This is a genomic window from Demequina sp. NBRC 110057 (assembly GCF_002090175.1).
In the GTDB taxonomy this organism is placed as follows: Bacteria; Actinomycetota; Actinomycetes; order Actinomycetales; family Demequinaceae; genus Demequina.
Window position 1 is genome coordinate 111362 of the sequence record NZ_BBRN01000006.1, and the last position, 56639, is coordinate 168000.

51 protein-coding genes (1 of these 51 cut by a window edge) are annotated in these 56639 nt (G+C 71.7%); 22 read left to right on the forward strand and 29 right to left on the reverse strand.

Features of this window, described 5'->3' with window-relative positions:
* The 7 genes from B7K26_RS11335 to B7K26_RS12975 all read right to left on the reverse strand — a co-directional run.
* Positions 1 to 359: the 5' end (the start) of an ABC transporter substrate-binding protein gene (locus tag B7K26_RS11335; protein WP_084079319.1), read on the reverse strand. The gene continues 1015 nt to the left of window position 1, outside the view; the window shows 359 of its 1374 coding nt (coding positions 1-359); its start codon is at positions 357 to 359; the stop codon falls past the left edge of the window.
* A gap of 227 nt (positions 360 to 586) precedes the next feature.
* Positions 587 to 1018 carry a sterol carrier family protein gene (locus B7K26_RS11340; protein WP_084079320.1) on the reverse strand — a complete coding sequence of 144 codons (432 nt, stop codon included), beginning with the start codon at positions 1016 to 1018 and terminating at the stop codon, positions 587 to 589.
* Between the two features lie 27 nt (positions 1019 to 1045).
* Complete coding sequence (locus B7K26_RS11345) at positions 1046 to 1963, reverse strand: thrombospondin type 3 repeat-containing protein (RefSeq protein ID WP_084079321.1); 918 nt, start codon at positions 1961 to 1963, stop codon at positions 1046 to 1048.
* A 63-nt stretch (positions 1964 to 2026) separates the two neighbouring features.
* Positions 2027 to 5218 (reverse strand): glycoside hydrolase family 2 TIM barrel-domain containing protein, encoded by a 3192-nt coding sequence (locus tag B7K26_RS11350; RefSeq protein ID WP_084079322.1) that lies wholly within the window; start codon positions 5216 to 5218, stop codon positions 2027 to 2029.
* Positions 5219 to 5227: 9 nt separating this feature from the next.
* A complete protein-coding gene (purL, locus tag B7K26_RS11355; RefSeq protein WP_084079323.1) occupies positions 5228 to 7528 on the reverse strand; it encodes a phosphoribosylformylglycinamidine synthase subunit PurL in 2301 nt (766 codons plus the stop codon).
* A 78-nt stretch (positions 7529 to 7606) separates the two neighbouring features.
* Positions 7607 to 7900: a hypothetical protein gene (locus B7K26_RS11360; RefSeq protein ID WP_143340688.1), complete on the reverse strand. Its 294-nt coding sequence runs from the start codon at positions 7898 to 7900 to the stop codon at positions 7607 to 7609.
* 146 nt (positions 7901 to 8046) lie between these two features.
* Positions 8047 to 8742, reverse strand: a complete 696-nt coding sequence (locus tag B7K26_RS12975) for a hypothetical protein (protein WP_084079325.1) — start codon at positions 8740 to 8742, stop codon at positions 8047 to 8049.
* An 80-nt stretch (positions 8743 to 8822) separates the two neighbouring features.
* Between B7K26_RS12975 and B7K26_RS11370 the strand changes: the two genes are divergently transcribed.
* The 9 genes from B7K26_RS11370 (at position 8823) to B7K26_RS11410 (ending at position 20516) form a co-directional block, all read left to right on the forward strand.
* Positions 8823 to 9611, forward strand: coding sequence for a sensor histidine kinase (locus B7K26_RS11370; protein ID WP_084079326.1), 789 nt, complete (start codon positions 8823 to 8825; stop codon positions 9609 to 9611).
* Entirely contained in the window at positions 9608 to 10120 is a 513-nt protein-coding gene (locus B7K26_RS11375) for a phosphoribosyltransferase (protein WP_084079327.1), read from the forward strand. The genes B7K26_RS11370 and B7K26_RS11375 overlap by 4 nt, the downstream gene beginning before the upstream one ends.
* Positions 10117 to 10782 (forward strand): response regulator transcription factor, encoded by a 666-nt coding sequence (locus B7K26_RS11380; protein ID WP_084079328.1) that lies wholly within the window; start codon positions 10117 to 10119, stop codon positions 10780 to 10782. Before B7K26_RS11375 ends, B7K26_RS11380 begins: the two co-directional genes overlap by 4 nt.
* A gap of 77 nt (positions 10783 to 10859) precedes the next feature.
* The gene (locus B7K26_RS11385; protein ID WP_084079329.1) at positions 10860 to 11609 is read left to right on the forward strand and encodes an ABC transporter ATP-binding protein; all 750 of its coding nucleotides are present in this window, start codon (positions 10860 to 10862) and stop codon (positions 11607 to 11609) included.
* Entirely contained in the window at positions 11606 to 13609 is a 2004-nt protein-coding gene (locus B7K26_RS11390) for an ABC transporter permease (protein ID WP_084079330.1), read from the forward strand. The genes B7K26_RS11385 and B7K26_RS11390 overlap by 4 nt, the downstream gene beginning before the upstream one ends.
* Positions 13606 to 15711 (forward strand): FtsX-like permease family protein, encoded by a 2106-nt coding sequence (locus B7K26_RS11395; RefSeq protein ID WP_143340689.1) that lies wholly within the window; start codon positions 13606 to 13608, stop codon positions 15709 to 15711. Before B7K26_RS11390 ends, B7K26_RS11395 begins: the two co-directional genes overlap by 4 nt.
* Positions 15708 to 17813 (forward strand): ABC transporter permease, encoded by a 2106-nt coding sequence (locus tag B7K26_RS11400; RefSeq protein ID WP_084079332.1) that lies wholly within the window; start codon positions 15708 to 15710, stop codon positions 17811 to 17813. The genes B7K26_RS11395 and B7K26_RS11400 overlap by 4 nt, the downstream gene beginning before the upstream one ends.
* Positions 17814 to 17884: 71 nt before the next feature.
* A complete protein-coding gene (locus tag B7K26_RS11405; protein WP_159449686.1) occupies positions 17885 to 19810 on the forward strand; it encodes an FtsX-like permease family protein in 1926 nt (641 codons plus the stop codon).
* A 28-nt stretch (positions 19811 to 19838) separates the two neighbouring features.
* A complete protein-coding gene (locus B7K26_RS11410; RefSeq protein ID WP_084079334.1) occupies positions 19839 to 20516 on the forward strand; it encodes an ABC transporter permease in 678 nt (225 codons plus the stop codon).
* A 5-nt stretch (positions 20517 to 20521) separates the two neighbouring features.
* On the opposite strand, the gene B7K26_RS11415 is transcribed toward B7K26_RS11410, so the two are convergent.
* Complete coding sequence (locus B7K26_RS11415) at positions 20522 to 20914, reverse strand: VOC family protein (RefSeq protein ID WP_375537582.1); 393 nt, start codon at positions 20912 to 20914, stop codon at positions 20522 to 20524.
* The gene (locus tag B7K26_RS11420) at positions 20911 to 21192 is read right to left on the reverse strand and encodes a helix-turn-helix transcriptional regulator (RefSeq protein ID WP_084079335.1); all 282 of its coding nucleotides are present in this window, start codon (positions 21190 to 21192) and stop codon (positions 20911 to 20913) included. Before B7K26_RS11420 ends, B7K26_RS11415 begins: the two co-directional genes overlap by 4 nt.
* A gap of 66 nt (positions 21193 to 21258) precedes the next feature.
* Between B7K26_RS11420 and B7K26_RS11425 the strand changes: the two genes are divergently transcribed.
* The 6 genes from B7K26_RS11425 to B7K26_RS11450 all read left to right on the forward strand — a co-directional run bounded on the left by B7K26_RS11425 (position 21259) and on the right by B7K26_RS11450 (position 30072).
* The gene (locus tag B7K26_RS11425) at positions 21259 to 21681 is read left to right on the forward strand and encodes a rhodanese-like domain-containing protein (protein ID WP_084079336.1); all 423 of its coding nucleotides are present in this window, start codon (positions 21259 to 21261) and stop codon (positions 21679 to 21681) included.
* 117 nt (positions 21682 to 21798) lie between these two features.
* Positions 21799 to 25023 (forward strand): lamin tail domain-containing protein, encoded by a 3225-nt coding sequence (locus tag B7K26_RS11430; RefSeq protein WP_084079337.1) that lies wholly within the window; start codon positions 21799 to 21801, stop codon positions 25021 to 25023.
* 138 nt (positions 25024 to 25161) lie between these two features.
* Positions 25162 to 26373, forward strand: coding sequence for an O-succinylhomoserine sulfhydrylase (metZ, locus tag B7K26_RS11435; protein ID WP_084079338.1), 1212 nt, complete (start codon positions 25162 to 25164; stop codon positions 26371 to 26373).
* A gap of 130 nt (positions 26374 to 26503) precedes the next feature.
* Complete coding sequence (locus tag B7K26_RS11440; protein WP_084079339.1) at positions 26504 to 27844, forward strand: HNH endonuclease signature motif containing protein; 1341 nt, start codon at positions 26504 to 26506, stop codon at positions 27842 to 27844.
* 111 nt (positions 27845 to 27955) lie between these two features.
* Positions 27956 to 28573, forward strand: a complete 618-nt coding sequence (locus B7K26_RS11445) for a hypothetical protein (protein WP_143340690.1) — start codon at positions 27956 to 27958, stop codon at positions 28571 to 28573.
* On the forward strand, positions 28570 to 30072 hold the full coding sequence (locus B7K26_RS11450; protein ID WP_143340691.1) for a PrsW family intramembrane metalloprotease: 1503 nt from the start codon (positions 28570 to 28572) through the stop codon (positions 30070 to 30072). Before B7K26_RS11445 ends, B7K26_RS11450 begins: the two co-directional genes overlap by 4 nt.
* On the opposite strand, the gene B7K26_RS11455 is transcribed toward B7K26_RS11450, so the two are convergent.
* The 5 genes from B7K26_RS11455 to B7K26_RS11475 all read right to left on the reverse strand — a co-directional run bounded on the left by B7K26_RS11455 (position 30054) and on the right by B7K26_RS11475 (position 36185).
* Positions 30054 to 32366, reverse strand: a complete 2313-nt coding sequence (locus B7K26_RS11455) for a cation-translocating P-type ATPase (protein WP_084079342.1) — start codon at positions 32364 to 32366, stop codon at positions 30054 to 30056. The two genes, B7K26_RS11450 and B7K26_RS11455, sit on opposite strands and share 19 nt — an antisense overlap.
* A gap of 10 nt (positions 32367 to 32376) precedes the next feature.
* On the reverse strand, positions 32377 to 32595 hold the full coding sequence (locus B7K26_RS11460) for a heavy-metal-associated domain-containing protein (protein WP_084079343.1): 219 nt from the start codon (positions 32593 to 32595) through the stop codon (positions 32377 to 32379).
* 41 nt (positions 32596 to 32636) lie between these two features.
* Complete coding sequence (gene pntB, locus B7K26_RS11465; protein WP_084079344.1) at positions 32637 to 34049, reverse strand: Re/Si-specific NAD(P)(+) transhydrogenase subunit beta; 1413 nt, start codon at positions 34047 to 34049, stop codon at positions 32637 to 32639.
* Position 34050: 1 nt separating this feature from the next.
* Entirely contained in the window at positions 34051 to 35616 is a 1566-nt protein-coding gene (locus B7K26_RS11470; protein WP_084079345.1) for a Re/Si-specific NAD(P)(+) transhydrogenase subunit alpha, read from the reverse strand.
* A 170-nt stretch (positions 35617 to 35786) separates the two neighbouring features.
* Positions 35787 to 36185 (reverse strand): heavy metal-responsive transcriptional regulator, encoded by a 399-nt coding sequence (locus B7K26_RS11475; protein ID WP_084079346.1) that lies wholly within the window; start codon positions 36183 to 36185, stop codon positions 35787 to 35789.
* 127 nt (positions 36186 to 36312) lie between these two features.
* Between B7K26_RS11475 and B7K26_RS11480 the strand changes: the two genes are divergently transcribed.
* Both B7K26_RS11480 and B7K26_RS11485 read left to right on the forward strand, forming a co-directional pair.
* Positions 36313 to 37020 (forward strand): aspartate/glutamate racemase family protein, encoded by a 708-nt coding sequence (locus B7K26_RS11480; protein ID WP_084079347.1) that lies wholly within the window; start codon positions 36313 to 36315, stop codon positions 37018 to 37020.
* Positions 37021 to 37186: 166 nt separating this feature from the next.
* Positions 37187 to 39424: a phosphotransferase gene (locus B7K26_RS11485; RefSeq protein WP_084079348.1), complete on the forward strand. Its 2238-nt coding sequence runs from the start codon at positions 37187 to 37189 to the stop codon at positions 39422 to 39424.
* Between the two features lie 34 nt (positions 39425 to 39458).
* Here the strand turns inward: B7K26_RS11485 and B7K26_RS11490 are convergent, their stop codons facing one another.
* The 3 genes from B7K26_RS11490 to B7K26_RS11500 form a co-directional block, all read right to left on the reverse strand.
* A complete protein-coding gene (locus B7K26_RS11490) occupies positions 39459 to 40517 on the reverse strand; it encodes a GNAT family N-acetyltransferase (protein ID WP_159449687.1) in 1059 nt (352 codons plus the stop codon).
* The gene (locus tag B7K26_RS11495) at positions 40514 to 42007 is read right to left on the reverse strand and encodes a deoxyguanosinetriphosphate triphosphohydrolase family protein (protein ID WP_084079577.1); all 1494 of its coding nucleotides are present in this window, start codon (positions 42005 to 42007) and stop codon (positions 40514 to 40516) included. Before B7K26_RS11495 ends, B7K26_RS11490 begins: the two co-directional genes overlap by 4 nt.
* Positions 42008 to 42091: 84 nt before the next feature.
* Entirely contained in the window at positions 42092 to 43489 is a 1398-nt protein-coding gene (locus B7K26_RS11500) for an MFS transporter (protein ID WP_084079350.1), read from the reverse strand.
* A 98-nt stretch (positions 43490 to 43587) separates the two neighbouring features.
* Between B7K26_RS11500 and B7K26_RS11505 the strand changes: the two genes are divergently transcribed.
* Together B7K26_RS11505 and B7K26_RS11510 are read left to right on the forward strand one after the other, a co-directional pair.
* Positions 43588 to 44265 carry a TetR family transcriptional regulator gene (locus B7K26_RS11505; RefSeq protein ID WP_084079351.1) on the forward strand — a complete coding sequence of 226 codons (678 nt, stop codon included), beginning with the start codon at positions 43588 to 43590 and terminating at the stop codon, positions 44263 to 44265.
* A complete protein-coding gene (locus B7K26_RS11510) occupies positions 44262 to 45329 on the forward strand; it encodes an LLM class flavin-dependent oxidoreductase (RefSeq protein ID WP_084079352.1) in 1068 nt (355 codons plus the stop codon). The genes B7K26_RS11505 and B7K26_RS11510 overlap by 4 nt, the downstream gene beginning before the upstream one ends.
* An 18-nt stretch (positions 45330 to 45347) precedes the next feature.
* Here B7K26_RS11510 and B7K26_RS11515 read toward each other — a convergent pair whose 3' ends face one another.
* Complete coding sequence (locus tag B7K26_RS11515; RefSeq protein ID WP_084079353.1) at positions 45348 to 45911, reverse strand: dihydrofolate reductase family protein; 564 nt, start codon at positions 45909 to 45911, stop codon at positions 45348 to 45350.
* 78 nt (positions 45912 to 45989) lie between these two features.
* Here B7K26_RS11515 and B7K26_RS11520 point away from each other — a divergent pair, with 78 nt between their 5' ends.
* Together B7K26_RS11520 and B7K26_RS11525 are read left to right on the forward strand one after the other, a co-directional pair.
* Complete coding sequence (locus B7K26_RS11520; RefSeq protein ID WP_084079354.1) at positions 45990 to 46646, forward strand: dihydrofolate reductase family protein; 657 nt, start codon at positions 45990 to 45992, stop codon at positions 46644 to 46646.
* A gap of 7 nt (positions 46647 to 46653) precedes the next feature.
* Positions 46654 to 47310, forward strand: coding sequence for an N-acetyltransferase (locus B7K26_RS11525; protein ID WP_084079355.1), 657 nt, complete (start codon positions 46654 to 46656; stop codon positions 47308 to 47310).
* 10 nt (positions 47311 to 47320) lie between these two features.
* Here B7K26_RS11525 and B7K26_RS11530 read toward each other — a convergent pair whose 3' ends face one another.
* Genes B7K26_RS11530 through B7K26_RS12980 form a run of 6 tightly spaced genes read right to left on the reverse strand, consistent with a single transcriptional unit; the run spans position 47321 to position 50290 of the window.
* Complete coding sequence (locus tag B7K26_RS11530; protein WP_084079356.1) at positions 47321 to 47797, reverse strand: ASCH domain-containing protein; 477 nt, start codon at positions 47795 to 47797, stop codon at positions 47321 to 47323.
* On the reverse strand, positions 47794 to 48240 hold the full coding sequence (locus tag B7K26_RS11535) for a RidA family protein (RefSeq protein WP_084079357.1): 447 nt from the start codon (positions 48238 to 48240) through the stop codon (positions 47794 to 47796). Before B7K26_RS11535 ends, B7K26_RS11530 begins: the two co-directional genes overlap by 4 nt.
* Before the next feature lie 23 nt (positions 48241 to 48263).
* The gene (locus tag B7K26_RS11540; RefSeq protein ID WP_084079358.1) at positions 48264 to 48584 is read right to left on the reverse strand and encodes an antibiotic biosynthesis monooxygenase; all 321 of its coding nucleotides are present in this window, start codon (positions 48582 to 48584) and stop codon (positions 48264 to 48266) included.
* A gap of 54 nt (positions 48585 to 48638) precedes the next feature.
* A complete protein-coding gene (purQ, locus tag B7K26_RS11545; RefSeq protein WP_084079359.1) occupies positions 48639 to 49340 on the reverse strand; it encodes a phosphoribosylformylglycinamidine synthase subunit PurQ in 702 nt (233 codons plus the stop codon).
* The gene (gene purS / locus B7K26_RS11550; protein ID WP_084079360.1) at positions 49340 to 49588 is read right to left on the reverse strand and encodes a phosphoribosylformylglycinamidine synthase subunit PurS; all 249 of its coding nucleotides are present in this window, start codon (positions 49586 to 49588) and stop codon (positions 49340 to 49342) included. Before purS ends, purQ begins: the two co-directional genes overlap by 1 nt.
* Before the next feature lie 57 nt (positions 49589 to 49645).
* A complete protein-coding gene (locus tag B7K26_RS12980) occupies positions 49646 to 50290 on the reverse strand; it encodes a hypothetical protein (protein ID WP_159449688.1) in 645 nt (214 codons plus the stop codon).
* Between the two features lie 62 nt (positions 50291 to 50352).
* On the opposite strand from B7K26_RS12980, the gene B7K26_RS11560 reads away from it, so the two are divergent.
* Positions 50353 to 51075 carry a trimeric intracellular cation channel family protein gene (locus B7K26_RS11560; protein ID WP_084079362.1) on the forward strand — a complete coding sequence of 241 codons (723 nt, stop codon included), beginning with the start codon at positions 50353 to 50355 and terminating at the stop codon, positions 51073 to 51075.
* A gap of 50 nt (positions 51076 to 51125) precedes the next feature.
* Here the strand turns inward: B7K26_RS11560 and B7K26_RS11565 are convergent, their stop codons facing one another.
* The 5 genes from B7K26_RS11565 to fbaA all read right to left on the reverse strand — a co-directional run bounded on the left by B7K26_RS11565 (position 51126) and on the right by fbaA (position 56574).
* Complete coding sequence (locus B7K26_RS11565) at positions 51126 to 52022, reverse strand: phosphoribosylaminoimidazolesuccinocarboxamide synthase (protein ID WP_084079363.1); 897 nt, start codon at positions 52020 to 52022, stop codon at positions 51126 to 51128.
* A complete protein-coding gene (gene purD / locus B7K26_RS11570) occupies positions 52022 to 53317 on the reverse strand; it encodes a phosphoribosylamine--glycine ligase (RefSeq protein ID WP_084079364.1) in 1296 nt (431 codons plus the stop codon). The genes B7K26_RS11565 and purD overlap by 1 nt, the downstream gene beginning before the upstream one ends.
* Positions 53318 to 53380: 63 nt before the next feature.
* Positions 53381 to 53869: a hypothetical protein gene (locus B7K26_RS11575; protein WP_143340692.1), complete on the reverse strand. Its 489-nt coding sequence runs from the start codon at positions 53867 to 53869 to the stop codon at positions 53381 to 53383.
* A gap of 249 nt (positions 53870 to 54118) precedes the next feature.
* Positions 54119 to 55417, reverse strand: a complete 1299-nt coding sequence (locus tag B7K26_RS11580; protein WP_084079366.1) for an adenylosuccinate synthase — start codon at positions 55415 to 55417, stop codon at positions 54119 to 54121.
* 137 nt (positions 55418 to 55554) lie between these two features.
* A complete protein-coding gene (fbaA, locus tag B7K26_RS11585) occupies positions 55555 to 56574 on the reverse strand; it encodes a class II fructose-bisphosphate aldolase (RefSeq protein ID WP_084079367.1) in 1020 nt (339 codons plus the stop codon).
* Positions 56575 to 56639 lie beyond the last annotated feature (65 nt).

Below are 56639 nucleotides of genomic sequence, written 5' to 3' on the forward strand. Positions count from 1 at the left end.
GGCTGCGGGATGATCGCGAGGTCCGGCGGGTTACCACCCTCGACGCGGACGTTGATCTCGGTCTCGAACTCGTCCGAGCCGTTGTAGGTCACCTCGATGCCGGTGCACTCGCGGAACTGGTCGAGCGACTGGTTGAGCTGGTCGGCCTCGACACCGGAGATGGTGCCGTAGAGCTCGACCGCCGCGCCGTCGAACGTGCCGTAGTCGGCGTAGTCCTCACAGCCGGCGGCCATGTCGCCGCCGTCGGTGGAGCCTCCCGTGGAGCCGCTCTCCTCGGGGTCGCTGTCGGACGAACAGCCCGCCAGCAGGATTCCCGAGGCCGCGAGCGCGGCGATCGGGGCGATGAAACGTCGCTTCATGGGAAGCACCCTCCTCCTCGTTGAGTGGGCTTCGACATCGACGTGCGGACGCTGCCGAAGCGGCGTTCACGAAACGAGCAACTTTGCTCCTTCGCAAGCGCTTGCATGCCACATTAGGGGCGCAGGACGTGTCCTGCCAAGAGGCTTTCCGTAAGTCACCGAATCGTGACTTTGCTCACGGCAGATGCCGCGGCCGGGCGGCGTCGGCCCTGGTCCGTCCGCCGTGGCTACTCGGCGATGAGCGGCAGCAGCGCGGACAGGTCGGAGCGCTCGCCCGACGCGTCGACGTCGCCGGCCGCCACCGCATCGGCCCATGCGAGGCGACCCGTCGCCAGCGCGAGCCACACCTCCGCGCGCATCTCGACGACCGCCGGCGGGGTGCCGCGGCGGTGCACGGGGCCCTCGATGCACTGCGTGGCGCCGAACGGCGGCACCCGCACCTCGAGCGAGTTTCCCGGGGCGCGCGCGGCGAGCTCCTCGAGGGTGAAGCGCACGGCGGTGGCGAGGGTGGGGCGGTCGATGCCGGGGGCGGCGTCGCGAGCCACTGCCGCCTCGGGGGCGTGAAGGTCGGGTTCCCTGGTGGAGCCGCGCCAGGCGTGGACGGCGGCGCGTCCCGCGTCGAAATCGATCCGGCGGCGGGGAGTCCTGGGGGTGGGCATGCGTCCTAGCGTGTCACAGCGGCGCGGCTACCCCAGCAGGGCGAGGTGTTCCTCACGGTCCAGCAGCACCACGGTGGGGAACTCGCTCACGTCAACCTCGACCGTGAGCCGAGCCTCGCCCGGAACCTCGCCAGCGACGGGCTCCAGGAATTCGAAGGTCTCGAGCGTCTCGTAGGCCACCAGCAGCTCGGCCGGCGTGCGCCCGCCCGTCACGGCTGGCGGATACACGAATGTCACCTCGGTGGCGTCCTCGATGACGTCGACGGTCGCCGGCGACGCCAACATCGAGGAGACGTCTACCCACCCCACGTGGCCTGTGTCGGGACCGGCGCGCATCCGGCGCGCGGTCTCGACGTCCACATCGGCATAGATGCTGACCTCGTCGTCGCCGCCGTCGTAGAGGAGCACCTTTCCGTCGCGGGTCGGCAGGCCGGGGTCGTCCGCGTCGAGGGGGTCGGTGCCGGCGGTCACCTCGGCGCCGTCGTCGATCCCGTCGCCGTCGGTGTCGGCCTCCAGGGGGTCGGTGCCGAGCTCGACCTCCTCGAGGTAGCCGAGGCCGTCGTTCTCCAGGTCGCTCTCGGCGTCCGGCACGCCGTTGTAGGTGGCGGGAAGGGTGGGGTCGGTGATCGACATCACCAGTTCCTCGAGGTCGTTTAGACCGTCGCCGTCGGTGTCGGCGTTGGCGGGGTCGGTGCCAGCCTCGGACTCGCGGTCGTCTGGCAGTCCGTCGCCGTCCGAGTCACCCTCCGACAGGCCACCGCCCGCACTGAATTCGAGCACGGACGGAAGCGGCGAGGGAATCGAGTCGTCGGCCGGCGTCGGCGCGCTCGCGGCGGTCGACGCCTCCGCGCTCGCCGAGGGCGCGCTCGCCACGGCATCACCCGGCGCAGCGCATCCGCCCATGACCAGCGCGCCAGCGACGGCGCACGTCAGCGTCCTCAGCATCGTTCCCCCTCGTCGGCGCCGCACGGCGCCTGCGACGAAACCTAGGGAGCGCGCCTCACCCGGTCAAGGGGCCTGTGACGGGCCCCACGCGCCGGGGTCCTCACCCGCCAGCAGCGCGCTCAGCACGTAGTGCGCCTCGCGCGGCTCGGTGGCATTCACCGAGTACCCCGGGGCGGGGTTCTCTCCCCAGGTGAAGCCCACCCCGGCCTGCGCGGCGTCGACCGCCAGGTGCGTCGCGCCGTCGCGCTCCACCTCGTGCGGATGGCGGGCCGCGGAGATGGCGTCGTCGGTCGCGGGGAGCGCCGATGCCTCGACGGCCTCCCCCAGGGCAGTCACCAGCAGTCCCTCGCCGTCCGCATCGGTGACGGCGAACCAGCGCACGTCGGTGTGGTTGCCGTCCGCCTGCGGCGCCACGTGAGGGAACAGCGACTCGTCGACTGTCGAGGTCCAGCGCCCGAGCGAGGTCCCCTCGGTCCTGTCGCGGTAGGACGCGTCGGGACCGTCGCCGAACCATGAGAGCTCGGTGAGGCTGCCGGGAAGGGTCAGCGCGGTGCCCACGGCGGGGATCTCGCGCGCCTGCTCGGAGCCGTCGTAGGTCATGGCGACCTCGATGGTGGCGTCGGAACGGATGGTCGTCACCAGCCGGGCCGCGGGCTGACCCGCCACGTTGACCGTGTAGGCGGCGTCGATGACGACGGTGGCGCCGTCCGGCGTGGAGACCTCCACCTCGTCGGGCTCGCCCACCGCCTCGTGCCACGTCCGCGCGCCGTCGGCGAGGCCGTTCATGAGGTCGTTCTGGGTGGGGGCTCGCCAGAAGTCGAGGCCGATGCCCCCGTCCACCACGGTGACCCCGTCCAGCACGGCGGTGGTCACCGCTCCGGCGGCCTCGTCGAGCTCGACGCTGACGCGATCGCCCGTCACCGTGAGCACACCGCCGTCGCGCGCCACATCGAGCGAGCCGTCGTTGGCCGGCTCCACGGCATCGGCCACGCCCCCGTCGCGTAGCACCGCCTGCGCCGAGGCGACCACGTGACCGGCCTCGGCCCACAAGGCGTCCTCCGCGAGCGCGACGGCGAGCGTCGTCGCTACCGTGGCGCCGGCATCGGCCGCCGCGACCGTGGTCGCCCCGGCGGGAAGCGCGAGAGTGCCGCACTCCCCCGCCGCGAGGCTCCAGTCGAGCGCGCCGCTGGCGACGGCGGCGCCGTCCACCTCGCGCGTCCACGTGACCGCGTGCTCGTCAAGGTCGGTCACCAGGCTCTCGTTGCAAGCCTCGACGGTGCCGGCCGCGGCGTCCGCCACATCGAACTCGAACGGGGCGTACACGGCGGCGACGGCCGCGAGCTCGGGCTGCGCCACGCGGTCGGGATTGACCAGGCCGTTGAGCGAGAAGCCGCCGTCGGTGGCCCCGTCGCCCCAGTCGCCGCCGTACGAGAGGTAGGTGTCGGCATCGGCCGTGTCCCCCACCGGCAGCGCCGCAAAGCCGCCGTCTAGCGGCACCCTGATCGCCTGGTCCGCCCAGTCCCAGATGAAGCCGCCCTGCATCTCCGGGTGGGAGTCGGTGGCGTCCCAGTACTCGGTCATGGCTGCCACGGCGTTGCCCATGACCATCTGATATTCCGTCATGATCCAGGGGCGGCCGGTGGTCTGCGCGGCCCGCTCGCGCACGTCAGTCACGGACGGGTAGAACACCCCGTCGATGTCCGCGACGGTGGAATCGTCCTGGTAATGCACCAGTCGCGTGGGATCGGCGTCGCGCAGCCAGTCGGCGGCGTCCTGGAACACCTGGCCGCCGCCCGCCTCGTTGCCGAGCGACCACCACAGCACCGACGCGTGGTTCTTGTCCCGCTCGTACATGCTGGCGACCCGGTCGAGCACGGCCGCCGACCACTCGGGTGAGTCGCCGGGGAAGGGGCGTTGGTCGTGGCTCTCGACGTTCGCCTCGTCCATGACGTAGAGGCCGATCTCGTCGGCAAGGGAGTAGAGCATCGGGTGCGCGGGGTAGTGAGACGTGCGCACCGCGGTGATGTTCGCGCGCTTCATGGCGGTGAGGTCCGCGCGCATGATCTCCTCGGTCATCGCCTGTCCCTCATCGGGGTGCATCTCTCCGCGGTTGACTCCCTTGATATCGAGCGTGCGGCCGTTGAGCGTCATCACCCCGTCGACGATGGCGAACTCGCGGATCCCCACGCGCGCGCCGAGGGTCTCGGTCACGGTGCCGCCCGCGTCGGCGAGCTCGTAGACCAGGGAGTACAACGATGGGGTCTCGGCGGTCCACAGGTCCGGTGACCGGACGTGGAGCACGCCAGTGGGGGCGGCGCCGCTCGTGGTGGTCGAGGCCAGCTCGGTCCCGTCCGGGTCGTACAGCGTCGCCGTCAGGGTCGCGCCGGCGGCCGATGCCCCCGTCACCTCCGCGGCGAAGGTCACCGTGGCGGTGGCTCCGTCGTCGGCCACGTCGGTGGTCACCGTGTGGTCGTCGAGGTAGGTGGTGGGCGTCGAGTACAGCTCGACGTCGCGGAAGATGCCGGACAGGTCGATCTGGTCCTGATTCTCGAGCCAGGACCCGTCCGACCAGCGGTGCACGCGCACCGCGATCAGGTTCTCGCCTGGCGTGACGGCATCCGTGACGTCGAACTCCGCCGGGGTGTAGCTGTCCTCGCTGTAGCCCACCTCGACGCCGTTCACCCAGACGGTGAACGCGGACTTGACCCCCTGGAAGGCGAGGACGGTGCGGCGGCCGCCCCAGGCATCGGGCACGTCGAAGGAGCGGCGGTAGGAGCCGATGGACGCCCCCTCGGTGGGGGTCTCGGGCGGCTCGATGCGCTCCTCGCCCTGCCACGGATGAGCCTCGTTGAGGTAAACGATGTCGCCGTCGGAAGCGCTGCCGTAGCCGTCGAACTGCCACTGGTGCGGCACCTCGACGGTGTCCCAGCCGCTCGTGTCGACGGCGGGGTCCCAGAAGTCCGCGGGCGCCGCGTCGAGGCTGGGCGACCAGGCGAAGTCCCAGGTGCCGCTGAGCGACTGGAGCCACGGCGAGTCGGACTCGTCGGCGGCGATGGCCGCCTCGGCATCGGCCTGCGGGACGGTGCGGGCGGTCGCGTCGAGCCGGTTGACCTCGAATGTCTCCGGGTCGGCGTCCCATGGCCCGGCCGAGCGGCCCGACCAGGCGAGGGCAAGGGCCATGATCCCTGCGGCCGCCGCGGCGACGCCCCAGAACGCGATGCGGCGCGCCCACAGGGGGCGCGCCGCATCGGTCATGACGGGGATTTAGGCGAAGTGCGCGGGGATGGTCTCCGACCAGGCAGCGCGCAGCTCCTCGAGCGGGAGGTCGAACTGGCCCTGAACCTCGAGCGAGGACTCCGGCACCGAGTAGCCGACGCGCACGGCGGGGACGCCGCGGGCCTCGAGCATGGCGGTGAAGCGGGGCTCGTCCTCGCGGATCACGCCCACGAGCACGCGGCCCTGGGTCTCGGAGAACAGCGCCTGCGCGGGGGTGACGCCGTCGCGCTCGCACAGCTCGTCGAGGACGATGCGGGCACCCACGCCGTAACGCAGCGATGCCTGGGCCAGGGCGGCGGCGAGGCCACCCTCGCCGATCTCGCGTGCGGCATCGGCCAGACCGTCGCGCGACGACGCGACCATGACCTCGGCGAGCGTCTTCTCGGCGGCGATGTCCACCGCGGGGGCGGCGCCGCCCAGGTGGCCGCTCAGCTCCGCGTAGCGCGAGCCGTCGAGGTCGGCGCCGGTGGTGCCGAGCACGTAGAGGATGAGGCCGTCCTGGCGCCAGCCGGAGGGGGTGACGCGGTCCACGTCGTCGAGGATGCCGAGCATGCCGACGATCGCCGTGGGGTTGATCGACGAGTCGATGCGGCCGGGCTCGCCGGTGCCGTTGTACAGCGACACGTTGCCGCCCGTGACCGGCACACCCAGTTCCTGGCACACGTCGGCGAGACCGCGGATGGCCTCGACGAACTGCCACATGGCGTCGGGGTCCTCGGGCGAACCGAAGTTCAGGCCGTCGGTGATAGCGGTGGGCGTCGCGCCGGCGATCGCGACAGCGCGGTAGGCGGCGACCACGGACTGGCGCGCGCCATCGTAGGGGTTGAGCTTCGTGTAGCGGTCGTTGGAGCGGGTGGCGATCGCGACGCCGCGGCCCGTCTCCTCGTCCACGCGCACCACGCCGACGGTGTCGGGGCGGGCGGCCGCGGTGTTGCCCTGCACGTAGCGGTCGTACTGGTTGGTGATCCAGGAGCGGTCCGCAAGGTTGGGCGAGGCCATCAGGTCCACGACGGCCTGACGGAGGTCGTCGCCGGTCGCGGGAAGCTCGGCGGCGAACGCGTCGGCCTGCAACTGGTCCATCCACACCGGGCGGGCGTACGGACGGTCGTAGGTGGGGCCCTCGTGGGCGACGGTGCGCGGGTCGACGTCGACGATGCGCTGGCCGTGGTGGTCGATGGTCAGGCGGCCCGAGTCGTTGACCTCGCCCACCACGGAGGACTCGACGTCCCACTTGGCGGTGATGGCCATGAACTGGTCGAGCTTGTCCGGGGTGACGACCGCCATCATGCGCTCCTGCGACTCCGACATGAGGATCTCGCCGGCGTTCAGGGTGGGGTCGCGCAGCAGGACGTCGTCGAGCCACACGTGCATGCCGCCCGAGCCGTTCGAGGCGAGCTCGCTCGTGGCGCAGGAGATGCCCGCGGCGCCGAGGTCCTGGATGCCCTGGACCACGTCCGCGTGGAACAGCTCAAGGCAGCACTCGATGAGGACCTTCTCCATGAAGGGGTCACCCACCTGGACGCTGGGGCGCTTGGCGGGGACGCCGTCCTCGAAGGTCTCGGAGGCGAGGATCGACGCTCCGCCGATGCCGTCGCCACCCGTGCGTGCGCCGAACAGCACCACCTTGTTTCCCACGCCCTCGGCGGAGGCAAGGTGGATGTCCTCGTGCTTCATGACGCCCACGCACAGGGCGTTCACCAGGGGGTTTCCCTGGAAGCTCGCGTCGAACAGCGAGCCGCCGCCGATGTTGGGAAGGCCGAGCGAGTTGCCGTAGCCGCCCACGCCGCCCACGACGCCGTGCACCACGCGGGAAGTGTCGGGGTGGTCGATGTCGCCGAACCGCAGCTCATCCATGCCAGCGACGGGGCGCGCGCCCATCGCGAGGATGTCGCGCACGATGCCGCCGACGCCGGTCGCGGCACCCTGGTACGGCTCCACGTAGGACGGGTGGTTGTGGGACTCGACCTTGAAGGTGACCGCCCAGCCGTCGCCGATATCGACGACGCCAGCGTTCTCGCCCATGCCGACCATGAGGCGTTCCTTCATCTCAGGCGTGGTCTTCTCGCCGAACTGCTTGAGGTGAATCTTGGACGACTTGTACGAGCAGTGCTCGGACCACATCACGGAGTACATCGCGAGCTCTGCGGCGGTGGGGCGGCGGCCCAGCAGGTCGACGATCTGTGCGTACTCCTCGGGCTTCAGCCCGAGCTCCGCGAAGGGCATCTCCTGATCGGGGGTCGAGGCGGCTGCCTCCACCGTGTCGAGCTGCTGGTCACGAGCGTCGGTCATGTCATCCCTTGGGGCGGCGCGGTCGGATACGGGTCAAGAGTACCGGCGGGTGCGCGGACACAGGGCCGATGCGTGGGCTCAGTCCTCGCCCGGCACGAGGGCGGCGTCGAGCACCGCGTCCAGCAGCTGCTCGGGGGTGAGGCCCTCGGAGCGCACGTGGATGAAATCGCGGTCTTCGACCTCGGTGACGACGATCCCCGGCACCTCGGTGAAGCGATCCACGAAGCCGTCGTAGGCATCGGCGCCCGCGACCTTCGCGAGGTCCTCGTCGAGCCAGACGGTGGCGGTCCACCCCTCCCCCTGGGGCTCCATCACGGTGAAGGTGAGGGCGTTGTCGCCCACTGTCACGGTGCGCTCGACTCGGGTACTCATGCTTGCCACGCTACAAACTGACGGCCGATCGCGGCGACACGCCGCGCATCGGCCCCCGACACGCGGCGCCGCGTCAGAAATACCGTCGCTTCGTCACGGTGCGGGTGGCGGGCTGTCGGGCAGGGAACGCGCGGCCCGGACGGGCGCTAGCGGCGCGAGACGGAACGCGCCTCCGCGAGCAGGTCCGCATGGGTCGCCCCGTGCGCCTCGACGTGGAGCAGCTCGGTGCCCTCCCAGGCCACGCTCGCTACCCCGGGAAGGGTCGCCACGCGCTCGGCGAGGTCGCCGGGGACGCCGCCGCGGTCGACCCACAGCACATGGGTGAAGCCCTCGCGGCGCGAGGTGCCGCAGTCCAGCAGGCCGGCATCGTCGATCGGCACCGGGGGCCAGACCCCCGCGACGCCGCGCTCGGGAAGATTCGCGGGAGCATCGGCCACCGCCGGCTCGAAGGACTCGGCCTCCCCGAGGTCGTTCGCCAGGCGCGCCAGCGCCTCGAGTCCCGCGTCGCCATCGGAGGGTGCCATATGGGCACTATCGGCAGATTTGGCCGGATCCGCAAGGGCTCGGGCGAGCAGGAGGAGTTCGTCGCGCGTCGCGAAGGGGGCGAGGACGTAGAGGCGATCGGCACCCACCGCGACGGCCTTCTCGACGCCGGGCGCCGCCTCGAGCAGGCGGGGGAAGCCGGCAGGGAGGCCCGCGAGGTCGGCCGTCAGGAGGTGGGTGAAGCCCGGCTCATTGGCGGGACCACACGCGGCGACGGCGCTGCGGGGTTCGGACTCGGGCTCGGCGGGCAGGGGCGCAGCATCGGGCATCCACGCGGGGCTCTGCGGGTGGAACATCATGCCTACTTCCTTTTTGTCCGCTCCCCTCGCCTGACTCAACGTGCGGGCGGCCGCGGATGTGCCCGCCGTAGGGTGTGGCCATGGTCTGGCTGCTCACCGCCGCGCTCATCGTCGCGCTGATAGGGCTCGCGCTCGTCGCCGTGCGCCTCCAGGCCACGCGCCGCCACGTCTACCGGCTCGAGCACCAGCTCGCCAGGGACACGGAGGCGGAGCGGGCGCTGGCCGCCGCCGACGAGCGCGCCCGCATCGCCCGCGAGATGCATGACGTCGTTGCCCACACCCTGTCGGTCGTCGTCGCCCAGGCGGACGGCGGTCGCTTTGCGGCGAAGTCCGACCCCGCCAAGGCCGCCCACACCCTCGAGACCATCGCCGACGTCTCCCGCGCGGCGCTCACCGAGATGCGCGCGCTGCTGGGGCTGCTGCGCATCGGCGACGAGGACGCGGCGCTCGGGCCGCAGCCCAGCATCGACGACATCCCCGCGCTCGTGGCCGCCACCCGCGACGGCGGGCTTGACTGCTCCTTCGTCACCACGGGCGCGCCGCGCACGCTGCCGATCGGCGCGGGCCTCGCGCTCTATCGCATCGCCCAGGAGGGACTCACCAACGTCCTCAAGCACGGCGGCCCCGCCGCCAAGGCATTCGTGCAGCTCACCTGGGAGGCCGATGCCGTGGTCCTCACCGTCTCCGACGACGGCCGTGGGGCCGGGGCGCGCGACGACGGGGACGGCCAGGGGCTTGCCGGCATGAAGGAGCGGGCCACCGTGTTCGGCGGCACCCTCAGCGCCGGGCCGCGCGCCGGGGGCGGGTTCGTCGTCAAGGCGAGGCTGCCGCTGACCTCCCGTGACGCATCGGCCATACTGACGCCATGACTGACTCCCCCGAGCGCGAGGTGCTCACCTGGCAGGGCTTCGGCGACGCGTCGCGCGAGCTGGCGCAGATCGTCGTGGACGACGGCTACGAGCCCGATGTGGTGGTCGCCATCGCGCGCGGCGGGCTGCCGATCGGTGGGGCGGTGTCCTACGCGCTGGGCACCAAGGGAGTCGGCACGCTGAACGTCGAGTTCTACACGGGAGTGGACGAGCGCCTTCCCGAACCGGTAGTGCTGCCTCCCCTGCTCGACACCGACGCGATGAAGGGCCTGAAGGTCCTCGTGGCGGATGACGTGGCGGACACCGGCGAGACGCTCGCCCTGGTGAAGCGCCTCATGGAGGCGCACGCTGCCGAGGTGCGCACCGTGGTGCTGTACGCGAAGTCGCGCTCCGTCATCGATCCCGACTACGTGTGGAAGCGCACCGACCTGTGGATCACGTTCCCGTGGTCGGCGCTGCCTCCCGTCACCCCCGGCAAGGCGCACCCGGAGCTCGGCACCCAGGCATGATCCGCGTCGCCCTGGTCGATGACCAGCAGCTCATCCGTGCCGGTTTCCGCATGGTGGTCGAGTCCCAGGACGACATGGAGGTGGTCGCGGAGGCCGGCGACGGCGCCGCCGCCGTGGCCGCGCTCGCCTCCCTCGAGCCGCCCGCCGACGTGGTCCTCATGGACGTGCGGATGCCAGGCATGGACGGCATCGAGGCCTGCTCGCGGGTGGCCGATGCTTCCAGCACTCGGGTGGTCATGCTCACCACCTTCGACCTCGACGAATACGTGGTCGCCGCCATCAAGGCAGGCGCGAGCGGGTTCCTCCTCAAGGACGCGCCGCCCGAGGACCTCCTCGCCGCGATCCGCACCGTCCACGCGGGCGACGCCGTCATCGCCCCCTCGTCCACGAAACGTCTGCTCGCCACCGTCGCCGCCACGGTGCCGGACCCGGGAGAGCCGGCCGCGGCATCGGCCGTCGATACCCTCACCGACCGCGAGCGCGAGGTGCTGGTGCTCATGGCGCGCGGCAGGTCCAACGCGGAGATCTGCGCGGCGCTGTTCCTGGCGGAGCCGACCGTCAAGACCCACGTGGGACGCGTGCTGGCCAAGCTGGGAGCGCGCGACCGCGTCCAGGCTGTCGTGATGGCCTATGAGGCCGGGGTGGTCCGCGCCGGTTCCTAGCGTCATACCTGGGTATGACGCGATTCGATGCCACGGGCTGACGCGACGCCACGGGCGCCCCGCGTAGCGTGGCCGCCATGGGGGAATCAACGACGCCCGTCGCATTGACGGCACGGGGGCTCACGAAGACGTACGGCGCCGGCGAGGGCGCGGTGACGGCCGTCGACCACGTCGACCTCGACATTCCCGGGGGCGTGCTCACCGCGGTGATGGGGCCGTCGGGTTCGGGCAAGACGACGCTGGTGCACCTGCTCGCCGGGCTCGACCGTCCCGACGGTGGCGAGGTGTGGGTCGGGGACGACGAGCTCACCGGGCTCTCGGACAAGCGGCTGGCGCAGGTGCGCGGCCGCGTGGTCGGCTTTGTGTTCCAGGGCTTCAACCTCATCCAGACGATGAGCGGGCGCGACAACATCGTGCTGCCGCTCAGGCTGAACCGGCTCCCGCAAGACGAGGCGTGGCTCGCCACGCTCGTCGAGATGCTGGGGATCGAGCGCGAGCTGACGCGCCGGCCCTATGAGATGTCGGGTGGTCAGCAGCAGCGGGTCGCCATCGCCCGCGCGCTGATCACCCGGCCACGCGTGGTGCTCGCCGACGAGCCCACCGGCAACCTCGACACCCACGCGAGCGCGCAGATCCTGTCGCACCTCAGGACCTCGTGCCGCGAGCTGGGGCAATCGGTGGTGATGGTCACCCACGACCCCGCCGCCGCGTCCTACGCGGGAAGGGTGCTGCTCTTCGCGAACGGTCGGGTCGAGGGGCACATCACGGATCCGACGCCAGAGTCCGTGTTGGCCGGGCTGGATGCGCTCGCGGGGGTGGAGCGATGAGGTGGGTTCCGACCGGGATCGCCGGCCTCCTGAGCGCCCTGTCCGCCTACGCGACCGTGCCCCTCTACTCGGTCATCGCAACCTCGGGTGACCCGTTCCTGCTGGGCGGGATCTGGGTGTGGCTCAACATGCTGTTTTACGCGCCGCTCATCCTCGCCGTCGCCGTCGGCACCGTGGCCGTCTTCCGCGCGCTGTGGGTGGCGACCCGGCGCGCGGAACTGTCCGCGCAGCTTGCCCTGGGCGGCACTCGCCGCGCCCTCATCCGGGGCCATGCCGCCGCCGGACTGCGCGACGGATGCCTCGGCTGGGGCATCGGCACCGCGGTAGGCGGGGCGGCCCGGCAGCTCCACGAGGGCGTCGGCGAGGGATTCTGGATGGCCGATGCCGTCTACGCCTGGCTCTTCACCCTCGCCCTGGTGGTGATGGCACTCGCGGGTGCGTACGCCGTGGTCGCCGCATGGGCGACGCGGGGCTCGGTGGCCGATGTCGCCTCGGGCGCGTCCGTGATGACCGGACCGGGCATCCCGGACCGTACTCCAATGGATCCCGTCGTTGCTCGCCGCACACGACGCCGCACCTGGATGTGGACGGCGGTGGGGGTCCTGCTGCTGTGCGCGAGCGCGGTGTCGTTCATCCTGCCGGGCCCCAACACCGCCAACGACGATCCCGCCTGGCGGTGGATCGTCAGCTTCGCCGCCGGCACGATCGTGGGCGCGGTAGTGATCGGAGTCGTGCCCGCCGCGCTCGGATACCTGGGGGCACGGCTCGCCCGCGCGGTATCGGTCACTGCCCTGCGCACCGTCGGCGGCACCCCCGCTCCCTGGACGGCCCGGGCTCTCGCGGCGGAGTCGATCGGACGCCCGATGCCGCTAAGGCTCGCCACGCTGGTCACGATCATCATGGTGATGGGGCTCTCCAGCGCGCTCACGGTGGGCTACGCGGGAAACGAGGCGCGCAACGAACTGAGCGGGGAACTGGAGGTCGATGCCTCCGTCGCGAGCGTCGACCTTTTCGAGGGCGACATCACCGCCGCGGCGACGGGAGGCTGGGCGCCCGGGCTCCCGGCAGATGTGCTCGCCGGTCTTCATGCGGACCCCGCGCTCACCGTCATCGAGGCGGGGGTGCTCGTCACGGACACCCGCACTGTCGACGACCCGTACGAGGACCGCGAATACGCGGCGCGCGACGTCCTTCTCGCCGCACACAGCACCGCGATCGATTCCCTGGTACCGCATGCCACGACGGCGCTTGAGCTCGGCGCCGGCACCGAGTGGACCTGGGGCGACCCCGGCGTGACCGGTGGGTTCGGCGACGGCCCCACCTTCGTCGAGGCGGGCGGCGTGCGGCGCGACACCGCCGCCGCCAACAGTGCACCGCCGTGGACGGGCATCGAGCGCGGCTGGGCGGAATCCGTCTGGGGCGACTCCCCTACCGCCGCGGTGCTGCTGTTCCCCGCGGGGAGCGTGAGCGTGGCCGATGCCCTGGAGTCGCACGACCTCACCGGCCTTCACACGATGCAGTTCGAGGGTGACGCGCGCCATGAGGGTGCCGTCGACGGCGGCTTGGTGGCGACGATCACGGCGCCCTTCCTCCTCGTCGCGGTCGCCATCGTCGTCGGCATGGCGTGGGCCTCGCAACGCATGCGTGCCGGGGACTCGGCCACGCTGCTCGCACTCGGGGCCCGGCCAGGCTCCCTCAGGGCCGCGGCCGTGCTGGAGGCGGCATTCCCCACCTTCTTCGCGTCACTTTTCGGCGTCCTCGGAGGCGCGGCGGTCGGGCTGGTGATCGAAGTGGTCAACCGTTCAGCTGTCACGGGGTTCGGAGGAGGACTCGCGGGCGCGGCCTTCACTGCATCGGTCATGCCGTGGTCAGTCTTCGTGGCGCTCGTTCTGGGGGCAACTGCCCTGGCGGGTGCAGGCGCCGCGCTTGTCAGGGTCCGGCTCGACCGCCTCACGCCTGCCGCTCAGTTGCGTGAGGCCCAGAAGGCAGGGCTGTCGTGAGCGCGCGGCCGATGCGGTGGGCCGCCGGCGCGCTTCTTGCCGTGGGGGCGGGCGTGGGGGCGTGGATCGGTGGCCCCGTCTGGGGGCCGTCCGGCTACTTTCCGCTCGACACGGGTTGCTCGTGGCTGATCTGGCTCATGGCGCTGCTGCTGTACGGCGTTCCTGGTCTGGTCATGGTGGGGCTCCTCGTCTCACTGTTCGTGCGGCTCGGGCTGGTCGGCGAGCGCGACGGCCTGGCGACCCGGATGGCGCTCGGCGAGCCTCGCGGAGAGGTGGTGGGCGCCGCGGCCCGCGCAGGCGCGCGCTCTGGCGCCGTCGGCGCGGCGATCGGCATACCCGTGGGCATGGCGATCGCCCAGATGACGCGCGAAGTCTCGCCGATGTCCTCCGACACCGTCGTCGGCGAGTCATCGCTGCAGTGGGGCGCGATCGCCTGGGCCGTCGCGGTCTTCGTCGGATTCACCCTTCTCGGTGCCGCATGCGCGGCGATCGCGTACGCCGGCGTGACCCGCGGAACACCGGCGTCGCTGGCCCGCGAGAACCTCGGGGCCGCGCCCCCGACGGCCACCCCCTCCGCGCCGCCACGAGGATGGCGTCGAGCGGTGCGACTGCTCCCCGCTCTCGCCACCCTTTACGGCGCGGTCATCGTCCTGATCAACCGCGCCGAACCCCTCGACTGGTGGGCGATCCGCTACGCCTCCGACCCCGGCGTGGTCATCGTCGCGAAAAACATCGGCGTCATGTGCGCGTGGGCCGGCGGCCTGTGGTTCGGGTTCCGTGGAGCCATGTGGCTCGTCCGGCGCATCCTGACGTCTCTCACCGCCATCCTCCCCCGCGGTGACCGCAGCGGTGGCCGCACCTTCGCTGCCGAGGGGCTCGAACGCCCGACGGCCACACGGCCCGCGGTGCTCGCGATCAACACGCTCGTGGCCGCCTTCTGGGCAGGCACCTGGGTCCTCGTGGGAGACGCCGACGGTCGCGAACACGCCGCCCTGGCGCTCGACGCCGCGGCCGTCGTCACCTCGGTCGACCCCTGGGCCGAGCCGGGACTCCCGACCGGCCTCAGCCGCATCGGCCTCGACCCCGACCTCCTCACGGCACTGCGGAACGACCCCGCGCTCGAGGTGGTCGACGCGCGCGTCCTCGTCGAGGAGAGCTACACCACGGTTCACGAGTACGAGATGGACGGCCAGCTCCACACCGAGCGCGTGACCTCGACGCCGTTCTCGTTCGCGATCGACCGTGACGCGGTCGACGGCGTCGCCCCCGACGCGCTGCGCACCCTTGGCCTCATGGACGGCACTCTGCTGCATGGGCGCACTGACTACCTGCTGCCCGCCACCGACCACTCGTCGCTGACCTCCTACGAGGACGGCGTCGTGTTGTTGACCACGTGGGCCGGGCACACCGAGGCATTCGCGGTCCCCGGCGTCGGCGCCCCGGTGCACACCGTCGACGGCGACTGGGCGCGCGACATCTGGGGCGACTCTCCCGTCTCCGCCGCCCTCATCTTCGACCCCGCCGGGCCCGACGACGTCCTTGGCGACCCGTCGACAAGCGTGCTCGACGCCGTCGCCGCACACGTCCCCGAGGGCGAAGGCTTTGTGCTGGCCGCCATGCCCGGCTCGGGTGAGATCAATCTGCCCAGCAACGGCGCCGAGACGCTCGTCGGCCTCCTGGGCGCGGGGGTCGTGGTCGTGCTCGCCATGTCGCTCGCTGCGGCATCGGCCCGCTCCCGCCGGCGCGACCTCGCGACCTTTGCCGCCCTGGGCGCGACGCCGCGGTCGCTCCAGGCGGCGCCGATGTGGGAGACGCTCGTCGTGGTCGGCTCGGCCGTCGCGGCGGGCGGGGCGATCGGCATCACCCTCGCGCTCGCCACCGGTAACCCGATCCTGCTGGGCAAGGGCGCGCCGTTCGATGCGACCGAGATCCTGTGGCACATGGGGCGCGACCTCGCCGCGACGCCGTGGGCGACGCTGATCGGCGGATTCCTGTTGGCGCTCGCCGCGGCCGCCGCCGTGGCGCGGGCGATGGGGCGACGCATGGTGCGCCGCACGCCAGTCGAGGAATTGCGCGAGGCGCAGAAGGAGGGGGCACGATGATCGGCACGCTGCTGCGGGAACAGTTGCGCGGGCAGCGCGCGGCCCTCGTGTGGATGACGATGCTGATCGCCGCCGCGGCGGGATTCGCCACCTACTCGTGGACCGCGAACCTCACGGACGATGCCCTGGCCCAGCAAGCTCGGGTGCTGTCAGGTACCGGCGAGTATTGGAGCCAGGCCGCCGTCGTGGACGACCACAGCAACGACGCGCTCGCCTCCGACTGGGGCACTCCGATGACGCGCGACGAGGTCGACGCGTTCATCGCTGACGCCAACGCGGAGGGCGCGGGGCTTGTCGCCTCGGAGTACGCCGGAAACGCATGGGTCTCACCCGTGGCGGGTGCGGAGCACACGTACGGGCTAACCAACGTGCAGGTCTACGGCGGTGAAGTCCCGTGGGACGACGGCCTTGCCGAGGGGTCCGCACCCGGTGCCCGCGAGATCGCCATCCCGGCCTCCGTCGCGGCGGCGTGGGGAGTCGGCATCGGCGATCTGGTAGCGGTCGGGTACACCTCCGGCGCCGATGGCGACTCCGCTGAGGAGGTGAGCGCCGGCACGCGTGAGGTCTCTGGGCTGGTCACGGACGCCGTTCACTGGAGCGAGGAGTCCGTCGGGGAGACTCCCGCCGCACTCTCGCCTGGAGATCCCGTCGTTGAGGCGGCCTTTGAGGCAGCGCCCATCTACGACTGGGAGGGCGCGAAGTTCGCTCAGGTGGAGTTCACGTGGAAGGAGCAGACGCCGGCGACCGCGGCTGCGTTCCCCACACCGTCCTCGCGAGGGCAGGGAGGCAGCACGCAGGCGAGCAGCGCGACAGTCCTCGCCGCCGTCCTCGCACTCGGGACCGTCATCGCCGCCGTGGCGGTGGGCCGCAGTCAGGCTCAGCGTCGCGCACGCTGGACCGCGACGGCGCGGGCACTCGGCGCCCCTCGTTCGGCGATCGCCGCGGCGACCCTCGCCGAGGGAGTGCTGGTGGGCCTCGTCGGCGGCGCGGTCGGCCTCGCAACGGGGCTGACGTTCGCGCACCGTCAACTGCGCCACTCGCTCAGCGCGGTGACGGCGCCACCCGACGTGTCCCCCGCCATCCCCGCCGCGACCGTCCTCACCGCTATCGGCGGCGGCATCGCGCTCGGCCTGCTGGTCACCGCGATCCCGGCGGCGCTGGCCGCCAGGGTGACCCCGGCATCGGCCCTGAAGGATGTCGCCGCCGTCGACGAGGCGGAGCTCTCGCGACGTGTGCGTGTGTGGCCCGTCACGGTGACAGCGCTCCTCGGGTACCTCGGCATGCTCGCCGCGGCGCAGCGCTACTGGGACCCGGTGGGCTACTGGTGGTTCCTCGGAGCCTGCGCCGTCACCGCAGTGTGCGGCTTCGCGCTCGTCGTCGAGGCGAGCCGTCGGGCCGCGGCATGGCTCGGACGCTCGCTGTCGCGCCGCCGGGCCCCTGCGGCCGTGCGCGCCGGGCTGGACCTCCTCGCACATCCGCGCCAGGCCGCGGCGCTCATGCTGGTGCAGTTCCTCGCGGTGGCCTCGCTCGTCACGGTGTCGAGTGTCGACCAGATGACGGACCCCTTCGCCGGGTCCGCCGAGTTCGGGTGGAGCGCCTACACGACGTCGGCGCCCAGCGCCTGGACGGCCTTCACCGGACTGTGGCCCGGGTGGGCGATCACGGTGAGCGTCGGCTTCCCGGTGACGGTCGGCGTCCTGCTGGCGGCCCAGGCACTGTGCGCCACCGTCGTGGCGGGCAGCCGCGGCCTCGCCGCATCCGAGGAGCACGCCACCAGGGCCCTCGGTCTCGACGGCAGTGCCGCACGCTGGGGCGAGATGCTGCGCCACGCTGTGCCGCAGGCCCTCGGCGCGGTCGCCGGCGGCCTGATCGCCTACCTCGTGGCGGTCCCGTTCGCCGCCGCATCCGCTACCAACATGTACTCGCTGCCCGGAGACATCACGTGGGCCGCCATCGCCAACGCCGCCGTTGTCGCGGCCTTGTTCGTCGTGTTCGCGCTGACGGTCATCGGGATCGGCGCCGCCGTGACGTGGACGGTGGCAGTGGCCAGTGAACGCACACATCGACCACCCGCTCCCGCCCGCACGGAGGGCACCCGATGATCGGCACGCTTCTCCGGGAGCAGCTGCGGGCACAGCGGCGCTTCCTGGCGTGGACAGGGACGTTGCTCGCAGTGGCAACCACACTGGCCGCGGCCGCGCTGGTCGCCGCGGGGACCCAGGCGAGCCTTGACGTGGCCGCATCTGCGCGCGAGCACCGCGCCTGGGTGCAATGGTGGACCAACGGCGAGCCCCTCTCCGATGACATCGAGGTCGGCGACACTGTCGATCCTGGTGACGTGGAAACGCTCGTGGACGCCGCGATCGCCGAAGGCACCAACGCCGTCGCCACCGTCGAATCTTCGGTGACACCGACCATTACCACGAGCACCGGGAGCCCCATCGTGGGCATCTACCCCACGCAGGATTGGGACACGGTGCTCGTGGCAGGAGATGCGCCGCAAGCGGGTGAAGTCGTCGTCTCCGCGAGTGTTGCCGAGACCGTCGGCGTCGCTCTAGGTGACGTCGTCGATCTCGTCGACGCCTGGGACGCCGATCGTGCAGCCACCGGGGTCAAGGTGAGCGGGCTCTCGGCCGCCGCCGCATCGGGCGCCTTTGTGACGTATCCGCCCACGGGCTACGGCAACTGGAACGACGTCCTCGAGTGGGACGCGGCGACCGGCGAGGTGACCGTCGAGGGCGCCAACGGCGCCACCACGCTGGCGAGCGCAGTCGTGTCGTGGTCGGGAGAGTCCGCCACCCTCGCGCCTCTCCTGACTGAGGAGGCGAGTGTCGCACCAGTATTGGCCAGCGAGGTCTTCCGTGTACCGCTCGGCGGATGGTCGGGGGCTCTCTGGCTCGCCTCGCTCGTCGTCGGCGTCGCCGCGCTTGCGGCGGGCTTCGCCATCGGCCGATCGCAGGCACAGGCACGCGTCGAGTGGGTCGCCACCGCGCGTGTCCTCGGCGCTCGCCGGGGGGCTCTCCTTGCGGCAAGCGCGCTGGAAGCGGTGGCGCTCGGCGTGACCGCGAGTGCGCTGGGCCTCTTCCTTGGATGGCTGGCCGTCGCCGGGGTGCTCGCCGCGCAGAGTGCGGCGCAGCCCCTCGCCACCCTTCCCGCGACGCCCACCCTGTTGCCCGTGGCCGCCGCTCTCGTGTGTGCCCTAGGACTCACCCTCGCAGCGCTCACCGCACTCGTTCCCGCGTTCTGGGCCTCGCGAGTTCCACCCTCGGCTGCCCTCAAGCCAGTGACGCCCCTGGCCGAGCAGAGCGTCTCGCGATCCGTGTCGCCTCGCTGGCTCGCGGTGCTCACGGGAGCCGCTGCGGGCCTCGCGATCACCGGAAGGCTCCTCGAGGGCACGACGATGAACGACGCCGCGCTGGTCATCGAATGGGTGGGGGTCGTGGCCCTCGCCGTCCTCGTGGTCCCCGTGCTGCTCGAGGCGTCACGCCGTACCCTGCCCCGTCTCGCACGCTACGACGAGCGCTCGGGCGAGCCGTGGGCGATTGCGGCGGCGGACGCGATCCGCTCGCGCACCAGGCAACTCGCCCTGGCGGCGATGGTCACTGGACTCACCATGGGCGTGGCAGCCGGGGGGCTCGCCGCTACGAGGCTCGGCGCGCGTCAGGAGGACGACCCATCATGGCTGTCCGCCGTGGCGATCGTGCTCGCAGCAGGCGCGCTCTCGACCCTTGTCGCCGCCGCCGTCGTCATGACGGCTCGAGCGGCGGGGCGCCACGATGAAGGAGTGCGGGAGGCACTGGGACTTTCGCCCGCCGACGCGCGCAGGGCCGCGGCCGCCGAGCTGCGCCTTCCCGTCCTCGCGGGTGCCACCCTCGGCATCGGCCTCGCCTGGGTCGCCGTCGCGACGACCTGGACACTCGTGGCGGCGACCGAGGAAACGATCGGCGCCTCGAGTTGGGCTTCGGGACTGCTCACGGCGAGCGCTGTCTGCGCGGGGTGCTGGCTCGTCGCCGCGTGCTTTGCAGGCGGCGGCGGGGCGCTGGTCGGCCTCGCCACACCCGCGCACGCTGACGGCGAGCGCGTCCTCGCACGCCAGTAGGATCACCGCGACCACACAAGGGGGACCCATGCACATCACTACGAGGCACGTCGCTCTGGGAGCCGCCGTCGTGACGGGGCTTGCCGTCGTGGGCGCCGTGGCCGCGGGGATCGTTGCGCGCGACCACTCCCTCGAGAGGGAGAACTTCGCGTGGATTCCGGTCGCAGTGGTGGGCGAACCCGTGACCGGAGCCGCCACGACCGGCTCCGGCCCTCAGGTCACCCGCGCCGAGTACGACGGTCGCCTCGACGAGGTGCGCGCCGTCGACCCTGAGGCGACGGAGATGGCCTTCGTGATCGTGCCGTTCGGCACCCGTTCCGTGGGCGTGCAGGGCACCAGCGACTTCCCCGAGGAGATGCTCGTTGAGGGCACACCACCTGCCAGTGGCGAGATCGTCCTCAGCACGTCCTTCGCCGATGAGCTCGCCGTCGGCACGGGCGACACCGTGACGGTGGGCGAGGACAGCCCCTGGGAGGTGCCACCCACCGATGTCCCAGGCGTCTCGCTGAACGTCACAGGCATCTCGAGGGATGACGACCTGGGCGAGATCCTCGCGGCCTCGGCGTGGGCGAGCATGGACGAAGCCTGGGCCCTCGGCACCGCCTACGGCTTCCACGAGCCCGACGGCCCCACGGTGATCGACACGTACGTCACGTGGGACGGCGAGGTCCCCGCCGACATCGAACCCTGGGTGCTCGAGGACTGACCCGGTCAGCCCACCATCTGCGCGAGCTGGATGAGGTTGCCGCAGGTGTCGTCGAGCACGGCGGTGATGACCGGGCCCATGGCCGTGGGCGGCTGCGTGAACTGCACGCCGAGCCCCACGAGCCGCGCGTGCTCCGCCTCGAGGTCGTCGACGGCGAAGGACGTCGCGGGGATGCCGTCGGCGACGAGTCCCTCCTGGTACGGCGCCACCACGGGGTGGCCGGCGGGCTCGAGGAGCAGCTCGAAGCCCTCCTCGCCGGGGTTGCCGACCGTGAGCCAGCGGTTGCCGCCGCCCATGTCGACGTCCTGGCGCAGCTCGAAGCCGAGCGTGTCCGTGTAAAAGGCGCGGGCGCGCTCCTGGTCGGTGACGAAGACCGAGGCGAGGTGGATGCGGATCATGATTCCTCCTGGGGAGTGGGCCACCGGAGCGCGATCTGCGCGAGTGGGGCGGGGTCGAAGCTGATGAGGACCGTGCGGCCCGCCTTGCGCCGGGCGACGAGCCCGGAGGACTCGAGGACGGCGAGGTGCTGGGAGACGGCCTGGCGGGTGAGGACCACCTCGTGGTCGTAACGCAGGCGGTTAAGGAGCTCGAAGAGCGTCTGCTCCTCGCGCCCCGCGAGCGCGTCGAGGATCGCGCGCCTGGCGGGGGCGGCGAGGGCCTCGTAGACATCGGACACGCCACCAGAATAGGCAAGTGAATACTTGCATATCAAGACCGGACGCGCATGCCTAGACTGACGCGCATGACCGGATACGCAGGCGACCTCACCCCCACCGAGGCCTGGGAGCTGCTCACCAGCAACCCCGACGCGCGCCTCGTCGACGTGCGCACCGAGGCCGAATGGCGCTTCGTCGGCCTTCCCGACACCTCCGCCACCGGCACGGACCCGATCCTCGTCGAGTGGGCCTCATACCCCTCCATGCAGCGCAACGAGGCGTTCGTCGACCAGTTGCTCGCCGCCGGCCTCACTCCCGGCTCCGACGCCCCCGTGGTGTTCCTGTGCCGCTCGGGCCAGCGCAGCATCGGCGGCGCGACCGCGGCCACGGCCGCCGGCATCGGCCCCAGCTACAACATCCTCGACGGCTTCGAGGGCGGCACCGACGCCGCCGGCCACCGCGGGGCACAGGGCTGGAAGGCGGAGGGCCTCCCCTGGCATCAGGGCTGACGGCCGATGCCACGGCGGGCTTCACCCGCCCGTCACCTCGCGTTCAGGTGACCTTTTCCTGACACCCATAGATTCCCCTCGTCCCTGACATCCACGTCCCTACGAGGGGAAACACGTATGCCTTCAGTGAAGAGGGGTGCCGCCTACGCGGTCACCGCCACTCTCGCCGTCGCGCCGCTCGCGGTCGCGACACCGGCGCTGGCAGCGCCATCGGCGGCCGAGGGGTCGCTCGTCATCAACGAGGTCCAGTCCAGCGCACCCGACACCGAACTCGGCGGCAACGACTGGATCGAGATCGCCAACGTCTCGGACGCCGCGGTCGACGCTTCCGGCGTCGTGGTGTCCGATGCCGACGCGGACCACTTCTACGCGCTTCCCGAGGGAACGCAGATCGCCGCGGGCGGCTACCTGGTCATCACCGAGGCCGACTTCGGCTTCGGCCTCGGCAAGGGCGACTCCGTGCGCCTGTTCGCCGCGGGCACGGCCATCGTGAACGACGAGATCGACGCCGCGGCTCAGCCGTTCGACGCGACCACGTGGGCCGCCGGCGAGCACACCAACGCCTCGGGCGCCTCGTGGGGACGCCTGCCCGACGGCACCGGCCCGTTCGCCGCGACAGCGGTCTCCACCCCCGGCTCCGCGAACCTCGCCGAGGCGCCCGCCGCCACCGTTGAGGACTCCGTGGTCGTGAACGAGGTCGCCTCGTCCGACACTGGCGACTTCGGCGGCGTCGACTGGATCGAGCTCGCCTCGACCGCCGACGTGGCGCTCGACCTTGCGGGCGTGGTGGTGTCCGATGCCGACGCCGACCACGCGTACGTGATCCCCGAAGGCACCGAGATCCCCGCGGGCGGCCACCTTGTCCTCGCCGCCTTCGACGACGCCGACAACCCCGGCGGCACCTTCGACTTCGGCCTCGGCAAGGGCGACTCCGTGCGCCTCTTCTCCGCCGGCACCACCATCACTGACGGCGTCATCGACGCGGCCGCCGAGCCCTTCGACTCCACCACCTGGCCGGACGGCCAGCACACCGGCCCCAGCTGGGGCCGTTGCGCCGATGCGACCGGCGACTTCCGCATGACGGGTGCCGCCACCCCTGGCGCCGTCAACGACTGCACCGGAGACGTCGAGGAGCCCACCGAGGAGCCCGCGGAGTTCTCGGGAGCCCTCACCATCAACGAGGTCGAATCCAACGGCGACGACACCGACTGGGTGGAGGTCATGAACCTCACCGACGCGGACATCGACATCTCCGGCTGGGCCATCAAGGACGACGACGACTCGCGCACCGACGTGGTGCCCGCCGGCTCCGTGGTCCCCGCGGGCGGCCTGCTGGTCATCGACCAGGAGTCCGCGACCTACCCCGAGGGCTTCACGTTCGGCCTGGGCGACGGCGACATGTTCCGCCTCTACGACGGCACCGGCGCGCTCGCCGCGAAGTACACGTGGCCCGGCCACGCCCTCGTCTCGTGGGCCCGCTGCCCCGACGGCACCGGCGACTGGACCGACGCGACGGCCTCGACGAAGGGCGAGCCCAACGAGTGCTCCACGCCGCTGAGGATCAACGAGGTGGCCTCGCAGGGCACCGACTTTGCCGAGCTCATCAACATCGGCGCCACCGACGTGGACGCCTCCGGCCTCATCGTGAAGGACAACGACGAGACCCACGCGTTCACCATCCCCGCCGGTACCGTCCTCGCGCCCGGCGCCATCGTGTCCTTCGACGACCTGGGCTACGGACTGGGCAGTGCCGACGCCGTGCGCCTGTTCGAGGCCGACGGCACCACGCTCATCGACGCGTACGAGTGGGCCGAGCACGGCACGCCCAGCTGGGGCCGCTGCCCCGATGGCCGTGGCGAGTGGGCGGCCACCGCATCGGCCACCCCCGGTGACCTCAACGACTGCGACGGCTTTGTGCGGGCCGAGGCCTGGCCCGGCGGCGAGTCCGTGAGCGTCCTGGACGCCGAGGACTGGTTCTCGGGCGACATGTCCGGGATCGACTACGACGCCGCGACCGACTCGCTGTGGGCCGTCCAGAACGGCGACGGCCTGCTCTACAGGCTCGTGGCCGATGCCTCGGGCACCTGGTCGCTCGTGGAGGGCTACGAGTCGGGTCGCGTGCTCGGATACCCCGACGGCGAGGCCGGAGTGGTGGACTCCGAGGGCGTGACCGTCCGCGAGGACGAGCCCGGCGTCGTCTACGTCTCCACCGAGCGCAACAACGACGCGAGCGGCGTGAGCCGCCCCTCAGTGCTGCGCTACGAGGTCTCCGGCACGGGCGCCCTGGTGGCGACCGACGAGTGGAACCTCTCGCAGCTGGAGCCGCTGTCCGCGCTTCCCGCCAATGGCGGCCTCGAGGGCATCACCTGGATCCCGTCGCTCGGCGCGTTCGCGGTGGGCGTCGAGGGCACCGCGTCCGTGTACATCGTCCAGCTGGGCGACAACGGCGAGGCGACGCTGCTCGACACCCTGTCGACCGAGGCGGCGGGCTTCTCGCTCGTGGCCGACGTCCAGTGGGACGCCGAGCGCGGCCAGCTGTGGGTGGTCTGCGACGAGGCCTGCGACGGCCGCATCGCGGTCTACCAGCAGGTGGACGGCGCGTGGGAGATGACCTCCCTGTACGAGCGCCCCGCCGGCATGGGCAACATCGCCAACGAGGGCTTCGCGATCGCGCCGTCGACGACGGCCGTGGACGGCTCCGTGGCCACGTTCTACGTGGACGATGCCGACACTGACGGGTTCTCGCTGCGCTCGGGCACGCTGCCCGCGGTGGCCGTGGACCCCGTCGACCCGGTTGACCCGGTTGACCCGGTTGACCCGGTTGACCCAGGCGACTCGGACGGCGGCAGCGATGGCGGCACCGACCAGCCCGGCGACGGCTCCGGCGACGGCGACGGCGAGGACACGCCTGGCACCGCCCCGTCCGGCTCCACCGACCTGGGCTGCACCGTCGAGGCCCCCGCCTCGGCGGCGCCCGGCGCCTCAATCACCGTGGTCATTGACCGCGAGTGTGCGGGGGCGGACGTCACCTCGGTGGACGTGTGGATGTTCTCCGAGCCCACCTTCGTCGGCACCTTCGCGGTGGCGGCGGACGGGTCGGTGGAGATCGAGGTCCCCGCGTCCATCCCCGCGGGCGAGCACACCATCGTGATGCAGCTCGCCGACGGTACCGTCGTCGGTTCCACCACCATCCAGGTGGCGGCGGACGGTGCGGTGTCCGAGTCTGGCACCGGCTCACTTTCCGGCACCGGTCCGGCCGATGCCGCGGCCCTCACCTGGGCGGCGCTCGCGCTTGCCCTCGGCGGAGCCGTGGTCCTCGGCGCCCGCCGCCGCGTGGGCTAAGCCACCCGCTCACGGCACGACCCGCAGGGGCGGGGATCCCACCGGATCCCCGCCCCTGCGGCGCGTGAGGCGACCGCCGCATCGGCCGTCCGTAGGCGACGGGCGCCCGCCGCATCGGCCCCTCGCTAATCTGGACCCATGGACACCCCGATTCTCAGCCCCGAGACCCTTGCCCTGCACACGGGCATCCACCGTTCCGAGGCCAACGAGATGTCGGAGGGCATGTACCTGACGCAGGGGTATGCGTACGAGTCCGCCGAGCAGGCGCGCGACGCGTTCGCCGGGGACATCGACATCTACATGTACTCGCGCTACGCGAACCCCACGGTGACGGCCTTCGAGGAGCGCCTCGCGGCGATCGAGGGCGCCGAGCGCTGTTTCGCGACGTCGACCGGCATGTCCGCCGTGTTCGTGGCGCTGGGGTCGATCCTCGGCTCCGGCGACAGGCTCGTGGCGGCGAAGGCGCTGTTCGGGTCCACCCTGCAGACGTTCACCAACTTCTTCGAGAAGTGGGGAATCCAGATCGACTACGTCGACGGCAACTCCGCCGAGGAGTGGGAGACCGCGCTCGCCACTCCCGCCAAGGTGGTGTTCATCGAGTCGCCCACCAACCCCATGCAGGACGTGCTCGACATCCCGTTCATCGCGTCGCTCGCGCACTCGGCGGGCGCCATGCTGATCGTCGACAACGTGTTCGCGACGCCGCTGGGCCAGAAACCCCTCGAGCTCGGGGCCGATGCCGTGGTTTACTCCGCGACCAAGCACATCGACGGCCAGGGCCGGGTCCTCGGCGGGGCCATCCTCGGCACCGACGAGTACGTGTACGGACCCGTGCGCCAGATGGTGCGCAACATGGGAGCGACCATCTCGCCGTTCAACGCGTGGGTGCTGCTCAAGGGCCTCGAGACCCTCGGCGTCCGCGTGCGGGCGCAGGCGGCGTCCGCGCTGGACCTCGCCTCGTGGCTCGAGCACCACCCCAAGATCGACTCGCTGCGCTACCCCCTGCTGCCCTCGCACCCGCACTACGAGCGGGCCGTGAAGCAGATGACGCTGGGCGGGACGCTGGTGACGGTGGACCTGTTCGTGGGCGAGGGAGTGGACCGCGCCGGAGCCGAGGCTCAGGCCGCCGCGTTCAGGTTCATGAACGGGCTGTCGCTGTTCACCGTGTCCAACAACCTGGGTGACGCGAAGTCGATCTCGACCCATCCCGCGACCTCGACGCACAACAAGTTGTCGGTCGAGGAGCGCGCCGCCGTGGACATCTACGAGACGACCGTGCGCCTGTCCATTGGCCTGGAGAACGTCGAGGACCTGCGCCGGGACCTGGATCACGCTCTGTCGCTGGTCTGATTTCTGAGGCGGCCTGGGGCGTCGCTGGGGGCGCCGCTTGCGTCGTCCCCAGGCCTTGTGGTGGTGGGGTGTTGTCCACAGTTTTTGTGGGTTTACCTGGGATGTCAGTGGGTGGGGGCATGCTGGTGTCATGACCTTTTCCACGTCCGCTCTGGCCGACAGCGTTGCCGCTGCCGGCGTCTTCGAGGGAGCGGATCTGGCCTCGACCCCGGCATCCCGGCTGGTCGAAGTGAAGGACGCCGTCGCGCGGGTACGACGCATGGCCGATGCCCTGCTGGTCGAGGTCGCCGGGGAGATCGCCCGCCGCTCCACCAAGGACGACGGTGTGGGTGGCCTGGCCCGCACCCGAGGGTTTACCTCACCGGGACGGATGCTGGCCGATGCGCTGGGTGGCTCCGAGGCCGAAGCGCACCGGCTGCTCAAGGTCGCCGAGGCCACCCAGCCTTCCCTTGATGCTGACAGTGGCGGCGAGACCGCACCGCGGTTTCCCGTGATCGCGTCCGCGGTGCGCTCCGGTGACGTGTCGATGGAGATCGCCGCCGTGCTCACGCGCGCGTTGGAGAGGATCGCACAGGTGGCCCCGGACACGGTGGCGGGCCTGGAGGAGCGCATGGTCACCAAGGCCGCGACCCTGTCCCTGGCCGATGTGAGGCGCATGGTCGCCGCCCACGAAGCCGCACATCGACCCTTGGATGTGAAGGAACGCGATCAGGCGGCGTTCGACAACCGGTACGTGCAGATCAAGGACGAGGCAGACGGATCGGTCGCCATCCACGCCCGTCTCGACGTCGCCACCGCCGCCCCCATCGTCACCGTGTTGAAGGCTGCGGTGAAGAAAGTCATGCAAGCCAGGCGTGACAGTGCCCACGACAAGGGCATGACCGGCATGGACTACACCGTCGATGAACGCACCCCCGGCCAGATCCACGCCGACACCCTGTCCGCCCTCGCCAGGCACGCACTCGGCTGCGAGGAAGTGCCCACCGGGGTAACGACCACCATCGTGGTCCGCGTCAACCAGGCAGACCTCCGCTCCGGCGACGGATGTGCGAGCGTGGATGGCATCGACTCCTTCATCCCCGTCACCACCGCAACCCAGATGACCGTCGACGCCGAGATCCAGCCCCTGATCATGGGTGACGGCATCCTGCCGATCGGCAAAGGCCCCAAAAAGCGTCTATTCACCGAGGACCAGAAACTCGCCCTGCTCGAACGCGACGGAGGCTGCGCCTGGTGCCACGCCCCACCCTCCTACTGCGAAGCCCACCACCTGCGCTGGTGGCAACACGGCGGCACAACCACCCTGGATAACGGCGTCATGCTCTGTGTCTCCTGCCACCACCGCATCCACGCGCACCACTGGGACATCACCGTGCGCGACCAACACGTCTGGTTCACCCCACCCGCCACCATCGACCCCACCCGCACCCCCAGAATCGGCGGCAAAGCCCACTACCAACTCGAGGCGTGAGGACAGCCTCCCGGGAGAACTCCGTCTAGCGCGGGCACAGTTCGGGCACAGCGGAGCCGAGCACCGGCGCGCGTCACCTTTGTGCCGTTTCCCCGTGCTACGTTCCGACCCATGACCGCACCCGCGCCCCACGGCAGCGGGTCCGGCATGCCGCTGTCGATCCGGATCATCGGGCGCAGCTCGGCACCCGGCGCGATCTTCGTGCTCGCGGTGGCGGCCATCTTCGTCGTGGGACTGCCGCTGCTCGCGCGCACCGTCACCGCCGACGAGGTCCCCGCTGCGGCCGAGACCTCTGCGGTCACGCTCGGCACCCCGGCCGACGGCACCCTCACCATCACCCCCGCAGGAGAGTGGGTGCAGGGCACCGCCACCGACGCCTACATCGAGTTCACCAACGCGGGCGCCGTCCTGTCGATCGCCGCCCCCCAGCCCGTCGCGGCCACCGGCACCCCCGAGCAGGTCATCGCCGCCACCGTCGACAACCTCACCTCCGACGTCGCGGCCTCCTGGGTCGCCTCCGACCCCGTCGAGATCTCCACCGACGCCGGCGACCCCGGGCTGTGCGTCACCGGCACCACCGTGGCCGACGTCGCCATGACCTGTGCCGTCCAGCACGGCGAGGAGGTCTCGACGCTGACCGCCACCGCATCGGCCCAGGTATGGCCGTCGCTCCAACCCAGCGTCGACACCATCCTGCGCTCCATGACCTTCACGGGCCCCGCCGCGTGACCACCGCCGAGCCGCCCCCAACCACGATCGCCATCGCCACCGTGCGCCGCGCCCTCCCCCGCACGTCCACCTTCGTGGACGTGCGCTCCCTCGTCTTCTGGGCGGGGACCGCCGTCACCATCTACGGCCTCATCGCCTGGCTCCCCCTGGTCGCCGCAGGGCTGCGCATCCAGCCCGCCACCGGCGTGCTGTCCGGCATCGTGTGGCTGCTGTACGGCTTCGTCTTCCTGCTGGTGCTGTACCGGATGGAACTGTTCGAGCGACGCTCACCCATCACCGTCGCCGGCGCCCTCGCCTGGGGAGCCTTCGCCGCCCCCGGCCTCGCCGCCGTTTCTGCCCCCGCCATGCACGACCTCGTCGCTGCCGTCCTCCCCGTCGACGAGGCCTGGATCTCCTCCTTCGCCGCACCCCTGGTCGAGGAGCCCCTCAAGTGGCTCGGCATCGTTGCCCTCGCCCTCATCCCCGGGGCTCGCCTGCGCTCCGCGGCCGACGGCCTCTTCTACGGCGCAGTCGTCGGCCTGGGATTCCAGGTCTCCGAGAGCTTCATGTACTCGGCAGTCCTCAGCTCCGACGGCACCGCCGCCACCGTGTGGGCCATGCTGCTCCTGCGCGGCGTCATCGGCGGCCTGTGGAACCACCCGACCTTCTCCGCGATGTCCGGCGCCGGCGTCGGCTACTTCTTCAACGCCTCCGCCGGCGCATGGCGCCGCTGGGGGGTGCTCCTCGGCACGCTCGCCCTCGCCGTCGTGGTGCACGGCTTCTTCAACACCCCCATCGTGAATTCCAACGCCTTCGTCAGCTCCTTCGTCAAGGGCGTGCCGGTGCTCCTGCTGTTCCTGTGGGTGCTGCGGTGGGCCCACCTGCGCGAGCGGCGCACCTTCGCCGGACTCGCCGCCGAGGTGGTGCCCGACGACCTCGTCAGCCCCGCCGACTTCCGCCTCCTGTCCACCCGCCGCGTCCGCCAGGGGCTGCGACGCGAGGCCGGCAAGCGCGCCGGCAGGGAAGCCGCCCGCACCCTCAAGTACCTGCAGGGGGCACAATTAAGCCTCCTCACCGCCACCCATGAGGACGGCTGGGACACCCCCCGCACCATCGAACTGTCGGAGGACGTCCGCCTCATCCAGGCCGACCTGCGCGAGCTCTACGACGCCGCCGGCGTCGTCAACGGGCCGGGCCTCACCCGCGAGGAGCCGCCCGTGTCCTCGCGACGCATCCGCGTCCAGCACTGGGCCGAGACGACCCGCGGCCGCCTCGAGACCGAGGGCGCGCGCCAGATGGTCCGCTCCGCCGCCACCGGCGCCACGGAGAAGGTCACGACCGGCGCCATCAGGATCGTGCGCCGCAGGCCCGTGGCCGATGCCCCGCCTCCCGCGCTCCCCGCGGCGGACGAGCGCCCCGCACTCGCGTCACCCGGCGACGATCACGCCCCCGTCACCGAGACCCTCACCCTGCGCAGGACTCCCTCCGCGCAGGAGGACGGTCAGGACCGCGAGCGGTAGCCCGCGAAGGACCGCAGCCGCAGCGAGTTGCCGACCACGAACAGGGACGACCCACCCATCGCGGCCGCCGCGATCATGGGGTTGAGGATGCCCAGCGCCGCCAGCGGAATGGCCGCGGTGTTGTAGGCGAAGGCCCAGAACAGGTTGCCGCGGATGGTCGACAGGGTCCGCCGTGACAGCGCGATCGCGTCGGCCGCGGCCCGTAGGTCGCCCGAGACGATCGTGAGGTCCGAGGCCTCCCGAGCCACGTCGGTGCCGGTGCCGACCGCGATGCCCAGGTCCGCCTGTGCGAGCGCCGGGGCGTCGTTCACCCCGTCGCCCACCATCGCCACGCGCGACCCGCCTGCCTGCAGCGAGCGGATCGTGTCCGCCTTGTCCCCCGGCAGCACGTCGGCGATGACGCGGTCGATGCCCACCTCGTCGGCGACGGCCCGCGCCGCCCTGGCGTTGTCGCCCGTGAGCAGCACCACCTCGAGCCCCAGCTCACGGAAGGCCCCGATGGCCGATGCGCTGGTGGGCTTCACGGCGTCCGCGACCGTCAGCACCGCCTCGGCAACCGAGCCACGGCCGGCAAACACCGCCGTCTCGCCACGGGATTCCGCAGCCGCCGCGAGCGCCTCCAGCTCGTCGGGCACCGACGCGAAGTGACGGCGCGATCCGACCCCCACCTCGGCGTTGCCGCCGTCACCCCCGAGCCCCTGCACCGTCGCGACCACGCCGTGGCCAGCGACCGAGCGGAAGCCCTTGACCCGCGGCAGCGTGCGCGACCCGGCCTCCGCATCGGCCGCCCGCGCCTCGTGAATGGCCCGGGCGATCGGGTGCTCCGAGCGGCCCTCGACCGCGGCCGCCGCGTCGAGCAGCAGGGCCTCGTCGGCGGGCGCAAGGCCGGGCGCCGCCGCGGACACGAGCGTCATGCGCCCCTCGGTCACCGTGCCGGTCTTGTCGAGCACGATGGTCGTCACGTCGCGGGTGTCCTCGAGCGCCTCCGGCCCCCGCACGAGCACCCCCAGCTGGGCGCCGCGGCCGGTGCCGACCATGATCGCCAGCGGCGTCGCGAGCCCCAGCGCGCACGGGCAGCTGATGATGAGCACCGCGACCGCAGCCGTGAAGGCGGCGTTCGCGTCGCCCGTCACCGCGAGCCACACCACGAGGGTGAGCGCGGCCACCGCGATCACCACGGGCACAAAGATCCTGGAAATCCTGTCGGCGAGGCGCTGCACCCGCGCCCGGCCCGACTGCGCCTCGTCAACCATGCGGGCGATCTGCGCGAGCATCGTCTCCGCGCCCACCCGCGTGGCCTCGACGGTGAGGGCGCCGTCTGCGGCGATGGTGCCGCCCACCACCTCGGCGCCCGCCTCGACGCGCACCGGCACCGACTCCCCCGTGACGAGGGACGCGTCCACGGACGCCTCGCCCTCGACCACGCGGCCGTCGGTCGCGATCGTCTCGCCCGGCCGCACCACGAACCGCGTGCCGACCTCGAGCGCGTCGCGCGGCACCTCCGTGCCGTCCTCGAGGCGGGCGGTGGCCGACTGGCGCTTCGACAGGGCCCGGATCGCATCGCCGGCCCGCGCCGTCGAACGCACCTCCATCCACTTGCCCAGCAGGATCAGCGCCACGATGACGGCGCCGGTCTCGTAGTACACGTGGGCCCCGGCGAAGCCGCCGAACAGGCCGCCGACCAGCACCACCGTGGACCACGTCCATGCCGCCATGGTGCCGAGCGTGACGAGGGTGTCCATGTTGGTCGCGCGATGGCGAGCCGAGGCCACCGTGGACCGGTGGAACGGCAGCGCGGACCACCAGATCACGGGCGTGGCGAGCACCGCCACTACCCACTCCCAGCCCTCGAACTGGAGGGCGGGGACCATCGACAGCAGGACCGTCGGCACGGCGAGCACTGCCGCCACGATGAAGCGCCGCTTGTAGTCGGCGATCCGCGAGGCGTCGGCGTGCATGTGCGCCTCGTGCTCGGAGGCGTGGCCGTCGCCGTGCTCGTGCGAGATCTCCGGCACCGAGTAGCCGAGCCCCGCGACCGTCTCGCGCATCGCCGCCTGGAGCTCCTCGCCCGTGACGGTGCCGTCGGGGCGCACCGTCGCGCGCCTGGTCGCGTAGTTCACCACCGCGTCCTCGACGCCGGGCAGGCGCGACAGCCCGCCCTGAATGGTGGCGGCGCAGCTCGAGCACGTCATCCCCTCCACGGGGAGCGTGACGGCGTCGGGCACCGCGGGCACGCGTGCGGCCGATGCGACCGCCGCCTCCCGCTCCTGACTCGCCGATCCCGGGGCAGCCATGGCGGACCTCCTAGGAAACGACGCGGTAGCCGGCGCCCTCGACGGCCTCGTCGAGCGCGAACTCGAGGTCGTCGGCCGGCACGGTGCCGTCGGGCGCGACGCGGGTGAGGCCGGAGGCGTGGTCCACCTCGACCGTGGAGACGCCGTCGAGGGCGCCGATGGCCGTGCGGACCTTGCCCGCGCAGCCGTCGCAGGTCATACCGGAAACGGTGATCTCGATCGTGTTCATGATGCCACCGTAAACCTTCCACCCGACTGGAAGGTCAAGCGTTAGGCCGCCACGGCATCGGCCGCGTCCACGGCGGCCAGGATCGCCTCCACCTGCTGCTTGGCGTCGCCGAACAGCATCTCGGTGTTGTCCCTGAAGAACAGCGGGTTCTGCACGCCGGCGTAACCGGTGGCCATCGACCGCTTGAACACCACCACGGACCCCGCCTCCCACACGTGGAGCACGGGCATGCCGGCGATGGGCGAGCCGGGGTCGTCGAGCGCCGCCGGGTTCACCGTGTCGTTCGCGCCGATCACGAGCACCACGTCGGTGGACGCGAAGTCGTCGTTGATCTCGTCGAGCTCGAGCACGATGTCATAGGGCACGCGCGCCTCCGCGAGCAGCACATTCATGTGGCCGGGAAGGCGCCCCGCGACAGGGTGAACCGCAAAGCGCACCTCGACGCCGCGGTCACGCAGCCGCGACACCAGCTGCGCCACCGGGTACTGGGCCTTCGCCACCGCCATGCCGTAGCCGGGCGCGATGACCACCGAGCGGGCAGTCGCCAGGCGCTCCGCCACCTCCTCGGCGGAGGTCGAGCGGTGCTCGCCCACGGCATCGGCCGTACCCGAAGACGAGGCCGGCGCCTCGCCGCCGAAGCCGCCCAGGATGACCGAGAGGAACTTGCGGTTCATCGCGGTGCACATCAGGTAGGACAGGATGGCGCCGGACGCTCCCACGAGTGCGCCGGTCACGATCAGCAGGTCGTTGCCGAGCATGAAGCCCGCCGCGGCCGCCGCCCAGCCCGAGTACGAGTTGAGCATCGAGACGACCACGGGCATGTCGCCGCCGCCAATGGCCGCCACCAGGTGCCAGCCCACCGCGAGCGCGATGACGGTCATGAGCAGCAGGGACCAGATCGACGGGGACGCGAGGAACCACGCCATCAGCGCGCCGCACGCGACGAGCGCACCCAGGTTCAGGGCGTGGCGGCCGGGGAGGGTGAGCGGGGAGCCCGAGATGCGGGCCGACAGCTTGAGGTAGGCGACGATCGAGCCGGTGAAGGTCACGGCGCCGATGAAGACGCCGAGGAACACCTCGATGAGGTGCATCGCGTCGTGGCCCTCGGTGAGGTACGAGTTGAAGCCGATCAGCACTGCCGCGGCGCCGACGAAGGAGTGCAGGAGCGCGATGAGCTCGGGCATCTGCGTCATCTCGACGGTGCGGGCCCGCCACGTGCCGACTGCGGCGCCGATGGCGAGCACCGCCGCGATGAGGCCGAGTGTCACCCCCCAGGGGCGCTCCGAGGTGTCGAGCGCGAGGGCGATGGTGGCGGCGATGGCGATGCCCATGCCCGCCATGCCCAGCAGGTTGCCGCGCCTCGCCGTCGACTGCTTCGACAGGCCCGCGAGCGACAGGATGAACAGGATGGCCGCGGCCAGGTAGGCGACTGCGGCGACGGATGCGACGCTCATGTCAGGCCCCCTTCTGGAACATGCCGAGCATGCGGTAGGTGACGAGGAAGCCGCCGAAGACGTTGATTGAGGCGATGGCCGCCGCGAGGAAGGCGAGGGTCGTCACCACGGGATCGCTCGAGCCGAGCTGCAACAGCGCGCCGATGAGGATGATGCCGCTGATCGCGTTCGTCTGGCTCATCAGCGGCGTGTGGAGCGAGTGGCTGACGTTGCTGATGACGTAGTAGCCGATGACCACCGCGAGCGCGAAGACCGTGAACGCCGCGAGGAAGGCGGCGTCGGCGAACGCCAGCGCAAGGGCCAGTGCGGCCGCGGAGGCGAGCATGGGCCAGGTGCGCTTCTTGGGTGCGCGTGCGGGCGTGGCCTTCGTTGCCGCCTCGGGTGCGGCCGATGCCGTGGCCGGGGTTTCGGCCTGCTCCGCCGGCGTAGCGGCGCTGGGCGCCGCGGAGACGGTGATGGGCGGCGGCGGCCACAGCAGGTCGCCCGCGTGGGCGACGGCCATGCCGCGGATCACGTCGTCTTCGAGGTCGAGGACCATCTGGCCGTCCTTGCCCGGCGTCATGAGCTTCAGCAGGTTGACGATGTTGGTGCCCACCAGCTGGGAGGTGTGGCGCGGCATCCTGCCCGGCAGGTCGGTGTAGCCGATGACGGTGACGCCACCGTCAGTGACAGTGCGCTCGCCGGGGAGGGTCGCCTCGCAGTTGCCGCCTCCGGACGCGGCGAGGTCAACGATCACGGAGCCGGGGCGCATGGCGGCCACAGTGGCGGCGGTGAGGGTCGTGGGGGCGGCGCCGCGGACCAGGGCGGTGGTGATGACGACGTCGGCACCGGCGGCCTCGCGGGCGTACAGCTCCATGGCGGCGGCCTGCTGGGCCTCGGTCAGGGGGCTCGCGTAGCCGTCGGGCGACACCTCCTGCTGCGCCTCGGGCGCCGTGACGAAGGTGGCGCCCATGGACTCGATCTGCTCGGCGGCCTCGGGGCGCACGTCGAAGGCGCGCACCTGGGCGCCGAGCGACACGGCTGCGCCGATCGCGGCGAGTCCGGCCACTCCGCCGCCGATCACGAAGACGGTGGCGGGCGCCGTCTTGCCTGCGGCGGTCACCTGGCCGGCGAACATCCCGCCGTAGGACTCGGCGGCCTCGATAACGGCGCGGTAGCCGGACACGTTGGACTTGGTCGACAGGACGTCGAGCGCCTGGGCACGCGACAGGCGCGGCACCGCGTCGAGCGCGAGGGCCGTCACTCCCGCGGCGCGCAGGTCCTCGACGAGGCCGGGGCTCGCCTGCGGGGCGAGCGGCGCGATGAGCGTGGCGCCGGGTTGCAGGAGCCCGATGTCCTCGGGGCCGGGCGCCTCGACGGCCGTGACGACGTCGCCCGCCCAGGCCTCCGCGCGGGTCACGAGGGTGGCACCGGCCGCCTCATAGGCGGCGTCCGCGAGGCTCGAGCGCTCGCCGGCGCCCGCCTCGACGGCCACGTCGTAGCCGAGCGTCACGAGCTTCTGGACGGTGTCGGGGGTCGCGGCGACGAGGCGCTGCTCGGCAGGTGCCGCGGGGACTGAGATGCGCATGCGGGGCGCCTCCTGGGGCCTCAAGAATCGATCTGATTCGAGGCTACGGGCGGCGGCCGCGCCGCGCGCGGGACAAGGGTCCCGATCGCGGCCCTGGTAGATGGCCGGGTGAGCGGGCTACGGGCGGCGGGTGGCGCATCGGCCGTCCGCCGGCACGGCCCGCGGCTCGCCTAGTGCGAGCCGACCACCTGGCAGCGGTGGGGGTCGGTGCAGTCCGCCGGGTCGAGGATGTCGGCGCGGGCGCGCAGGGCCACGAGCTCGGCGCGCGCGGCCTCGAGGGAGGCGATCTGGGAGTCGATGTCGGCGAGGTGGCCGTCGAGCAGGGCGCGGGTGTGCGCGCAGGTGCCGTGCCCCTCGGCCTTCATGTCGAGGATCTGGCCGGACTCCTTGAGGCTCAGCCCCGCGGCCTGGGCGTCGCGGACGAACGTGAGGCGCTCGAGGGCATCGGCCCCGTAGTCGCGGTACCCGGACGCGGTGCGGCCGGGATCGGGAAGCAGACCGATGGACTCGTAGTAGCGCACCGTCTTGGCGGTGACGCCTGCCTGGGACGCGAGCTCGGAGATCCTCATGCCTCCACGCTACGTCAACCTTCCACCTCGCTGGAACCGTCAAATGGATCCACTTGGTTCATCTCAGGCCTTAGGCGAGCCAAATGGATCCATTTGACGGAAAGGAGGGGGCGGGTACGGTCGGGGCATGACGCGCACCGCACCTCGACGGCTCGGCCTCCTCGGCGGCATCACCTGGCACTCCTCGCTCGAGTTCGAGCGCATGCTCAACGAGGGCGTCAACGCCGCGCTCGGCGGGTCCAGCGCAGCCGACCTCCTGGTGCGCTCCTACAACTTCCAGCAGATCGCCGACGCCCAGGCCGCCGGCGACTGGGACGGCCTCGGCTCGACGTTCGCCGCCGACGCCCGCCAGCTCCAGGCGGCCGGCGCCGAGGCGATCCTCATCTGCGCCAACACGATGCACAAGGTGGCCCCCGCCGTCGCTGACGCCATCGACGTGCCGCTCATCCACATGCTCGACGCCACCGCGGACGCGATCGTCGCCGCCGGCCTCGACACCGTCGCCCTGCTCGGCACGGGCTACACGATGCGCGACCCCTTCTACCGCGACCACATGGCGGCGCGCGGCATCACCACGATCGTTCCCGACGAGCCCGTGCTCGCCGAGGTTCACGACCTCATCTACGACTCGCTGGCCCGCGGCGTGGTTCCCGACGGTGCGCGCGAGTGGATCCGGGGCGTCTACGACAACCTCAGGGCCCGCGGCGCCCAGGGCGTCATCTCCGGCTGCACCGAGATCCCCATGGTCCTCACCGCAGCGGACGTCGACGAGCCCTACTTCGACTCCATGGGCCTGCACGTCGAGGCGGCGCTGGAGTTCGCCCTGCGCGACTGACCCGCACAGCGGAAAATCCGCACATACCGTCATCTACCAGGCGAGAAAGTTCTCACTTTCGCGATTGAGGCCCTTCCCCCACGGCCGATGCCGGGTCTAGCCTGGACATTCACCGGGGCTCGATGGCTCGACCGCCCCGGCCGATGAGGGGCGGCTGAGGGGCCGGATGAGCCAGGAGACACTCCTGGGCAGCGCAATCGTGCGCCCGGGACATGAACGCGACGAGGCGTGCCACGCCCACGGCGACGCCTGCCACGAGCGCGCGCGCATCGCCGCCGCCCGCATCGTCGCCTACGACCTCCCCGACCGCACCCCCACCCAGCGTGCCAGGATGCTCCACCGCATGGGCCTCACCCGGATCGTTTGGGACTGGCGGGAGGAGCACACGCTTGCCTTCCACGAGGAGCTCGACGCGCTCGCCGCCCACGACGTCACCGTGACCGGCCTGTGGTGCCCCATGCCGCTGCCCGCCGACGACTCCGAGCTGGGGCTGATCGACCCGCACGTGCGCGTCCACCTCGACGAGATGACCAGGCGCGGGCTCACCCCGGACCTGTGGACGTGCGTCGAGTTCGGCGACGAGGGCCGCCCCGAGCGCCTGGGCACGTGGGTGCAGCGCGAGCAGGTGACGCGGGTCGCAAGCCACCTCGAGCCGCTCACCCGACGGGCGGCCGATGCCGGCATGCGGGTCGCGCTCACCAATCACCTGGGGTGGTTCGGCGAGCCGGAGAACCAGATCGAGGTCATCGAGGAGCTGGCCGGCCGCGGCCTCACCAACGTGGGCCTCGCCTACCAGCTGCAGCACGGCCACTCACACGTGGACCGGTTCGACTCCCTCATGGAGACCATGCGGCCGCATCTGCTGTCGCTCGCGCTGTCGGGGGTGGACGCCGATGCCGTGGAGACGGGACGCAAGATCCTTCCCTGGGGGGCGGGCCGGCTGGACCGCCGCCTCGCTCACGCCGTGATGCGCTCGGGCTGGCACGGCCAGCTCGCCGTGCAGGGTCACAGCGCCGACGACGCCCACGACCGCCTGCTCGACTCGATCGAGGGCGTCGAGTGGATGATCGACCGCTGGCAGGGGGTGCGCCACCCGCGCCCGGTGCCGCGCATCGCGACGCCCGCGTGGCCGCAGCCCGCCGGGGTCGCGCCGCCCTACATGGGCACGTCTACCCTCGGGCGTCACGCACGCCGCGCGCGGGTCGCGACGGGCGAGATCGCCCCCACCCTCGCGCGCGTGCGGACCTCGCCGCCCGAGCCCGCGCCCATCACCCTGCCGCCGGGTGGATCACGGGCGGCCGATGCCGTGGCCGGGTCCCGCAGGGCCCGCACCCAGGCGTCGGCTCCGTCGGCGGCCACGCCGTCGCGCTTCGCCCCACGCGACCCGGAGGGTGCCACCGTTCTTGGCGGGGCCTTCGGCGCCCTGGCAGCGATGCGGTCGGCGCGCTCCTGGCTCTCGGCCGACACCCCGGCGCTTCCCCCGACTCCCCTCCCCCAGGACCAGGGGGCCGCGACCGACGGCCTGCCCTGGCCCACCCACGCCGCCGCCGTCGACCCCCGTTCGCGCATCGCGGCGGACTTCCCCGTGTCGCTGCTGCGCGAGACGCCGGCAGCGGAGGCCGACTACGCGCCCCTCAGCAGCGACGCGGACAACGACGCCCACGGCCCGCGCGACCTGCCCCTGCGCATCTCCAAGCGCGAGGTGTCGCTCGAGGCCCCCGACCCGTACACCGGCGCCCTCCACGCCCTGCTCATCCACCTGGAACGCGTGGGGTTCCGCGGCGCCCCGCGTAGCTTCGGCTGGGATGCGAACGGCCGCCACCTCGTCGAATGGGTGTCCGGCACCAGGGCCGACCACCCCGACGCCCCCGCCGAGGCGCTCGACCCGGCCCGCATCGGCCGGTTCCTGCGTGAGCTGCACGACGCCCTCGAGTCGTTCGTGCCTCCCGCCGACGCCATGTGGTTCGACGGACTTCCCGGCCCCGGCGGCTCGATCGTCATCCACCAGGACATCGCGCCGTCCAACCTGGTCGTCGCCGAGGACGGGCGCCTTGTCGCCATCGACTGGGACGCCGCGGCCCCCGGCAGCCGGCTATGGGACCTGGCGCACGCCGTCCACGCCTTCGCTCCCCTGCACGGCGACGGATTCGACCTGGTGACCTCCGCCATCAGGATGCGCGACCTGGTGGACGGCTACGGGCTGACGCAGTCCGAACGCGAGCGGCTTGTCCCGCTGCTCGGCCTACGGTCGGAGCGGATGTACGAGTACCTGGACTCGATGCGCGCCACGGGTCAGTCTCCCTGGATCGAGCTGTGGGAGATGGGGGTGGGCACCGTGTGGGAGCGCGACGCCGAGTGGATCCGCGCCAACACCGTGCACTGGCGCACCGCGCTGCTGAGCTGAGCGCTGGCACCCTGGCGCGACGCCCCGCAACGCGTCACTGCCAGCCGGCCGCCCGCATCACCTCGGCGGCCACCTCGAGCCGGTCCCTGCCCTCGGTCGACACCACGGCATCGTCCAGCCGCAGGTCCTCGAGGATTCCCTCGAGCTCGACGGTCCGGGCGAGCGCCATGTCCCGCCAGTACCCCTCGGGCTCGCGCTCGGTCAGTCGCTCCACCCGCGTGGGCTCGGACGCCGTCACTCTCACCACCGCGACCGAGGCGAGCCCGGCATCGGCCGTCGAGAGGGCCGATGCATAGCGGGCCCTGTCGTCGCCGTCCTCCACGACGCGAGGCACCACCACGAACCCGTAGCCGGCCTCGCGCCACAGCGGCGCGAGGGCCGCGAGCGAGGCGAACATGAGGCGCTGGTGGTGGGGGTCGGAGGGGTCGGCCGGGGTGGCCTGGCACAGGTAGTCGCCGTCGACGAAGACGGAGCGGGCGCCGCGCTCGGCCAGCAGGTCGTGCACCGCCGCGGCAGTGGTGGTCTTGCCGGCGCCCATCGTCCCGTTCAGCACGAGCACGCGGGTGGGCAGGTCCTTGGCGTAGCAGACCGACTCGGGCTCCTCGGCGTACTCGCCGTAGTTCGTCATGCGGCGGTAGCCCAGGCGCTCGTACAGCGCCATCGCCTCGGGCTGACGCAGGCCGGTCTCGAGGATGAGGCGCGTGGCCCCCGCGCGGCGCCCCGCCTCCTCCGCGACCCTCATCAGGGCCTTCGAGTGGCCGCGCCCGCGATGGGTGGGCTCCACCCACAGGCGCTTCAGCTCGAGGTCGCCCGGTCGCGTGCCCGCGTAGGGCGACCAGCGTGCGACGAGCGTCGCGACGGGCGTCCCGTCGTCGTCACCCACCCAGGAGCCCACCAGCGTGGGGAACGTGGTCTCCAACTCGAGCTCGGGGTCCTCGTAGCGCTCGGCGAGGTCGCGTTCCTGCGCCTTCCACAGGCGGTGCGCGTCGGCATCGTCCGGCTGCACCTGGCGGATGGTGAGGACGGCCGATGCCGTGGCCGGGTTCTCGCCCGGCACGCCTGGGGTGGCCGGCACGCCTGAGGTGGCGCTCACAGCCCCTGCCCCGCGTCCCACAGACGCTCGGTGCGGCCGGCGAGCATGGCGTCGAGGCCCGTCGCCTGGGCGTCGGTGAGCGCGGCGACGTAGTCGACGATGCCGCGGCCGGCGGCGCGCCTGCGCAGCTCCGTCTCGTCGACGGTGGGCAGCAGCTGGGGCTCCTCGTGGAGCACCCGCATGTAGTCCTCGGTGGCCATGTCGACGAGGTCGAGCAGGCGGCGCGGGGCGCGCCTGGCGTCGTGCGGGTCGTCGAGCCAGTCGGCGAACCCGTCCACCAGGCGCTCGATGAGGCTGGCCTGTCCGCGCTGGTAGACGGCGAGGTCGGGGCGGTCGAGGATGAAGCGCTCGTGCAGGAACTTGAGGACAGCCACCTCGTGCCAGGCTGTCGCGTCGAGCATGACGTGGCCCGAGCGGTGGGCGGGGTCGCGGTGGACCTCGACCGAGGACTGCAGGTGGCGGATCCAGTCGGTCGTGAAGGACGCGAGCGAGCGGTCGGCGGCGAGCGAGCCGTCGAACGGCACGGTGAGTAGCCCCTCGACCACCTCGTCGGTGACCTTGGCCACGGCGGCGTCGAAGGCATCGGCGTCGGCGATCCACGGGTCGCGCTCCGACAGGCGCCGCCAGAGCAGCTCGAGCGAGTGGCCGGGCGAGCGGCTCGTGTCGCGCAGCGTCGAGGTGTCGAGGGTGCGCAGGTCGGCCAGCTCGCGGCGCCACTCGCGGAACTCACCAGCGATCGTCGCCTGGTTGAGCAGGCCGGCGCGGTAGAAGTCGTCGAGGTCGTGAAGCGAGTAGGCGATGTCGTCGGCGATGTCCATGACGGAGCACTCGAGCGTCTGCTGCCCCTCGGCGATGCGCGGGTAGGCGCTCAGGGCATCCCTGGCATCGTCCACGTCCACCACGTACATGGAGAACTTGTGGCTCGCGGCGCCGCGGCGCTCGCCTCCCTCGCCGCGCAGCCAGGGGTACTTCAGCACCGCGGCGCGCACCGCCCGCGTGAGGTTGAGGCCCACCCCCTGGGTGTCGTGCTCGTCGAGGCGCGTGAGGATGCGGAACGTCTGGGCGTTGCCCTCGAAGCCCTCGCGCAGGCGGAAGCGGTCGCGCGCCAGGCGGTCCAGCGCCCGCTCACCCAGGTGCCCGAACGGCGGGTGGCCCACGTCGTGGGCACTCGCCGCGGCCTGCACCACCACGGGGTCGCAGCCGCCGAGCTCCTCGACCAGCCGCCCGACGGGGCCCGTGTCGCGGTGGAGGTGCATCGCGATGGCGCGCGCGACCGCGGCGACCTTGACCGAGTGGGTGAGGCGGTTATGGACAGCCATGCCCGCGCCGGTCTGCGAGATGACCTGGGTCACGGCGGACAGGCGCGAGAAGTACGGCGAGAAGCGGATGCGCTCGATGTCCACGCGGTAGTCGGGGCGGGTCTCGGCGCGCTGGAACTCGTCGAGCTCCTCGGGCTCGCGGCGGCTCACGCGGGGATCGGCGTCGCTCATGCGCACCATCCTCGCGCATCGGCTCGGCGGTGTCCGTCAGGTGGACGGCCGACCGCGGGCCGCTGCGCGCGCGGCGGCCACGCGTCAGGCGGCGACGCGGGCGCGGCGCCTGCTGACCAGGATCTCGCCCGCGAGCGCGAGGAACACCACGGCAGAACCCGCGGCGCCGACCCCGAGCACCAGGTCGATGCCCGTCGACGTGGGGTGGCCGTCGCCAGCGAGGTGGGCGGACAGGATCGCCGCCGAGATCGCCGACCCGAACGAGCCGCCCACCGTGCGCAGCACCTGGTTGAAGCTCACGGCGCTGCCGAGCTCCTCGGTGGCGACGGATCGCGCGATGAGCCCTGGCATCGCCGCGTAGGTGGTCCCGATGCCGACGCCGAACACGAACATGCCGATGAGCACCTCCCACAGCGAGTCGTGCGCGAGGAACAGCAGCAGGGTCGACAGGGTCACCACGGAGGCGCCGATGGGAAGCAGCGCCGTCATCGAGGTGCGCCGCGCGATGACGTGCACCAGGCGGTTGGCGCCGAAGCTTCCCGCGGACAGCGGCGCCATCACGAAGCCCGCCCAGAACACGGGGAGGGACAGTCCGTAGCCGGTCTCGCTCGGCGCCTGCGCCACGAGGCTCACCACGGAAAGCCCCAGGTACATGGCGGTACCGAGGCCGATCGCGGTGGCGTTGGCGAGCAGCACGTCGCCGCTGCGCAGCACCCGCAGGTTGATGAGGGGGTGAGCCTGGCGCAGCTCGACCACCACCCACACGGCGAGCACCGCGACGGCGGCGACCAGCAGCGTGAGGGTGCGCGCCGAACCCCAGCCCCACGACGGCCCCTCGCTCACGCCCAGAAGCAGCCCGCCGAGTCCCGCCGCGAGTAGCGCCGCACCCAGGGTGTCGAAGCGATGGCTGGCCGCGTGAGCATCGGGCCCGCGCGGGACCGTCCGCACCACGACCACCATCGCGCTCACGACGAACAGTGCGGCGAACCAGAAGGCGAGGCGGTAGGACAGGTCGCCCGCGATGATGCCGGTGAGCGGATAGCCGATGCCGATACCCGTCGCCACGGTGACCGACAGGCTCGAGATGCCGCGCCCCACGCGGTCGGCGGGGAGGTAGCGGCGCGCCAGGGCGATCGTGATGGGCACGATGCCATAGGTGAGGCCCTGCAGCGCGCGGCCCACGAGGAACAGGGGGAACGTGGTCGCGAGCGCGGCGATCACGGAGCCGAGGAGGATGATGCCGAGCGACCCCACCAGCAGGCGCTTCTTGTGTGGTCCGTCGCTGAGGCGCCCCATCACGGGCGTCGCCACGGCTCCTACCAGGAGGTTCACGGTCAGCATCCACTGAGCGGTACTGACGGAAACGTCGAACTCGCGCGACACCGTCGGCACCAGCAGCATGCCGAGCGAGCTGACGATCGCGGTGGACAGCGCGGCATAGACGAGGACCGGAAGCAGGCGCGGCTCGCGGGCGTGGGTCATCCAGGAAATCCCTTCGGGGACGGTCACGGGGGTTGATGTCACTCTACCTCCGTTTTGTCAGTCAATGACATAAACGCGGGTCGCGCTAGGCTGGGTTCATGAGCGAGCAGGCCGAGACCTTCCGCGAGCGCAAGCGCCGCATGGTGCAGGCAGACCTCGTCGCCGTCGCCAAGGAGCTCTTCGTGAGCCAGGGCTACGAGGCGACCACCGTCGAGCAGATCGCTGCCGGCGTCGGGATGTCCGAGCGGACCTTTTTCCGCTACTTCCCCTCCAAGGAGGCCCTGGTCCTCGGCCGCTACGAGGACCTCGCCGCGTCGCTTAGCGCCGCGCTCGCCGCCCGTCCCGCCGACGAGCCGGTGTGGGTCTCGCTGCGTCGCGCCTTCGATGACCTGGTAGCGGAGTCCGATGCGGAGGCCGAGGCCGGGCGCACGCGCGGCATGCGCGCGGTGGTCGAGTCGACCGACGCGCTGCGCGCCGGGTACCTCGCCCGCATGGAGCGGGTGCGCGAGTCGGTCGCCGAGGTCCTGGCGGGGCGCCTGGCCGAGCCTGCCCCGGCATCGGGCTCAACCCCGGCATCGGCCGATGCCGCTCCCCTCGCCCCCTCGACCGCTCCCGCCGTGGTGGGCGCGGCCTTCTCGTGCCTCTCGGTCGCCTACTCCGTCGTCACCCGCGACGGCGGCTCCCTCGCGGCCGCGCTCGACGCGGCCATGGGAGCGGTGGCGAGCGCCGCGTCGGCCGGAATCACGGACCCGGCACGCACGTTGCCTGACGCATGATCAACGTCGGCTTCCTCAGCTTCGGATGGTTCTCCGCGGCGCCCGGCTCCCGGGTGCGCACGGCGGCGGACCTCATGCAGGACACGATCGCGCTCGCCGAGGCGGCCGAGGATGCCGGGATGGACGGCGCGTGGATCCGCATCCACCACTTCGAGCAGAACACGTCCTCGCCCTTCCCGCTGCTCGCCGCGATGGGCGCGCGGACCGAGCGCGTCGAGCTCGGCACCGGGGTCATCAACATGCGCTACGAGAACCCGCTGTACATGGCGGAGGCCGCGGCGACGGCGGACCTCATCGCTGGCGGGCGGCTTCAGCTGGGCGTCTCGCGCGGCTCACCCGAGCCGGCGGCCGATGGCCCCGGAGAGTTCGGCTACCCCCTGCCGGTCGGGACGAGTCCTGCCGATGACGCCGCGGAGCGCATCGCACGGTTCCGGCGCGCGATCTCAGGCGAGGGCGTGGCCCTTCCCGGGCCGCGCGCCCACGTGCGAGCAGGCGAGCGACTCCCCATCCAGCCCCAGTCCCCCGGGCTCGCCGACCGCATCTGGTACGGCGCCGGCGGCGAGGAATCCGCGCGGAGGGTGGGAGCCCTCGGCATGAACCTCATGTCCTCGACGCTCGTCGAGGGAGGCTCGGGCGAGCCGCTCGGCGTGATCCAGTCCCGCCAGATCGACGCCTACCGCGAGGCATGGGCCGAGGCCGGGCACGCCGGCACCCCGCGCGTGTCCATCTCGCGCTCCATCATGCCGATCATCGACGACACCACGGCCGCCTACTTCGGCACCACCATGGAGCGCGACCGCATGGGAGCCAACCGCGACCAGGTGGGCCAGATCGATAACTTCGTCGCGACCTTCGGCAAGACCTACGTGGGCGACCTCGACAAGATCGAGGCCGAGCTGCGCGAGGACGAGGCGGTCCAGTCGGCGGACACCGTGCTCGTGACGATCCCCAACCAGCTGGGAGCCGACTTCAACCGCACCACGTTCGACGCCTTCACGGAGCTCCGCTCGCGACTGGCCGGGGCTCATACGGGACCCGCGCCGGCATCGGCCATCCGGCAGTAAACCAGGGCGAACGCCGCCCTACCGCTCGACGCGGTAGCGAAGCAGCACGGTGCCGCCGTCGAAGGCACGATGCTCGACGAGCGTGAGGCGCTCGTGGCGTCCGTCGTGCGCGAAGAACGGCACTCCGCCTCCCACCACCGCGGGGTTCACGAGCACCTGGTACTCGTCGATGAGGTCGAGCGCCGCGATCTGGTGAGCGAGGTCAGCGCCGCCGACGGCGAGGTCGCCGTCGCCGGGCAGGTCCTTCAGCCGCGCGATCTCGGTCGCGAGGTCCTCCGTCGCGAGTGTCGCCGCGCCGCCGACCTCCGTCAGCGTGCGGGAGAAGACGAGCTTGGGCAGCGCGTTCCAGAGGTCGGCCCACTCGCGCTCCGCCTCGTCGAAACTATCGGCGTTGGCGGGGTCCTCCCAGTAGTTCATGGTCTCGTACAGGCGCCTGCCCATGAGGTGAACGGCGATGGAGCCGAGCTCGTCGATGTGGAAGCGGAACTGGTCAGGGCTCGGCACGGACCAGTCGAAACGGCCGTCGCCGTCGATGACGTAGCCGTCCACCGACATGCCCATCTGATAGGTGACCCGATGCATCACAGCCTCCTCGCCTCGAAAATCGATCGTACGGCGGTGCGCGGTGCCATGCTGGGTGGGTCACCGAAGGAGGCGACCATGACCAGAGTCCGCGTGGACCTCAACATCTCGCTCGACGGCTTCGCCACCACCACCGATCAGACTCCGGAGAACCCCTTCGGCGACGACTGGGGGCGGCTCACGGGCGACTATGTGGCGACCCGGACCTTCCGCGCGCGGGTGCTGGGGATGACCGATGGCTCCGGCACCACCGGCGTCGACGACGCCTACGCGGCGGGCTATTTCGAGGACGTGAGCGCGGAGATCATGGGCGCCGCGATGTTCGGCCTGCACCTGCACGGTGACGACCCGGACTGGCGCGGCTGGTGGGGCGAGGAGCCGCCCTTCCGCTGCCCGGTGTTCGTGCTGACGCACACTGAACGTGCGCCAATCTCCTTCGCCAACGGCACGCGGTTCGAGTTCGTGTCGATGGCTCCCGGCGAGGCACTTGAGGCAGCGCGGGAGGTCGCCGAGGGAGGCGACGTGCGCATCGGCGGCGGCCCCACCACGGTGCGGGACTTCCTGCGCGCGGGGCTCGTCGACTCGCTCCACGTGGCGGTGGTGCCGATCCTGCTGGGGCGCGGCGTCCGACTCTGGGACGACCTGCGCGGGCTCGAGGCCGGCTACCGGGTGACATCCGAGGCCGCCGAGAGCGGCGTCACCCACCTCACGTTCGAGCGCGAGGACGGCAGGTAGCGGCGGCGTGACCTCCGTCATCGCGTTCGCCGACGCCACCCCCGCGGCCCGCGCCGCACTCGGCGACGTGTTCCGTCGTGCCTCGGAGGACTCGCCGGCGGGCGCGCTGTGGGGGGATGCCGCCTCGGAGGCGGCGGTCTACCTCGACCCTTATGTGGAGCACGAGCCCGAGTCGCTCCTGCTCGCGCTGGTCGACGACCACGTGGTCGGCTACCTCGCCGGCTCCCTTGGCACCGCGGGGTTCCCGTCGGAGAGCGCGCTCATCGACGCGGCGATCCGCGAGCATCGGCTTATGCGGCGCGGCGACACCCGGCCCTTCTTTATGCGCGCGCTGCGCGACAGCGTGGCGGCCGCGGTGCGTCGCCGCCCCACGGCGCGCGCGCTGGAGGACCCACGCTGGCCCGCACACCTCCACATCGACCTCGTGCCCGAGGCGCGCGGGAGGGGCGTCGGGGACGCCCTCATGCATGCGTGGGCGGCGCGGCTCGGGCAGGCCGGGGTCGGCTGTTACCTCCAGACGCAGGTGGAGAACGCTCGCGCCCGCCGGTTCTTCGCCCGCCACGGCTACGTCGAGCACGGCACCCCGGCCCTCATCCCCGGGCTCAGGGTCGACGGCGCCGTGTCGTGGCAGGTGACGATGGTGACCCCCGCGCCCGACGCGTGACGGCGGAGCGTCAGCGCGCCGGGAAGAGCAGCTCGAAGCGCTCGCAGATGATCGGCATGTCCGGCTCAAAGCCGCGCGGGCTCTCCGAGTGCTCGCGCCAGTACCGCTCGTGGGCGGCGCGCCAGTAGGCGAGGGTCCGGTCCCCCTCCCCCTCCGAGTGGGCGTGCTCGGCCGTGACCTCGTCAAAGGGGACGGTGTCGATCGCCGTGGTCCTGAGCAGCGCGCGCGGCTCGCCGGCACCGTCGAGGATGATACTGAGGTCGCCGACGGTGGGGATCGGGTCGCCAGCATGTTCGTAGTCCCATACGGACGATGCCGTGCCCGTCTTGGTCCCGGCCAGCACCAGGGCGAGCAGCTCGTCAGCGTGCGCGGGGGTGGCACCGAAGGCCCAGACCTCCGGCAGTTCCACGGGGAGGGCGGGGTCCTGGGCGCGGCGCGCTGCCCAGAACTCGGCGACGGCGGCGGTGGCGGGATCGCTCAGCGTCATGAAGATAGGCCCCTTCGGGATTCGACGTGGGTCGTGGGGGTGTCGATCACCGCCGCGACGGCCTCGATCTCGACGAGCTGATCGGGATAGCCCAAGACTGTCACGCCCAGCAACGTGCTCGGGACGTCGTGCTCGCCAAAGGCCTCGCCCACCACATCCCAGGCGCGCTCGAGGACGGTCCGGTCCGTGGAGGCGACCAGCACCCGGGTGCTGAGAACGTCGGTGAGGGTGGCGCCGGCATCGGCCAACGCCGTGCGGAGGTTAGCCACGCAATGCGCCGCCTGGGCCTCGTAGTCCCCCGGCGCGACGGTGGCCCCTGTCGCGTCGATGGGACAGGCACCGGCGAGGAAGACGAGGCGGGAGCCGGCCGGCGCCGTCGCCGCGTAGGCATATGGGGCCGGCGCGAGGGCATCGGACCGGATGAGACGAACGGCACTGGTCATGCCGTCATCGTCGCACGCCGCGCTCAGCCCAGCAGGTCCTCGCCGTAGTGAAGCACCGTGGGGAACGGGTCGTAGAAGCGGTGCAGCAGGCGCTTCCACTCCTGGTAGTCCTCGGAGCCGCGGAAGCCCTTCTCGTGGGCGTCGACGTCGGTCCAGGTCACGGTCAGGAGGTAGGTGCTGGGGTGCTCGACCCCGCGGCGCAGGGTGTGGCCCAGGTATCCGGGCTGACGCGCGATGATCGCGGAGGCCTCGCGGAAGGCCGCCTCGAACTCGGCCTCGAGCCCGGGGATGACGGGCAGGACGACGGACTCGACAATCCCCCGCGACACGTCAATGGGATCCATTTGGTTCACCTAAGCGCTTAGACGAGCCAAATGGATCCATTTGACGGCACAGGGTTAGGCGGAGGCCAGCAGCGCGTTGAGGGCCGAGGTGAAGAAGCCCAGCCCGTCGGTGCCGCCGCGGCCCGCCTCGCGCGAGTCGGGGCCGAAGCCCGCCTCGACAGCGTGCTCGGGGTGCGGCATGAGGCCCACGACGTTGCCGCGCGCGTTGGTCACGCCGGCGATGTCGCGGCGCGAGCCGTTGGGGTTCACGCCCACGTAGCGGAACGCGACGCGGCCCTCGGCCTCGAGCTCGTCGAGCGTGTGCTCGTCGGCGACGTACTGGCCGTCCTGGTTCTTCAGCGGGATGGTGATCTCCGCGCCGGCCTCGTACGCGTTGGTCCACGCCGTGTCGTTGTTCTCGACGCGCAGGACCTGGTCGCGGCACACGAAGTGCAGGTGGTCGTTCTTGATCATCGACCCGGGCAGCAGGTGCACCTCGGTCAGCACCTGGAAGCCGTTGCAGATGCCCAGGACGGGCATGCCGCCATTCGCGGCATCCACCACACGCTCCATGATGGGCGAGAAGCGCGAGATGGCCCCCGCGCGCAGGTAGTCGCCGTAGGAGAAGCCGCCGGGGAGCACCACAGCGTCGACGTCCTGCAGCGAGGAGTCGGCGTGGAAAAGGTTGACGGACTCGGCGCCGGCCAGGCGCACCGCGCGGGCAGCATCCCGGTCGTCGAGCGTGCCGGGGAACGTGACGACGCCGATGCGGGCCATCAGGCCACGACCTCCACGGCCACGACGTCCTCGATGACGGGGTTGGACAGCATGGTCTCGGCCGCCTCGCGCGCCTTGCCGAGCAGCTCCTCCGTCACCTCGCCGTCGACGGTCAGCTCGAACCGCTTGCCCTGGCGGACGGCCTCGAAGCCGTCAAAGCCGAGGCGCGGGAGGGCGTTGCCGACGGCCTTGCCCTGAGGGTCGAGGATCTCGGGCTTGGGCATCACGTGAACGACGATGGTGGCCATGGGCGTGAGTCTACCGGCACGCGCGCGCCCGCACGGGCGCCCTCCGACGGGCCCGGCTCAGCACGCCCACATGTATTCGATGGGCCGGTCGGTGAGCCACGTGTCGAGGTCGCCGAAGGCCGACGCCCAGTGCGCCAACCCGCCCTCGTAGACGGTCAGCACTCCCGTGTCCTGCCCGGGCTCCGGTGCCGCCACGAGGGGCGCCTGCCCCGCCGGGACCCCGGAGCCCGCCGGGACCACCGCCACCGTCGCGTCGGAGGCGAGCACCGCATCGGCCGTCCCCACGGACACCCCCACGCCTCCCGACACCATCTCCCACACGTCCGATGCCCCCGTGCCGTCCGCTCCCGTCTCGCCGAGCTTGAGGTCGGGGTCGGCGCTGGGGAAGTCGGCGGCATTTGTCGGCGTGAAGGGGTACCAGGTGGTGCCGTCGTGGGTGAGCGGCTCGTTGGAGCACGCCGGGTAGTACGTGAGGTCGGCCACCTGCGCGATCGCCTCTCCCGGCGCGCCCATGTCGAAGCGGCCGTCACCGGTGGTGGGCGTCGCGGAGCCCTCGCTGTCGCCGCCTCCCGCGGGCGCGCAGGCCGACATCAACAGCAGCGCGAGCGTGACCATCGCGACCACGAACGCACCCGCGAGCGGCAGCGTCACCGCCGCTATCCCCCCGAGCACCGCCCGGACCGTCCCCCGCATCGTTGCCATGAACCTTCAACGCACCCCACGCGCGAAACGTTGGGTCGGCGGCCGCGGATACGCTTGCCGCCATGGACACCTGGGTGGTGGCGTCGACGACGCCCGAGATCGTCGAGTCGGCGCTCGGCACCCTGCGCACCGTCCTCGAATACATCGGCACCGTCGCCTTCGCCGTCTCCGGCGCCGTCGCCGCGGGCCGCAAGCGCATGGACCTCGTGGGCGCGATCGTGCTCGCGTGCATCGTCGCCGTCGGCGGCGGCACCATGCGCGACCTCATGCTCGACCGACCCGTGTTCTGGATGGAGACGCCCTCCTACCTGCTCGTCGCCGCCGCGACAGGCCTGGTGGTCGCGATCCTCGCGCGTTGGCATCCTCCGGACCGGCTCGACCGCTACAGGATCGTGCAGCTGTCGGACACGGCGGGCCTCGCCGTCTTCGTCGTGGTCGGCACGGGAATCGCCCTGGACGCCGGCGCCTCGGCCGTCGTCGCCGCGGTCATGGGCGTCGTCACGGGCGTGGGCGGCGGCGTGATCCGCGACATGATGGCCAACGACGTCCCCGACGTGTTCCGCAACGGCCAGTTCTATGCGACCGCCGCGCTCGCCGGCGCCTCCGTCTACGCCCTGCTGCTGTGGCTCGACGTGCCGCGGCTCGTCGTGTTCTGGGTGCCGATCGCCGTGGTCCTCGCGGTGCGCCTCGGCTCGCTCAGGTTCGGCTGGGGTGTGCCGACCATCGGCGGCAAGCGCGTCGACCTCGACTGGCACGAGACCCACCCGGACGGCGACGCTCGCTGAGCCGCGGCATCGGCCACCGGTACTCACGGCGGCCGATGCGGCGGCCGGCCTCAGCTCTTGGCGAGCCTGTCGTACGCCTCGAGGTAGCGCTGCCTGGTGCGCTCGACCACGTCCGCGGGAAGCGCGGGCGGCGGGGCATCGGACGCCTTGTCCCAGCCCGACTCGTCCGAGGTGAGCCAGTCGCGCACGAACTGCTTGTCGAAGCTGGGCTGGGCGCGGCCGGGCTCCCACTCGTCGGCGGGCCAGAAGCGGCTCGAGTCGGGGGTGAGGACCTCGTCGGCCAGCAGGATGGCGCCGTCGCCATCGCGGCCGAACTCGAACTTGGTGTCCGCGAGGATCACGCCGCGCATCGCGGCGAGCTCGTGGGCGCGCGAGTAGACGGCGAGGGTGAGGTCGCGCAGCGCGGTGGCGTCCTCGAGGCCGATGCGCTCGACCACCTGCTCGAAGCTGATGTTCTCGTCGTGCTCGCCCACCTCGGCCTTGGCGGCGGGGGTGAAGATCGGCTCGGGCAGGCGGGAGCCGTCCACCAGGCCCTCGGGAAGCGGGATGCCGCACACGGTGCCTGACTCGCGGTACTCGACGAGGCCCGAGCCCGTGAGGTAGCCGCGGGCCACGCATTCGATGGGGAACATGTCGAGGCGCTTGCAGACCATGGCGCGGCCCTCGACCTCGGCGGGCACGGGCGCCTCGACGGTGTGGTTGGCGACGATGGGCGCCACCTGGTCGAACCACCACAGGCTGAGGCCCGTGAGGACGCCGCCCTTGCCGGGGATCTCGGTGGGCAGCACCCAGTCGTAGGCGCTGATGCGGTCGGACGCGACCACGAGCACCACGTCGCCGCGGGGGTGCGGCTCGGTGGGCTCGTACAGGTCACGGATCTTGCCCGAGTAGACGTGCCGCCAACCCGGCAGCTCGGGCGCGGTGGGCGGCGTGACGTGGCCGGGCATCAGGCGGCCCCGCCCGGAATGGCGCCCGTGGGAGTGCGGCCCTCGGACGCGGCGAGCGCGATGTCGCTGCGGTGGTGGGATCCCTCGAGGCCGATGCGCCCGAGCGCCTCGTACGCCACCTCCCTGGCGGCGGCGAGGGTCGCGCCGCGGCCCACGACCGACAGGACGCGGCCGCCGGCGGAGACCAGCTCGCCGGCGTCATTCAGCGCGGTGCCGGCGTGGAGGACGTGCGCGCCCTCGACGGCCTCGGCCTCGTCGGTGCCGGTGATGACGTCACCGCTGCGGGCCGACTCCGGGTAGCCGTGCGACGCGAGCACCACGGTGACCGAGGCATCGTCCGACCACTCGAGGTCGGGAAGCTCGTGAAGGCGACCCTCGGCGGCGGCGAGCAGCACCCCCGCGAGCGGGGTCTCGAGGCGGCTGAGCACCGACTGAGTCTCGGGGTCGCCGAAGCGCGCGTTGAACTCCACGACGCGCACTCCACGCGAGGTCATGGCGAGCCCGCAGTACAGGACACCCACGAACGGGGTGCCGCGCCTGCCCATCTCGTCGACCGTGGGCTGGGCGACGGTGCGCACCACCTCGTCGACCAGGCCCTCGGGCGCCCACGGCAGCGGCGTGTAGGCACCCATGCCGCCGGTGTTGAGGCCCGCGTCGCCGTCGTAGGCGCGCTTGAAGTCTTGGGCGGGCTGCAGAGGCTTGACGGTGCGGCCGTCGCAAATGCAGAACAGGGAGACCTCGGGGCCGTCGAGGAACTCCTCGATGACGACGGTGCCGCCGGCGTCGAGGATGGCGGCGCCGTGCGCGGTGGCCTCGGTCAGGTCGTTCGTGACGACCACTCCCTTGCCGGCGGCGAGGCCGTCGTCCTTCACGACGTAGGGGGCGCCGAACTCGGCGAGCGCGGCGGCAAGCGTCGCGGCATCGCGGCACACGCGGGGGGCGGCGGTGGGGACCTGCGCGGCCTCCATGACCTCCTTGGCGAATGCCTTGGAGCCCTCGAGCAGCGCGGCCTCGGCCGACGGGCCGAACACCGGGATGCCGATCTCGCGCACGGCATCGGCCACTCCCGCGACGAGCGGGGCCTCGGGGCCGACGACCACGAGGTCGGCCTTGACGTTGGCCGCGAGGGCGGCGACGGCGATGCCGTCGTTCTGGTCGACCGTGTGGAGCGTCGCCAGGCGGCCGATGCCGGGGTTGCCGTTCGCGGCGTGCAGCTCGGTCACGGCGGGGTCGAGGTGGAGGGCGCGGGCGAGAGCGTGCTCGCGCGCACCGTTGCCGACGAGGAGGATCTTCACGCAGGCGAGTCTAGCGAGCGCGGCCCTCACGCCCGCCCGCGTCGGGGCCTGGACTGGCGTCGCTCAGGATGGACCGGCGGTGACCACGTCGAGAGTCGAACCGCCGTCCCGCCACGTCGCCTCGGTGACGCGGCGATCCTCATCGATCCACGCCCATGCGTGGGTTCCCTCCGGCACCTGCTGGCGCGACCAGCCCTCGCGACTCAGTTGATCCGCGAGATCCGCGAGCGCCGCCTGGAGATCGTTGACTGCGTAGGTGACCGTGTGGCGCAGCGTTGAACTACTCTCCGAGAGCACGAAACGCGGTTCCTGCGGTCCGTCACCTCCGTCAGCCGTCGGCAGGGATCCCTCCGGCGGGAGCGCCTCCGGGATGGCGGCCATCGACTCACCGTTCAGCACGATCTCCTCCCGCCCGTGATCGCCCACCTCACCACGCCTCAGGGTGGCCAGCCCCTCCATAGTCCAGTTGGCGGGGTCTGCGATAAACGCGCGCTCAGCCGGTGTACCGCCCTCATACGTCGCCGTTGATTGCGACGAGGCGGTCGCGGACATGACCCTCGCGCCGAGGAGCTCCCGCACGGGTGCCTCGGCGAGAGGGTCATCTTCGAGGTGTGGCGCGACGTCGTCGTCCGTCGATTCCGTCACCGTCGTCGTGGACCGTTCGAACACGAGGGAGCGGCCGTCTCCGTCCACACCGGCACGACGCGCACGTCGTGCCCGGTGCGACGAGAACGAGAACCATGGAAGCCTCCACATGCGGCGGCCCGATTCCGCGCCATCCCCCATGGTGGTGACAGACGCCTAAGCGCCGCGGACGTGAAGCAGGTCGTGGTTGACGATGATCTCGTCGCGGCCGGGGCCCACGCCGATGGCGGAGATCCGGCAGTTCGAGATCTTCTCGAGCGCCATGACGTAGTCCTGCGCCGTCTGGGGAAGGTCCTCGAACGAGCGCGCGCCCGAGATGTCCTCGGTCCAGCCCGGCAGGTACTCGTACACGGGCGTCGCGGCGGCGAAGGCGGCCTGGTCCTGCGGCAGCTCCTCGTAGCGCACGCCGTCCACGTCGTAGGCGACGCACACGGGGATCTGCTCGAGGCCGGTGAGGACGTCGAGCTTGGTGAGCACCAGGTCGGTGAGGCCGTTGATGCGCGCCGCGTAGCGAGCGATGACCGCGTCGTACCAGCCACAACGGCGGCGACGGCCGGTGGTGGTGCCGTACTCGTGGCCCACCTCCGCCAGGAAGTCGCCCATCTCGTCGAACAACTCGGTGGGCATCGGGCCCTCGCCCACGCGGGTCGTGTAGGCCTTGACGATGCCGATGACGGAGTCGATGCGGGTGGGGCCCACGCCGGAACCCGTCGAGGCGCCGCCGGCGGTCGCCGAGGACGACGTCACGAACGGGTAGGTGCCGTGGTCCACGTCGAGCATGGTGGCCTGGCCGCCCTCGAACAGCACCGTCTCGCCGCGGTCGAGAGCCTGGTTCAGCACCAGCGAGGTGTCCGTCACCATCGGCTCGAGGCGGTCACGGTACTGGAGGAGCTCGTCGGCCACCTCGTCCACCGTGATGGCGCGACGGTTATAGACCTTCACCAGCAGGTGGTTCTTCTGCTCGAGCGAGCCCTCGATCTTGTCGCGCAGCAGCTGCTCATCGAACAGGTCGCCCATGCGCAGGCCGAGGCGGTTGATCTTGTCGGCGTAGGCCGGGCCGATGCCGCGGCCCGTGGTGCCGATCTTGCGCTTGCCCAGGAAGCGCTCCGTGACGTTGTCGAGCGTGCGCGCGTACGGCGCGATGATGTGCGCCGCGTTCGAGATCAGCAGCTTGGACGGGTCGACTCCGCGCTCGATGAGCGCGTCGATCTCGGTGAACAGCACCGAGATGTCGACCACCACGCCGTTGCCGATCACGGGCGTCACACCCGGCGTCAGGATTCCCGACGGCAGCAGGTGCAGCGCGAACTTCTGGTCACCGATCACGACGGTGTGACCGGCGTTGTTGCCGCCGTTGAACTTCACCACATAGTCGACGCGGCTTCCCAGCACGTCGGTGGCCTTGCCCTTGCCCTCGTCGCCCCACTGGGCTCCGACGATCACCACTCCGGGCATGGTGCCCTCTCCCCTCACCCCGGTGCATGCCGGGGGCTTGGGCCCGGGTCTCACGCCTGTCGCGCGAGGCCCGGACGTACGCGAGCCCCGACCAGTCAGTCCGACCGATCGGGGCTCGCGCCTGCCGAATTTCGGACTTAGATCTTCTTGCCGGCCGAGCCGAGCTGCTGGCAGGCCTCGACGACGCGAGCGGCCATGCCGGCCTCGGCGAGCTTGCCCCAGGCGCGGGGGTCGTAGGCCTTCTTGTTGCCCCACTCGCCGTCGACCTTGAGGACGCCGTCGTAGTTCTTCATCATGTGGTCGACGACCGGACGCGTGTACGCGTACTGGGTGTCGGTGTCGATGTTCATCTTGATGACACCGTGCGAGACGGCCGTGGCGATCTCCTCGGCGGTCGAGCCCGAGCCACCGTGGAACACGAGGTCGAAGGGCTTGTCCTTGCCGAACTTCGCGGCGGCGGCGGCCTGGATGTCACCGAGGATCTCGGGACGCAGCTTCACGGCGCCGGGCTTGTACGCACCGTGCACGTTGCCGAAGGTCATCGCGGTGAGGTAGCGGCCGCGCTCGCCGAGGCCGAGGCGCTCGATCGTGGCGATGCCGTCCTCGGGGGTCGAGTAGAGCTTGTCGTTGACCTCGGCCGAGTGGCCGTCCTCCTCGCCACCGACGACGCCGATCTCGATCTCGAGGATCGTGTCGGCGGCCTGCGACAGCTCGAGGAGCTCCTCGGCGATCGCGAGGTTCTCCTCCATGGGCACGGACGAGCCGTCCCACATGTGCGAGTTGAAGATCGGGCCCTTGCCCGAGGCGATCGACTCGGCCTCGAGCTTCAGGAGCGGCTTCAGCCACTCGTCGAGGTAGACCTTGTGGCAGTGGTCGGTGTGCAGCGCGATGGTGACGCCGTACTTCTCGGCGACGACGCGGGCGTACGCGGCGAGCGCGAGCGAACCGACGACGGCGTCCTTGATGGTGGAGCCGGAGGCGTACTGGCCACCGCCCACCGAAACCTGGATGATGCCGTCAGACTCGGCCTCGGCGAAGCCCTGGATGGCGGCGGTGACGGACGAGGACGACGTGATGTTGATCGCGGGGAACGCGTAGCCGCCGGCCTTGGCGGCGTCGAGCATCGCGGCGTACGACTCGGTGGTGGCGATTGCCATGGGTAACTCCTGAACTTGTGCGGATGGAACCGTCGTCCATTCTGTCAGAAGTCCAGGGGTGCGTC

Bases quoted from the DNA above. Each gene is read 5' to 3' on its own strand.
- B7K26_RS11340 (WP_084079320.1), bottom strand. From the start codon at position 1,018: ATGCCCACCCCCAGGACTCCCCGCCGCCGGATCGATTTCGACGCGGGA.
- B7K26_RS11345 (WP_084079321.1), bottom strand. From the start codon at position 1,963: ATGCTGAGGACGCTGACGTGCGCCGTCGCTGGCGCGCTGGTCATGGGC.
- B7K26_RS11350 (WP_084079322.1), bottom strand. From the start codon at position 5,218: ATGACCGATGCGGCGCGCCCCCTGTGGGCGCGCCGCATCGCGTTCTGG.
- purL (WP_084079323.1), bottom strand. From the start codon at position 7,528: ATGACCGACGCTCGTGACCAGCAGCTCGACACGGTGGAGGCAGCCGCC.
- B7K26_RS11360 (WP_143340688.1), bottom strand. From the start codon at position 7,900: ATGAGTACCCGAGTCGAGCGCACCGTGACAGTGGGCGACAACGCCCTC.
- B7K26_RS12975 (WP_084079325.1), bottom strand. From the start codon at position 8,742: ATGATGTTCCACCCGCAGAGCCCCGCGTGGATGCCCGATGCTGCGCCC.
- B7K26_RS11370 (WP_084079326.1), top strand. From the start codon at position 8,823: ATGGTCTGGCTGCTCACCGCCGCGCTCATCGTCGCGCTGATAGGGCTC.
- B7K26_RS11375 (WP_084079327.1), top strand. From the start codon at position 9,608: ATGACTGACTCCCCCGAGCGCGAGGTGCTCACCTGGCAGGGCTTCGGC.
- B7K26_RS11380 (WP_084079328.1), top strand. From the start codon at position 10,117: ATGATCCGCGTCGCCCTGGTCGATGACCAGCAGCTCATCCGTGCCGGT.
- B7K26_RS11385 (WP_084079329.1), top strand. From the start codon at position 10,860: ATGGGGGAATCAACGACGCCCGTCGCATTGACGGCACGGGGGCTCACG.
- B7K26_RS11390 (WP_084079330.1), top strand. From the start codon at position 11,606: ATGAGGTGGGTTCCGACCGGGATCGCCGGCCTCCTGAGCGCCCTGTCC.
- B7K26_RS11400 (WP_084079332.1), top strand. From the start codon at position 15,708: ATGATCGGCACGCTGCTGCGGGAACAGTTGCGCGGGCAGCGCGCGGCC.
- B7K26_RS11410 (WP_084079334.1), top strand. From the start codon at position 19,839: ATGCACATCACTACGAGGCACGTCGCTCTGGGAGCCGCCGTCGTGACG.
- B7K26_RS11415 (WP_375537582.1), bottom strand. From the start codon at position 20,914: ATGATCCGCATCCACCTCGCCTCGGTCTTCGTCACCGACCAGGAGCGC.
- B7K26_RS11425 (WP_084079336.1), top strand. From the start codon at position 21,259: ATGACCGGATACGCAGGCGACCTCACCCCCACCGAGGCCTGGGAGCTG.
- B7K26_RS11430 (WP_084079337.1), top strand. From the start codon at position 21,799: ATGCCTTCAGTGAAGAGGGGTGCCGCCTACGCGGTCACCGCCACTCTC.
- metZ (WP_084079338.1), top strand. From the start codon at position 25,162: ATGGACACCCCGATTCTCAGCCCCGAGACCCTTGCCCTGCACACGGGC.
- B7K26_RS11440 (WP_084079339.1), top strand. From the start codon at position 26,504: ATGACCTTTTCCACGTCCGCTCTGGCCGACAGCGTTGCCGCTGCCGGC.
- B7K26_RS11445 (WP_143340690.1), top strand. From the start codon at position 27,956: ATGACCGCACCCGCGCCCCACGGCAGCGGGTCCGGCATGCCGCTGTCG.
- B7K26_RS11455 (WP_084079342.1), bottom strand. From the start codon at position 32,366: ATGGCTGCCCCGGGATCGGCGAGTCAGGAGCGGGAGGCGGCGGTCGCA.
- B7K26_RS11460 (WP_084079343.1), bottom strand. From the start codon at position 32,595: ATGAACACGATCGAGATCACCGTTTCCGGTATGACCTGCGACGGCTGC.
- pntB (WP_084079344.1), bottom strand. From the start codon at position 34,049: ATGAGCGTCGCATCCGTCGCCGCAGTCGCCTACCTGGCCGCGGCCATC.
- B7K26_RS11470 (WP_084079345.1), bottom strand. From the start codon at position 35,616: ATGCGCATCTCAGTCCCCGCGGCACCTGCCGAGCAGCGCCTCGTCGCC.
- B7K26_RS11475 (WP_084079346.1), bottom strand. From the start codon at position 36,185: ATGAGGATCTCCGAGCTCGCGTCCCAGGCAGGCGTCACCGCCAAGACG.
- B7K26_RS11480 (WP_084079347.1), top strand. From the start codon at position 36,313: ATGACGCGCACCGCACCTCGACGGCTCGGCCTCCTCGGCGGCATCACC.
- B7K26_RS11485 (WP_084079348.1), top strand. From the start codon at position 37,187: ATGAGCCAGGAGACACTCCTGGGCAGCGCAATCGTGCGCCCGGGACAT.
- B7K26_RS11495 (WP_084079577.1), bottom strand. From the start codon at position 42,007: ATGAGCGACGCCGATCCCCGCGTGAGCCGCCGCGAGCCCGAGGAGCTC.
- B7K26_RS11500 (WP_084079350.1), bottom strand. From the start codon at position 43,489: ATGACCCACGCCCGCGAGCCGCGCCTGCTTCCGGTCCTCGTCTATGCC.
- B7K26_RS11505 (WP_084079351.1), top strand. From the start codon at position 43,588: ATGAGCGAGCAGGCCGAGACCTTCCGCGAGCGCAAGCGCCGCATGGTG.
- B7K26_RS11510 (WP_084079352.1), top strand. From the start codon at position 44,262: ATGATCAACGTCGGCTTCCTCAGCTTCGGATGGTTCTCCGCGGCGCCC.
- B7K26_RS11515 (WP_084079353.1), bottom strand. From the start codon at position 45,911: ATGCATCGGGTCACCTATCAGATGGGCATGTCGGTGGACGGCTACGTC.
- B7K26_RS11520 (WP_084079354.1), top strand. From the start codon at position 45,990: ATGACCAGAGTCCGCGTGGACCTCAACATCTCGCTCGACGGCTTCGCC.
- B7K26_RS11530 (WP_084079356.1), bottom strand. From the start codon at position 47,797: ATGACGCTGAGCGATCCCGCCACCGCCGCCGTCGCCGAGTTCTGGGCA.
- B7K26_RS11535 (WP_084079357.1), bottom strand. From the start codon at position 48,240: ATGACCAGTGCCGTTCGTCTCATCCGGTCCGATGCCCTCGCGCCGGCC.
- B7K26_RS11540 (WP_084079358.1), bottom strand. From the start codon at position 48,584: ATGGATCCCATTGACGTGTCGCGGGGGATTGTCGAGTCCGTCGTCCTG.
- purQ (WP_084079359.1), bottom strand. From the start codon at position 49,340: ATGGCCCGCATCGGCGTCGTCACGTTCCCCGGCACGCTCGACGACCGG.
- purS (WP_084079360.1), bottom strand. From the start codon at position 49,588: ATGGCCACCATCGTCGTTCACGTGATGCCCAAGCCCGAGATCCTCGAC.
- B7K26_RS12980 (WP_159449688.1), bottom strand. From the start codon at position 50,290: ATGGCAACGATGCGGGGGACGGTCCGGGCGGTGCTCGGGGGGATAGCG.
- B7K26_RS11560 (WP_084079362.1), top strand. From the start codon at position 50,353: ATGGACACCTGGGTGGTGGCGTCGACGACGCCCGAGATCGTCGAGTCG.
- B7K26_RS11565 (WP_084079363.1), bottom strand. From the start codon at position 52,022: ATGCCCGGCCACGTCACGCCGCCCACCGCGCCCGAGCTGCCGGGTTGG.
- B7K26_RS11575 (WP_143340692.1), bottom strand. From the start codon at position 53,869: ATGTCCGCGACCGCCTCGTCGCAATCAACGGCGACGTATGAGGGCGGT.
- B7K26_RS11580 (WP_084079366.1), bottom strand. From the start codon at position 55,417: ATGCCCGGAGTGGTGATCGTCGGAGCCCAGTGGGGCGACGAGGGCAAG.
- fbaA (WP_084079367.1), bottom strand. From the start codon at position 56,574: ATGGCAATCGCCACCACCGAGTCGTACGCCGCGATGCTCGACGCCGCC.